The organism is Aeromonas enteropelogenes (genome assembly GCF_000819845.1).
Classification (GTDB): Bacteria; Pseudomonadota; Gammaproteobacteria; order Enterobacterales; family Aeromonadaceae; genus Aeromonas; species Aeromonas enteropelogenes.
In genome coordinates this window covers 28130-84425 of record NZ_CDCG01000026.1, presented here as the reverse complement: position 1 = coordinate 84425, position 56296 = coordinate 28130, and the positions used below count along the sequence as shown (strand labels likewise).

Genomic DNA, 56296 nt, shown 5'->3' with positions numbered 1-56296 from the left:
GCTAAGTAAAAATTATCATTAAATCATCATATTACCCGCTTGCTTCTAGTGCTGAGCGTATTCGCTTGACTTCCTCTTTCTGCGCCACCATTGCGACTGTGTAAAAAAACAGTACGTGGGTTGCTTATGGACGGCGCGGCCAAGCCACGGCGGCGTGAGCCGCTCAGAAATCCACATAAGGCCGTCACCATGTTCAGTGATCGCGCCACTCGTGCTACTTGCTTATCCATTCCATCCGGCAAAGCTACCGCCCCTGAATTACAGCCTTCAGTCTGCTGCTGTTTACCTGCGTGGTTTCGCTGGCCTGGCTCATGGGTAACTCCGACGAGACGGTTGCCAAACGGCTATGGTAGCGAGCGCCGCCGTGGAAAAAAGAGGGAGATGATGGTTTCCTGAGCAGGATCAACAAATTAATTGGCATGGGGGAGCTTTGTGCGTAGTGCGCCAATACGGCGAGTTTCAGGTATAGCAAGTGCATCAGAGGGGCAGGGTATTGGCTCCCCCTGTAATCCGCCGAGAGGAGGGCACAAGGTCAGGAGCGCCATCAGGGATGATGGCGCAGCCGCAGCGAGGCATGGATGCCCCATCTTCGGCGGTCCGTCTTACCTTGTGCTTGACCCGAGGGAAGCCGCGCAGCGGTCGGGTTGGCGGGGGAAGGCCTTCTTGGTGACTTCTTGGGCCAGCAAGAAGTCACTCGCCGAAGCCCGCAGGGCGGGCTAAACCCCGCATAGCGGCAATCCCGCAGGAATTGGGATGCTTGGCACAGGCGAAGGAGTTTGGCTGAACTCCCTAGGGACCGGAGTCTCTGGTATGATGCGCCATCATTTAGCGACCGGTGACGACGCCAGCATCATGGTGGTCAGGCTGCCGGTAGGGCCATTTTTCTCCGGGGCGCACTGGGTGCGACCCGACACCACGGATCTTGAACATGAGCAGTGAACTGATTTACGGCATCCACGCCGTGACCGCCCTTCTTGAGCGCGAGCCGGAGCGTTTCATCGAAGTGTGGGCCCTCAAGGGCCGCGACGATGAGCGGCTGCAGCCCCTGCTGGCGGAGCTGGATGCGCTCGGCCTCAAGGTGCAGAGCGTGAACCGCAAGACGCTCGACGACAAGGCTGAGGGCAACAATCACCAGGGCATCATGGCCCGGCTGAAGGAGGCGCCCAAGCTGGCCGAGCACGATCTGGCCAGCCTGCTGGACAAGCTGGCCGAGCAAGAAATCGCCCCCTTCCTGCTGGTGCTGGACGGGGTGACCGATCCGCACAACCTGGGTGCCTGCCTGCGCAGCGCCGATGCGGCCGGCGTCCATGCGGTGATCGTGCCGCGCGACAAGGCCACCGGCCTGACCCCGATCGTGCGCAAGGTCGCCTGTGGCGCCGCCGAAGTGGTGCCGCTCATTCAGGTCACCAACCTGGCCCGCAGCCTGCGCGAGCTGCAGGAGCGTGGCGTCTGGCTGGTCGGCACCGCCGGTGAGGCGGATCACGACCTCTATCAGGCCAAGCTGACCGGCCCGATGGCGCTGGTGATGGGGGCTGAGGGCAAGGGTATGCGTCGCCTCACCCGCGAGCACTGCGACGAGCTGGTGAGCATCCCGATGGCGGGGGCGGTATCCAGCCTCAACGTCTCGGTGGCGACTGGCGTCTGCCTGTTTGAAGCCGTGCGCCAGCGCCGCGGTTAATCATGCTGACTGACAGACCCCCCTTCGATTGGGCGCAGGTCGCAGATAAAGAGGAGGCCGCGCGCCTCCTCTCTTTTGCCCGGCCGCTGGCCCTGAGCCCCCGTGCCTGCCTCTGGCATGCCGGCGATCGACCCGATCTGCTGGTGATGGTGGAGCAAGGGCTGCTGCGGGCCCGAGTGGTGCTGGCGGATGGCCGCGAGTACATCAAGGAGTTCTACTGGGAGGGGGACGAGTTTCTCGACTTTCACCGCCTGCTCAGTGGTGAGCCGGCCCGCTACAGCGTGGAGGCGCTGGAGCCCTGTCGGTTGCAGCTGTTTCAGCTGGCCGATCTGCGCCAGCTCTCCTGTTGGCCTTCCTGGTACCGACATCTGCTGGAGGTGCAATTGCGCATCAAGGAGGAGAAAGAGCTGCTGCTCCTGACCGAGGGTCCCCAGGCCCGCTACCAGCATTTCCTCGCAAGCTTCCCCGGATTGGATGCCAGGGTGCCGGATCACCTGATTGCCGCCTACCTCGGCATCACCCCCATCAGCCTGAGCCGCATTCGCAAACGGCTGAAAGCAATTAACAAAGGTTAATGCCGGCTAACCGTGCCCGGATTATGCTGGCCGTTCGAATCGAGATGGAGTTGCCGATGAACTGGATCCTGAAGCCCTGGTCTGAACTGACCACTGATGAGTTGTACGAGTTGCTGGCCCTGCGCGCCGAGGTGTTCGTGGTGGAGCAGACCTGCCCCTTCCAGGATCTGGATGGACTGGATCGCCGCGAGGGCGTGTGGCACCTGCTCGGTTATCGCGGGGATCTGCTGGCCGCCTATGCCCGGATCATGGCTCCCGGGATCGGGGATGGCAGCGGCGCCGCCATCGGCCGGGTCGTTACGTCGCCGGAGGCAAGGGGCGATGGCCTTGGCCATCAGCTGATCGGCGAGGCGGTGAAGGCGTGCGAGGTGCGCTGGCCAGCCCACAGCATCTGGCTAGGGGCACAGGCCCATCTGCAGGGCTTCTATGGCCAACATGGTTTCGTGGCCGAGGGAGAAGGGTATCTGGAGGACGATATTCCCCATATGGGGATGCGCAAGTCAGTCGCGTAACAGCGCCCTTGTCAGAGAACACAAAATGCAGAAGGGCCATCCCGCGGGATGGCCCTTCTCTTTTATCTGGCAGCGATCACTTCTTCTTTTTCTTCTTGGCGGCTTTTTTCTTGGCATCGGCCGGCTTTTTCTTCTTCACCGGCACTCGCGCCTCTTTGTGTTTGGGGCGCAGCTCATCGATCACCCGGCGCTTGAGGCGCTCCTCGGTGTAGCGCTCGATCTTGGCGACCATGGCCATGTCGTGGGCTTCCACCAGGCTGATGGCGCAGCCACGGTTGCCGGCGCGGCCGGTACGACCGATGCGGTGAATATAGACATCGGCGCCGTAAGGCATGTCGTAGTTGATGACATGGCTGACGTTTGGCAGGTCGATGCCGCGGGCGGCCACGTCGGTGGCGATGAGGAAGGGCACTTCCCCTTCATGGAACTTGCGGATCGACTCGATACGCTTGCTCTGCTCCATCTCGCCGCGGATCCAGGCGCAGGAGACGCCCGCCGCCTGCAGCTGGCCGGAGAGCTCCGCCAGCCGCTCGCGGGTCTTGACGAAGATGATGGCCTTCTGGGTTTCCGGGTTTTTCAGGATATGCACCAGCAGGGCCAGCTTGTGGGCGGCGTCGTCGGCCAGATGGATCCACTGGGTGATGGGGCGACGTTCGCTTCGCGGCGGTTCGGCATGCAGCTCTACCGGATCCTTGAGGATCTCGTTGGCGAACTTCTCGAGGCCGGCCCCTTCCAGGGTGGCGGAGAAGAGCATGGTGTGCTTGCGATAGCGCGCCTCTTCCACGATGCGGTTCACATCCTTGATGAAACCCATGTCCAGCATGCGATCCGCTTCGTCCAGCACCAGCACCTCGATGTCGTGGCTCTCGAACTCCTCTTTCTCGATGTACTCGAGCAGGCGGCCCGGGGTGGCCACGACGATGTCGGTGGTCTTGGTCAGGGCCGGCAGCTGCTCTTCATGGCTGACGCCGCCGATGATGGTTTCAATGCTTAGGCTGGTGTGGGCCGCCAGCGCCTTGGCGTGGGCGGTCACCTGCAGGGCAAGTTCGCGGGTCGGGGTCAGCACCAGCATGCGGCAGGGGCCCGGCTTGCGGCGCGGGAAGTCCAGCAGGTGCTGGAGCGCCGGCAGCAGGAAGGAGGCCGTCTTGCCGGTACCGGTTGGTGCGGATGCCAGAATATCGCGGCCGTCCAGGGCTGGCTCCAGCACCATCTGCTGGATGGTGGTGGGGCGGGTGAATCCCATCTCGGCCAAAGCCCGGTTGAGGGCGGGATGCAGGTCGAAATCATCAAAGGACTGGCTCATGGCAATACTCGGTCATTTAAGGAAACGGCAGATTATAGGCGATTATCTCGTCGGCTCCTATGGCGAGAGTGGGTTAGCCGCTATAATCCCCCACCATTTTTTCGGATGACGGGGGCCAGATGGGGCGTAGCCGCGGATTTACCTTCAAGCAGTTCCATGTCGATCATGACCGCTGTGCCATGAAAGTCGGCACGGACGGTATCTTGCTGGGAGCCTGGGCCCCGGTCGTCAACGCCCGCCGGGTGCTGGATATCGGGACCGGCAGCGCCCTGATCGCACTGATGCTGGCCCAGCGCAGCAGATCTGACTGCGTCATCGATGCGGTCGAGCTGGATAATAATGCGGTGAACCAGGCCAGGGACAATGTGGCAGCCTCCCCCTGGGCGGCGCGCATCAAGGTCATTGAGAGCGCCATTCAGGAGTATCAGGCAGCGCCTTATGATCTCATCGTCTCGAACCCCCCCTACTTCGTGGCAGGCCAGGCATTCAGCGATCCTGCGCGGGCGCTGGCCCGTCATACCGGCGCCCTCGACAGCCATGGATTGCTGGCAGCAAGCGACCGTCTGCTGGCGCCGTCCGGTGAATTGGCGCTGATTGTGCCGACCGCCATGGCGGATGAAATTTTATGCATTTCGGCAGATTATGATCTGCATGCCGTTTGTTATACAGCTGTTATCACCAGGGCTGGAAAAGAGGCAAATCGTGTTTTATTGCGGCTTGGTAGAGGATTAAACAGGTGTGATAGGGGGGAAATTGTGATCCATTCTGCTGATGGAACCTATTCCGACAGATACATCCAACTGACCAGCCCCTTCTATTTGAAGATGTAAATTTCGTCTTGAACTATTTTTTCACGCCATTATGCTGGTTGCAGATCGAGCGCCCGCTCCAGACCAGCGAAAATCACTGGTTGTGATGAAAAAACACGCGGCGCTCTTTTTTTTACCCACCTGAACACACCCGGTCAGCGACCGATAAAAACTATAACAAGCAATAAGTTACAAGACAGACGAGGTTGAACTTGACGAAATCACTCACATTGTCCGATGTACTCGGATTGGGGTTTATGACCTTCGCCTTCTATCTGGGCGCCGGTAATATCATCTTCCCGCCGTTGGCCGGTTACATGGCCGGTGAGCATCTCTCTCTGGCGATGCTGGGCTTCCTGGTGACCGCGGTCGGTCTGCCACTCATCACCATTATTGCCGTGGCAAAGGCCGGCAACGGCTGGGCCGGCATGACCAAGCTGCTGCCTGCCGGCGTGGCGACCGCGCTGGCCGTCGCCATCTACATCATCATTGGTCCGGCCTTTGCCGCACCCCGTACTGGCCTGGTAGCCTACGAGATGGGTCTCAAGCCCTTCATCGGTGACATGGGTCAGGCCGGTCTTGCCACTTATACCGTGATCTTCTTCGGGCTGGCCATCGTGGTTTCCCTGAACCAGGGCAAGCTGATGGATGCCATCGGCAAGTTCCTGACTCCGGTGCTGATGGTGCTGCTGCTGGCGCTGGCCATCGGTGTCTTTGCCGCCCCGCAAGGCGCCATGCCTGATGCAACCGGTGACTACCAGAACAGCCCCTTCGTGAAGGGGATCCTGGAAGGCTACAACACCATGGATACCCTGGCTTCCCTGATGTTCGGTGCGCTGATCGTGGATCTGCTGCGCCAGAAGGGCATCAATGACTATCAGGGTCAGTTCAAGTATCTGGCGATCGCCGGCCTGATCTCGGCCGTGGGTCTGTCCGTGGTGTATGTCTCCCTGTTCCAGCTGGGTAATACCGCTGCGGGCGTGGCGACTGACGTCAGCAACGGCGGCGCCATCGTCAACGCCTACGTGCTGAGCCTGTTCGGCCAGCCGGGTCAGTTCATTCTGGCAGCCATCATCACTCTGGCGTGTTTCACCACTGCGGTCGGCCTCATCTCCGCCTGCTCCGATTTCTTCCATAACCTGACCGGTATGGCTTACAAGAAACTGGTGGTGTTGCTGGGAGCCATCTGCGCTGTGGTGGCCAACGTGGGTCTGAGCCAGCTCATCAGCCTCTCCATCCCGGTACTGGTTGCCATCTATCCGGTGGCCGTGGCCCTGGTGCTGGTCACTTTCCTGAAAGGTTACTTCGGTCGTCCCCGCCTGGTGTTCCGCGGTGTGCTGATCGTCGCCTTCCTGTTCGGCTGCCTGGATGGTCTGGGTGCTGCCGGCATGAAGATGGATGCCTTCGCCTTCCTGCCGCTGTTCGACAAGGGCCTGGCCTGGTTGATGCCGACCCTGCTGGCCTGTGTGGTAGGCATAGTGGTGCGCCCGAGCGAGAAGCTGGCTGCCGAAGCTGCCTGAATCTCGCCACTGAAATAAACAAAAAGGCCAGCATCAGCTGGCCTTTTTGTTGTCTGGTTTTTGAACCTGACCGGTTGGGAGGATCAGATCCTTGGGCCCGTTTCGGGCTTGCCATCCATGCCATACCAGTGGGCCGCCACCCGTCCGGCGTGCCACTCGAAAGTGCCCCAGGGTTTTTGGGCCTGCCAGCGGGGGAAGTTGATCACCACCCGGTTATCCTCGTACTTGTAGAGCGAGGTGCTGATCTGGATATCGGAGAGGATCAGCAGCAGGGCCCAGCAGATGAAAATCCATTTCAGTGCTTTCCACATAGAGGTTACTCGAAGCAGATTTCGATGGTGGCACGGCCATATTCGGATTCGAATGGCATCATAATCTTGGTGCCGTCGGCGCGGTGGGAGATGGTGTGGTTGGGACCCGAGACGATGATGGGGGTGGCCATGTCGAACTCGTAACCCTTCTCACCCAGCATGCGCTTGGCGCCACCGGTGACCATGTTGGTGATCTCGCCCACCATGTCGGTCACTTCCTCGTTGATGTTGGCAGGGGCTTCACCCAGCATGCGGCGCATGATCTCCAGCGCCAGCCCCTTCTCGAAGCTGATGGAGAGGGAACCGCGGGTCTGCGGACCCACCATGCCGATGAGGCCGGAAACATCGCCACGGGCCAGTTCATCCATCTTGCGTTTCGGTTTGCCCGGTTTGAGTTCCAGCTGTGCCATGGTCGAGAGCACATTGAGCAGAGAGAGCAGGAACGGGTTTACAAAATCAGCCTTCATGATGACTTCCTACAGTGGGCGTACAGCGGGCACATTGGCCATGTGCCTCAATTGTCTTATTGGTAATAGTAAAGCCATGCTGGTGGGCCTGCTCTGAAAACGCGCTGTCGATGGCCGCATCATGCAGCTCCACCACATCCCCGCACTGGTCGCAGATGAGCAACTGCATCGGATGGGCGTGATCGAAGTGACAGCAGAAGATAAAGGCGTTGAGCGACTCCACCTTGTGGGCAAACCCCTGTTCGAGCAGAAAATCGAGTGCCCGGTAGACGGTGGGGGGCTTGGCATTGACTTCCGTCTGTTGCAGCTGGGCCAGCAGGTCGTAGGCGCTGATGGCATTGCCGTGGGCCGCCAGCAGGCGAAACACCTGGCGACGGGTCGGGGTGAAGCGGATCCCTCTTTGTATACAGAGTCGTTCGGCCCGTTGTAAAAGTTGGTCTTGATTCATGATCGCGCAAATACCCTTTCTATTAGGCGGATACTATCACAGGGCCCCGCATGGCGCGGCGACAAAATTCATTTTCTGGGGCTGCTTCACGTTGTGATAATATCCGCCCCTTTGTTAAGCCAACCCGGATAATTCTTATGCAGGCGCAGCGTTTTTCCATCGCCCCGATGCTGGACTGGACCGATCGGCATTGCCGTTATTTTCATCGACTGATGAGCCGTCAGACCTTGCTCTATACCGAAATGGTGACCACGGGCGCCATCATCCACGGCAAGGGAGATTATCTGGGCTACAGCGAGCAGGAGCACCCCATCTCCCTGCAACTGGGAGGCAGCAATCCGGCCGATCTCGCCCACTGTGCCAAGCTGGCCCAAGAGCGCGGCTATGACGAGGTGAACATCAACGTCGGCTGTCCGTCCGATCGGGTGCAAAATGGCCGTTTCGGTGCCTGCCTGATGGGGGAACCCGCCCTGGTGGCCGACTGCGTCAAGGCGATGCGTGACGTGGTGGATATTCCGGTGACGGTGAAGACCCGCATCGGCATCGATGATCAGGACTCCTACGAATTTTTGCAGGCCTTCATCGAGCAGGTGCGCGACGCCGGCTGTGACACCTTCATCGTGCACGCCCGCAAGGCATGGCTGAGTGGCCTGAGTCCGCGGGAGAACCGCGAGATCCCGCCCCTCGACTACCCCCGTGTCTATCGACTCAAGCAGGAGTATCCCGAGTTGACCATTGCCATCAACGGTGGCGTGACATCCATGGAGCAGACCCTTGAGCATCTGCAGCATGTGGATGGTGTCATGATGGGACGCGAGGCTTACCAGAACCCTTATATTCTGGCGCAGGTGGACAACCGGGTGTTTGGCCTGGCGGGCGAGGTGCCAAGCCGCCACGAGGTGGTGCGCATGATGCTGCCCTACATGGAGCAGGAGCTGGCCAAGGGTAACTACCTCTCCCATATGACCCGTCACATGCTGGGTCTGTTCCAGAACATGCCGGGGGCTCGCGCCTGGCGTCGCCATCTCAGCGAGAATGCCTGCCGGCCGGGAGCCGATACCCAGGTGGTGCTGGATGCCATGGCCAAGGTGCCGGAGTTTGCCGGCGCAGATGCCGCCGAGTAAGCCTCGGCCTGCGAGTGGCTCAAAGAGAAAGCGCGTCCATGGACGCGCTTTTTTTATGTCTGACGAATAGTCTCAATGCCTGAACTGGTTGATCAGACGGGAAAGATCCTGCAACCGCTCCACCAGCAGGGTGATGCCGTCGAGGGCCTGTTTGCTGTTGTCGGCGGTATGGCTGGCCAGCTGGTGGATCTGGTGCACCCCCTGATCCAGGGTCGATGTCACATCCGCCTGCTGGCTCACAGCCTGGGCTATTTCGTCGCTGGTGCGCGTCACCTGACCCAGCATACGGTTGATCCGATCCAGTACATCGGCCGTAGTGCCGGCATGCTGCTGGCAGCGCTCCGAGGTTTGTGCCCCCTGAGTCATGCCGTCCGAGAGCTGGCTGGTGGTCTGTTGCAGCGCCTGGATCATCTCGTGGATCTCGCCGGTGGAGGCGCGGGTTTTCTGGGCCAGGGCCCGTACCTCGTCGGCCACCACGGCAAAGCCGCGCCCCTGTTCCCCGGCGCGGGCCGCCTCGATGGCTGCGTTGAGGGCGAGCAGGTTGGTCTGATCGGCGATCTGGCCTATCACCTCCAGGATGCCGCTGATCTTCTGGCTGTCATGGGTCAGTTGCGCCAGCACGGCGTGGTTGGCGTCCAGCTCCCGATGCAACTGATTGACGGCATCCCGGGTGGTGGCCAGCGCCTGCCGCCCTTCGGTGGAGACTTGCTGCACCTCGGCTACCAGCTCGCTTGCCTCCTGGGCACTGTGGGCGACGTCCCGGATCGAGTGGCTCAGCTCCGTGATGGCGCTGGCCATCTGTTCACTCTGGGCACGCTGTTGCTGCAGGTGGGTGTCAATGGTCTGGATATTGCCCCTGTCATCCTCCGCCGCCTGCAGGATCTGCTGGTTGGTATCGGCAGAGCGCCCGACCACGGCTTTCAGCTCCGCCTGTTTCATCTTAAGGGCCAGCTCTATGATGGCCAGAGAGTCCCGACGCCGGGTGTAAAGTACCTGGCAGAGCCGGGTGCCCTGGGCATCACCGGCCAGTGTTTGCAGATGGCCGAGGCGGCGCTGCAGATGCCAGCCATAGCCGGCCAGCGCCAGTAACGACGCCAAAAGCGGGCATAGCCAGAACGGATTGCCTGTGACGGCGGTAGCCAGGGTGGCGAGCAGGGCAGTGGTGGTGAGACCGAGCATGATCTGGCCGGGTTCGATCTGTATCCGGCTCAGCCAGGGAAGCGTCTTGCCGGTGCGCAGCTGGCGATACAGCCGCTCTGCCCAGGCAACCTCGGCCTGCGCCGGTTTGGTGCGGACCGACTGGTACTCAATGGTCTCCCCACTGGCGTTGAGGATCGGGGTGACATAGGCATTCACCCAGTAAAACCGGCCCTGCTTGGTGCGGTTTTTGACCAGCCCCATCCAGCTTTTGCCCTGGCGCAACCGTTGCCACATGTCGGCAAAGGCAGCCTTGGGCATGTCGGGGTGGCGCACCAGGTTGTGGGGGACTCCCTCCATCTCCTCCACCGTGTACCCGGCCACGTCACAAAAGTGCTGGTTGGCGTAGGTGATATAGCTGGCGGGATCCGTGGTCGAGATCAGCGCAATGTTGTCGGGGAAGTGGATCTCCCCTTCCTGAACGGGTTGGCTCATGGGTCGCTCCGAGTGTAGTTAACTTATTGATAAAATAGTGTTTTATCTGCGCTGTTTAGCTAACTATTCTAGGGGCATCATAGGGGCCAACTTTGGCCTGGGTCAATGAACAGACCCGCTTGCAGGCAAAAGAAACGGGTATTAGCTGGCGGGGGTGAAATCGTGGACCTCTCCGGCTCTCGGTTTGAGGCGAGGGTCTTCATCCTGATAACCGCGGACGAGTTGCATGGTTTTGCAGAAGCTGGCCAGTTTCTCGTAATCCTGGCGGGCGAGATCGATGGCGCGCTCGGCCCGGCGCCGCTCTATCTTGTCTGACTTGCGATTGCTGAACAGCTGCTGCTGGTGCAGCATCCACTCGACAAACTCCTGCTGGCATTGGGATTCGGTATCGCTCTGGGCCTGGGCTGACAGGGTCCACAGCAGGAGCAGCAGTAACAGATAACGCATGGCAAACCGGAGTGACAGGAAGGGGATTAACAGGAAAGGCGGCATTCTATGCCTAAAAATCGGGAGTGAACAGTATCAATAAGCGAGGGCCGCCCGGTGCGGCCCTCGCTGTGCATGGCTGGATCAGTGCTTGATCAGATAGAGCTGGCGGCTGTAGGCCACATCTTCCGGGTTGTTGATGGGATACCCCTTGAGCCAGGGCTTGATCAGCCTGGCGTTGGTGTACTGGTAGATGGGGGCGATGGGGGCCTGCTCCTGCAAGATAGCCTCCGCTTTGTCGAACAGCTGGCTGCGCGCCGCCGTGACCCGGGTCTTGGCCGCCTTGGCCAGCAGTCCGTCATAGTCCGCATTGGCGAACCCGGCCATGTTGCCGCTGTGGCCTGAACCCCACAGGCCGAGAAAGGCGGAAGGGTCGTTGTAGTCGGCGACCCAGGAGGAGCGGATCACCTCGAACTGGCCGCTCTGGCGACTGTCGAGATAGGTCTTCCACTCCTGGTTGGTGAGTTCGACCTGTACCCCCAGCTTCTGCTTCCACATGCTGGCGATGGCCAGCGCCATCTTCTTGTGGATCTCCGCCGTGTTGTAGAGCAGGGTCAGCTTGAGCGGCTTGTCCGGGCCGTAACCGGCCTCCTTGATCAGGGCCTTTGCCTTGTCATCCAGCACTTGCTGGCTGCTTTGCGAGAGCAGATTGTCCTTGGGAGTGAAGCCCGCTGTCACGTCCGGGGTGAAGTGGTAGGCCGGTTTCTCGCCGGTGCCGAGGACCTTGTCGGCAATCAGGCCGCGATCGATGGCGTAGGAGAGCGCCTTGCGCACTCGCACATCGTCGAGGGGGGGCTTGCGGGTGTTAAAGGCGTAGTAGTAGGTCCCCAGCTGCTCCGGGGTGTAGACCTCACCCGGGATCTGCGCCATCAGCCTGGCGTACTGCTCCTTGGGGAAGGATTCGGTGATGTGCAGATCGCCGGCCAGATAACGGTTGGTTGCCGTGCTCTCCTGATTGATGGGCATGAAGATGACCCTGGTCAGCACCGTATGGGCTCGGTCCCAGTAATAGGGGTTGGGGGTCAGTTCCAGCTTCTCGTTGACCACCCGCTTGCCGAGTACGAAGGCGCCGTTACCCACCAGCTTGCCGGGCTGGGTCCACTGCTCGCCATATTGCGCCATGCTGGCCTGGTGGAGCGGTGACAGGCTGGGATGGGTCAGCAGGCTCAGGAAATAGGGTACGGGCTGGGAGAGGGTTACCTGCAGAGTGCGGTCATCGAGGGCTTTCACCCCCAGCTCGTCTGGGGGCAGCGTGCCGGCCAGGATCTCGTCCACCTTGTCAAAGCGGGCCAGCTGGGCGAACCAGGCGAAGGTGGCCGCCTCTTTCGGGTCGACCAGCTTGCGCCAGCCGTAGACGAAGTCACCGGCCTTGACCGGATCGCCGTTGGACCAGCGGGCATCGGGCCGCAGGTGGAAGGTAAAGGTCTGGTTGTCCCGGTTCTCCCAGCGTGCGGCGACGCCCGGTACCGGCTTCCCGTCCGGCCCCTGGGTCAAGAGCCCCTCGAACAGATCCCGCAAAACCTGCAGCTCGGGCAGGCCGACCAGTTTGAGCGGGCTCAGGCTGGCAGGTTCATCTTTCAGGTGACGAACCACCACCTGTTCGGTCGCAAGTTCGGTGCCGGCGGGAATGTCGGCCGCCTGGACAGCGGCGCAGCCCAGCAGGGCCAGCAGTGGGCTCCATCCTTTCATGGGTCGGATCCTTCAAATAGTGTGAAGCGGGGAGAAAACTCGACGAGAAACTATCGCCGGCAGATGGGAAGTCATGATATCTCGTTTGCAGCTCTGACCGCCAGCGTGTGACTCTCATGCTCGGGGTTGCATCCCTCCTTCATCTGGTGGCCGGCATGAGCGCGTGATTGAGGAGTGTGGGACGATGAAATCATGGTTATTGCTGGTCTGCGCCCTGAGTTCGAGCGCCTGGGCGCTGGCGCCGTGCCAGGGTGGCACCGCCGTAGGATCCTGGTGCGAGGCGGGGATAGCCGCGCTGCACCCGACCCAGGGCGGTGTGGGCCAGCTCCAGGTCGACGCAATCCAGCGCAAGCTGGCGGGCAAGAGTGCAAAGCAGCTCGACAACTTGATGAAAAAGAAAGAGATCCCCGTGGTGATCGCCCCGGATGGCGGTTACTGGCTGGTGGACAGGCATCACCTGACCAAGGCGCTGTGGCAGCAGGGGGTGAAGCAGGTCCGGGTCAAGGTGATCGCCCGCCTGCAGGATCGGGCCAACTTCTGGAGCCAGATGCAGAACAACCACTGGGCCTGGCTCAAGGATGAAAAAGGGCAGCCACTGACCCCGGAACAGCTGCCGCCCCGTATCGATCAGCTGCCTGACTACCCGTACCGCACCCTGGCGGGTCTGCTGCAGGATGCCGGCTATTTCAGCAAGGATGGGCAGGTCTATTTCGTCGAATTTGCCTGGGCCAGCTGGCTTGGCCAGCAGATGGAGTGGCGGCCAATCGATAGCGCCAACCTGAGGGTAAGGTTGCAGCAGGCCAAGCGGCTGGCCTGTCGCCAGGAGGCCAGCGCTCTGCCCGGCTACCCGGGCCGGCAATGCAGCCTGAACCGGACAAAGTAAGGTCTGAGTGACGCCCTGACAACAGGGAAAGGAAGCAAAGAAGGCGACCCTTGGGTCGCCTTCTTCGTATGCACATCTTTTGCCTCACCCGTCTCAGGGGCTGGTGGGCAGGCTCTTGCCGTCGAGGTATTCGGGCAGGAACATCGACACCTGCGGCACATAGGTGATCAGCATCAGGAACAGCAGCAGGAAGCCGACCCAGGGCAGGCAGGCCCGGATCACCCAACCCATGCTCTGGCCGGTGATCCCGGCGGTCACGAACAGATTGAGACCGACCGGCGGGGTCAGCATGCCTATCTCCATGTTGACCACCATGATGATCCCCAGGTGGATCGGGTCTATGCCCAGCTGCATGGCGATGGGGAACAGGATGGGTGCCATGATCAGCACGATGGCGGAGGGCTCCATGAAGTTGCCCGCAAGCAGCAGCAGTATGTTGACCACGATCAGGAAGCCCCAGGCCGGCAGGCCCCAGGTCACGATTGTCTCGGCGATGGCGTGGGGGATACGCTCAGAAGTGAGTACGTGGGCGAACAGCATGGCGTTGCTGATGATGAACAGCAGCATGATGCTCACCTTGGCGGCATCCCGTACCACATGACCCACCTCGCCGTTGAAGGGGGATTTGATCATGGAGAGGGGCAGCAGCCAGAGGTTGCGCAGCGCTGCGGCGGGGATGGACTCCCCCTCGTGGCGCCAGGGGATCCCCTTGAGGGGCCCGATGTCGCGATAGCCATACACGGCGATGAAGAAGGCGTAGACGGCGGCGACGGCGGCCGCCTCGGTCGGGCTGGCGATGCCGCCATAGATGGAGCCCAGCACCAGGATGATCAGGAACAGGCCGCCGAGCGCCTTGCCACCGCTGGCCAGCAGGGTCAGCACACCGGGGAAGGGCTGGCTCGGCAGTCCCTTGATGCGGGCCACCACATAGATGACCACCATGATGCAGACCCCCATCAGCAGTCCCGGCAGGAAACCGGCCATGAACATGCGCGAGGCGGAGACCTCGGTGGCGGCAGCGTAGACCAGCATGACGATGGAGGGGGGGATCAGGATCCCCAAGGTGCCCGCGTTGGCGATAACGCCGGCGGCAAAGGCACGGGGATAGCCGGAACGCACCATGCCGGCGATGACGATGCTGCCGATGGCCGCCACCGTGGCCGGGCTGGAGCCGCACACGGCGGCAAACAGCATGCACGCCATGACCGAGGCCATGGCGAGACCGCCGCGAATATGGCCGACCGAATCCATGGCGAAGTGGATGATCCGCTTCGCCACCCCTCCGGTCGACAGGAAGGCCGACGACAGCACGAAGAAGGGGATGGCAAGCAGGGTGTAGTGCTCCGAGGTGGCCTCGAACAGCTTGAGCGCCAGGGAGGCCAGGGAGTCGTTGGAAAAGAGCAGTATGGTGGTGACGCTGGAGAGGCCGAGCGCCACCGCAATGGGCATGCCGAGCAGCATGGCGCCGATCAGCAGGGTAAACAGGGTCAGGGTCGCCATGATGGTTATGCCTTCTGATTCGGGTCGTTGTCGATAAGGTGCATGCTCTCTTTGGCCTCATCGGCCAGGGCAAAGCCGCTCATCTGGCCACGCCACACCATGATGCCCACGTTGAGGAAGCGCAGGAACAGCAGGGCCAGCCCGATCGGCAGTATGCTCATGGCCTGCCAGCGGGGGATGGGCAGATCCTCCATCTCGATGCCGATCATCTTGAGCTTGCTCAGATAGATCCAGGCGCCATAGAAGTAGAGGGCGCAGTAGATAAGGCAGAGCGCCACCGCCAGCAGGGTGAGGCGTTGCTGCCAGACCCCCGGCAGGATCTTGATGAAGGCGTCCACGCCGATGTGGGCCCCGACTCGCACCCCCCATGAGGCGCCGAACAGCACCATCCAGGCGCAGAGGTTCAGGGTCAGCTCCTGGGCCCAGAGCAGACCGGTATCGAAGAAGAAGCGCATCACCACTTCGAGGAAGACCAGCAGGGCCGTGCTGACCAGGAGCAGGCCTATGATGGCCTCTTCCAGCTGATGCATGAGTTTTTTCATTGGACTATCCCTGTGAGTAGGCCCGCCTCGCGGCGGGCTCATCCTGACGGCTTAGGGTTGATTGGCGGCGACGGCTGCGTCGATCAGCTCCTTGCCTATGGTGCCTTCGAACTGCTTCCAGACCGGCTTCATCGACTCGACCCACTGGTTGCGCTCGGCGTCGGTCAGGGTCACCAGCTGGCTCTTGCCGGAGGCAAAGATGGCGGCCTTGTCTTCGCTGTCCTTGGCGGCCGCGATCTCGTTGCCGAAGGCGACCGACTCATCCAGCGCGCGCTTGAGCTCGTTGCGAACCTGCTCCGGCAGGCCGTTCCAGAAATCCGCATTGGTGACGATGAGGTAATCCAGCACCCCGTGGTTGGTCTCCGTGATGTAGGGCTGCACTTCGAAGAACTTCTGGGAGTAGATGTTGGACCAGGTGTTCTCCTGCCCGTCGATGGCCTTGGTTTGCAGCAGGGTGAATACCTCGGCGAAGGGCTTCTTCACCGGCACGGCATTGATCGCTTCGAACTGGGCGGCCAGCACATCCGAGGTCTGGATGCGGAATTTCTTGCCCTTGGCATCGGCCGGGGTCTTGAGGGGCTGGCTGGCGGAGAGCTGTTTCATGCCGTTGTGCAGGTAGCCGAGGCCAATCAGGCCGTATTTCTCGAGGGAGCCCAGCATGGCCTGCCCCTCCTTGCCCTGCTGGAAGCGATCCACCGCCGCCATGTCATCGAACAGGAAGGGGAGATCGAAGATCTGCAGCTGATCGGTGAACTTCTGGAACTTGGAGAGAGAGGGGGCGATCATCTGCACATCCCCGAGCATCATGGCCTCCAGCTCCTTGCCGTCACCAAACAGCTGGGAGTTGGGGTAGACCTTGACCTCGACCTGGCCTTTCAGGCGCTCATCCACCAGCTGCTTGAAGTGGATGGCCATCTGCCCCTTGGGGGTGTTCTCTGCCACCACGTGGGAGAACTTGAGTTCGACGGGGGCAGCAAAGGCGGAGGAGAGGCCGAGGGCCAGGGTAAAGGCGGCGGTCAGGGCGCGGAGCTTGAGTGTCATTGTTGTCATCCTTGAGTGGGTTCAGGTAAATCACCCATAGCAAGGCAACTTGTGTGCCATCTTCCTTATTTTTGAAACAAGCCATTAACAATGGGCGCTGGCGCCAGGCAGGGGAAGACGGTGCGGGTCAAAAATGGGTGGAAATCCCCCCATGTAGTCGGACAGGCGGGGGGAATGCCGCCCATGACGGCAAGGTTAACCGGAGTAGCCGGGGGAGGAGGAGCCGAGCCTGCCCCGGCTCACTCGCCCCCGTCGTCGAGCTTGTAGTCCTGCTTGTCGAGGCCGTACTTGCGCATCTTGTCGTAGAGGGTCTTGCGCGGCAGGCCGAGGGCCTCCTGCACCTCTTTCAGTCGCCCCCTGTGCTGGCTCAGGGTGTCGGTCAGCAGGATGCGCTCGAACCGATCGACCTGCTCGGCCAAGGTCAGTGCCTCCCGCCCCAGGGTGAGATCGGCAAAGGCGCCCTCTTCGCCCATCAGCACGCAGCGCTCCGCCAGGTTGCGCAGCTCGCGTACATTGCCGGGCCAGTCGTGGGCCAGCAGCCAGGCGCGCTGCTCGGCACCGAGCCGCGGCGGCGCCAGCTGGTAGCGGGTGGCGGCCACCCGCAGGAAATTCTCGAACAGCAGGGGCACATCCTCCTTGCGATCCCGCAATGGGGGGATATCCACCCGCACCACGTTGAGCCGGTAGTAGAGGTCGGCGCGAAAGCTGCCCTGCTCGACCAGGGTCTTGAGCTCGACCTTGCTGGCGGTCAACACCCGGATATCGAGCGCTATCTTCTGGTTGGTGCCGAGCGGCTCGACCTCCCTGTCCTCCAGCACCCGCAGCAGCTTGATCTGCAGCGCCATCGGCATGCTCTCTATCTCGTCAAGGAAGAGGGTGCCTTTGTTGGCCCAGGCTATCTTGCCCACCCGGCGTTTCTGGGCGCCGGTAAAGGCTCCCGCCTCGTGGCCGAACAGCTCGCTCTCCATCATGGTTTCCGGCACGGCCCCGCAGTTGATGGCGACGAAGGGTTCGGCCGCCCGCACCGAGTGATCGTGCAGGAAGCGGGCGACCAGCTCCTTGCCACTGCCGGTCTCGCCCATGATCAGCACATCGGCGGGGGCATCCTTGATATGGGTGAGGATCTGGCGCAGCCGCTTGATGGCCGGATGGGTGCCGAGCAGTCTGGGGCCGGGGCCGCTCTGGGCCTCCAGCTCGCTGCGCAGCTCCCGGTTCTCCAGCACCAGGCGCCGCTTGTCGCAGGCCCGGCGCACCACCTCCAGCAATTGCTCGGTACCGAACGGCTTCTCGATAAAGTCGTAGGCTCCCAGGCGCATGGCCTGTACCGCGGTAGAGATGTCGCCGTGGCCGGTGAGCAGGATCACCGGCAGCTCGGGATCGCGCCCCATGATCTCCCGCAGCAGGTCGATGCCGTTCATGCCGGGCATGTTGATGTCGCTGATGATGATACCGGGCCACTGGGCGCCGATATGGGGCAGGGCCTGCTCGGCGCTGGCGAAGGTGGTGACCTGCCAGTCGGCCAGCTCCAGGGTCTGGCCGAGAGAGAGGCGCAGGTGATGTTCATCATCGATCAGCATTATCTGGGTCATGGCTCTCTCCTGAAGGGGTAAAGGCTGGGGATCCTGGCTCGCTGCGCAGGCTGGGGTCGACGGCGGGCAGGGTGATGGTAAAGCAGGCGCCGCCGTGGGCCGGGCAGTTGGTCGCCTCCAGCTGGCCGCCAAAGGCGGTGACGATGCGCAGCGAAATGGTGAGCCCAAGCCCGAGCCCCTGGGATTTGGTGGTGTAGAAGGGGGCGAACAGCCGGCTCGCCTCGACCGGGAGGCCCGGGCCGTTGTCACTGACTTCGATCACCACCCGATCATCGACTCGTTCGAGGGTGAGCCAGACCCGGGGAGGGGAGCTGGTGGCGCAGGCCTGCAGCGCGTTGTGCAGCAGGTTGACCAACACCTGCTCGAGCTGCACCGCATCGGCCTGCACATAGAGGGGCTCTGCCGGCAACCGGGTTTCGATCAGCAGGCCCTGCTTGATCATCTGGCTGTGCAGTAGCGCCAGGCTGGCGTGGATCACCGGTTGCAGCGTCACCGCCTGCAGGGTCTGCTCCCCCTTGCGGGCGAACACCTTGAAGCGGGCGACCAGCTCGCTCATGTGATGATTGAGGCTGTTGATCTGCAGCAGGTTGTCGCGGCAGCTGTCGAGGCGTCCCTTGTCGAGCAGCTGCAGCGCATTCTCGCCATAGGCGCGCATGGCAGCCAGCGGCTGGTTGAGCTCGTGGTTGATGCCGGCCGACATCTCCCCCAGCAGGGCCAGCTTGGCGGCCTGTACCAGCTGCTCCTGGGTATCCACCAGTTCGCGCTGGGTCTGGCGGTACTTGTCGATGGTGGCCACCAGCTCCTGGTTGCTGGTGGAGAGGGCCAAAGTCCGCTCGCTGACCTTGTGCTCCAGCTGGTTGTTGAGGCGGGCGAGACGGGCCCGGCCGAGCAGCTCCTGGCGCCAGTAGAGCCAGATCATCAGCACCAGCAGAGAGACGAGGGTGAAGCTGGCCAGTGCCTTGGCCATGATGGGCAGCAGGCCGTGCAGGGGCTTGAGGGTATAGAGATGCCAGCCGGCGCTGGGCATGGCGGTGCCGGTGAAGAGATAACCCTGCCCCCAACGCCACTCATCCTGGCTGCGCAGCAGCCCCAGGGTGGGCTGATCGCTCAGGGGATCCCCCAGCTTGTCGCCATACTTGCGCTCATCGCTCAGGGTGGCGCGGGTCGTGTCGTTCAATCTGACCAGGGGACGGTAGAGCCACTCTGCCCTGGAGGAGAAAAAGACCACCCCGTACTCGTCGGTCAGCAGGTAGTCGAAGTCATCGCGGCTGTCCCAGCGCTCCTCGATGAGGGAGAGGGCCACCTTGACCACGACCACACCGAGGCGGTGATCCCCCTCCTGCACCGGATAGGAGAAGTAGTAGCCCCGCCGCCCGGAACGCTGACCGAGGGCGAAATAGCTGCCGGCCCGCCCCTGCATCGCCTGCTGGAAATAGGGGCGAAAGCGGTAGTTGTCACCGACGAAGCTGTCCTGCTGGCGCCAGTTGCTGGCGGCGATGACGTCCCCTTGAGCGGTCATGAGGTAGATGGCGTCCGTGCCCAGGATCTCGTTTTGCTGCTCCAGCAGGGGGTTGAGCCTGGCGGGGGAGATCGTTCGCGAGAGCGCCTGCTGCAGCTCGCTGCGAGTGGCGATGAGGGCGGGCAGGCGGCGATACTTGTCGAGCTCCACCAACAGCTGGCCCGCCAGCCGCTCATTGTCGAGCTGGGCCTGCTGGCGCAGGCTCTCCAGTCCCCATTGGCGGGCCATGAAGGCGAGCCCCACCATCAGCGTGATCCACAGGCCAATCAGCAGGCCCCGACTTCCATTGTTCATCATTCCCTTCCTTGGTTGGCCACATCTTAACCTGCGTCCGGAGGAGAGAGGATGGCGCCGGTGAAAGAGTGTGACCGGCGCAACAGGCGCCGAGATCCTGCACAGTCTGTCGGCTTGATATTCATTCTCAATTAGGCATCATGAAGGACTCCACCCAGAGGAAGGAGCCCTCCCATGACACAGGCACAAGACGGGCCGGATCAGGCCCAGACACACTGGCAGCGCTACATGATGGAAGCTGAGCACTCCCTGAGCCAAGGGGCGCTGGGCTCCGCGGTCTGCCTCTATCAACAGGCCCTTGGCACCATCTCGGCGCCGATAGAGATGACCCAGGAAGAGCCGGATCTCGAGATGCTGGCCTCCATGCGGGTGGCGACCTGCCATCGTCTGGCGGATTTCTGGCGCGCCATGGATGAACCCGCCTACGAGCTGCGTTACCTCAAGCTCGCCTCCGAGCTGGTGACGGCGCTGGTGCCGCAATGTCCTAACCGGGAGTGCGAGTCGCTGATAAGCGAACTGGGTTGCTGCCGCGCGGCCCTGCTCGGGTTTCTCAAGCGCCACCCCAACCCCGAGATTGCCAAGCTTATCCAGTTGCAGGACAAGGTACAGGGCTGCGAGTTGATCGGGCGCTTTCGCCTCAACTGACCGGCGCGCTATGGTGGCAACGGGCTAGCCCTTGCGACCGAGCCTGGCGGCGATGCGTTGCTGCGCCTCTTCCCCCAGCAGGGCCTGGGCGAAGGCGCGCGCCTCCAGATCGATGACGAAGTGGACCGCCTGCTTGAGCTCCTGCTTGAGCAGCGCCTTGCTCTTTTGCACTGCCCTGGGCGGTTTGGCGGCCAGCTTCAGCCCCTGTTCGCGGGCAAATGCCAGCAGATCCGCGCTGGCCACCACCCGGTTGGCGAGGCCGAGGCGCAGTGCTTCATGAGCATCCATGGATTCGGCCAGCAGCAACAGCTCGGTGGCCTTCAGCTGGCCGACGGCGCGGGGCAGCAGCAGGCTGGAGGCAAACTCCGGCACCAGCCCCAGCTCGACAAAAGGCAGCTGCAGGCGGGCATTCTCCCCCAGATAGACCAGATCGCAGTGCAGCAGTATGGTGGTGCCGATGCCGACGGCCGGGCCCCCCACGGCGGCGATCACCGGTTTGGGGAAATCGGCCAGGGTGTGGAGAAACTGCAAGATGGGATCGTCCTGCTCCAGACTGCTCTTGCCGACAAAATCGGCCAGATCGTTGCCGGCAGTGAAGCACTCCGCCTGACCCTGCAACAGCAACACATGTACACCTTCATCGGCCGCGGCCTGTTGCAACTCGCTCACCAGTTGGCGGTAAAGTTCTGTGTTGAGGGCATTGCGCTTGTCAGGGCGGTTGAGGGTCAGAGTGAGCAAGCCGTCCTGCCGCTCGGCAATGAGAATGGGCGCCATGTCTAAATCCTTGTTATTGAAGGGTGCATAAAAGGTTTCTGTTGGGGTAACCTTTGCCTCGTTTAACAACATCATAAAAGGATTTCAACCATGTTTAAACGTGCGTTTTATTCTCTGCTGCTGCTCGGGATGACGGCTCCCGCCCTGGCCAAGGTGGAGGCGGTCGACGGTTATGTGCGCCTGTTGCCCCCCGGTACGCCGAATACGGCGGCCTTCATGGTACTCAAGAACGATGCCGATCAGGCGGTCAAGCTGGTGGCAGCGTCCTCTCCAGCCGCGGGCCGCGCCGAGCTGCATACCCATCTGCACGAGAACGGGGTCATGAAGATGCGCCAGGTCGAGAGCATCGAGATCCCGGCCAAGGGGGAAGTGGTACTGAAGCCGGGCAGCCTGCACATCATGCTGTTCGAGATCGGCACCCTCTCCGAGCAGACCCCCATGCCGCTCACCCTCACCCTGGATGATGGCCAGCAGCTGGCGTTGTCGCTGCCGGTGAAGCCGATCGAGCCGATGGGCGAGATGCAGCACATGAAGCACTGACATTTGTCGTCGTTTGTTCAGGATTCTCGCTGGGTATTTTGGCTGCGCGGAGTAAAATAGTGCCCTTTCCATCCATGCAAGAGGAAGTGACGTGATGAAAAAGACACTGATTGCCGGTGCTGTTCTGGCGCTGTGCAGCCAGGCTGCCATGGCTGCCGATGACTGGCGTTTTGCCGCCGGTACCGACGTATGGTCTGCTCAGGGCAGCGGCCAGGCATACGGCAGAAGTGCCGATGGCGGTTATGACGACAACTACAACTGGAGCGGCTACCTGCAACTGGAGCACGGCATCATCCTGCTGCCGAACGCCAAGTTCGAGATCTCTGATTTGAGCAGCTCGGGCGGCAACTTCAAGAACGATCTGACCGCTTACGATCTCAGCCTCTACTACCGTCTGTTCAACAACGATCTGTTCCAGATCGATCTGGGCCTGACCGGTCGTCACTACGACGGCGAGCAGATGTACTTCAGCCGCAAAGGCTATGACGAAGACATGCTGATGGCCTATGCCGGCAGCGAAGTACGGATCCCGGGTACCGGTGTCTCCTTCTTCGGCGACGTGCGTTCCAAGGATGCGGACAACCTGGACTACCGTCTGGGCGGTGCCTACAAGTTCTCCTCCGTACCGGTCAAGCTGCGTGCCGGTTGGCGCGAGGCCAAGGTTGACTTCGACGGCGTCGATCAGCGCATCGATGGCTGGTTCATGGGCGGCGAATTCACTTTCTAATCTGACGGAAGTCGGCATGATGATGTCTCACGTCATGGTGCTGGCAGGTATCTAGCAAGGCAGGGAGAGGAGAGATAATGGGGCACATCATAGTGACAGGGGCGGGCTCCGGGCTCGGCCGGGCATTGACCATCGGGCTGGTTGGCCGGGGCCATCAGGTCGCCATGATGGGGCGCCGTTATCAGAAACTGCAGGAGCAGGAACAGCTGCTCGGCAAGGCGGTGATCGGCATCGCCGCCGATCTCTCTCACCACGAAGAGGTGGAAATGGCCTTTACCGCCGCGGTGGAATGGGGAGGTCTGCCCGACCTGGTGATCCACTGCGCCGGGGTGGGTGAGTTCGGTCCGGTCGGCGTCTACACCGCCGAGCAGGTACGCAGGGTGGTGGAGAGCAACCTGGTCTCCACCATACTGGTGGCCCAGCAGACGGTGCGGCTCATCGGCGAGAAAGGCGGGGTGCTGGCCAATGTGCTCTCCTCCGCCGCCCAGGTGGGCAAGGCCAACGAGAGCCTCTATTGTGCCTCCAAATGGGGCATGCGGGGCTTTCTGGAGTCTCTGCGGGCCGAGCTCAAGGGCTCGCCCCTGAGGTTGGTAAACCTCTATCCGAGCGGGATCCGCAGCGAATTCTGGGACAACTCGGATCACGTGGATCCGAGCCGTTTCATGACCCCGGAAGACGCGGCGGCCTACATGCTGGATGCGCTGGAGGCCAGAAGTAGTTGCCACGTGACCGATCTCTTTATCGGGCGCAACGAGTAGGGCCGGCTTTTCCTGCTGTTTTGCCAACAGATAGTCAGACAAACAAAAAGCGCGCCATCTGGCGCGCTTTTTTTATCTCGGGCTGCGGGACGATTAACGGCCCAGCTTGGCCTTGATCATGGCGACGATGTCGCTGATGGCCACTTCCTGCTTCTCGCCGGTGCGGCGGCACTTGTACTCCACCACGCCGCTGTCCATGCCGCGCTCACCAATGACGATGGCGTGGGGCACGCCCAGCAGCTCCATGTCGGCGAACATCACGCCCGGGCGCTCTTTACGGTCGTCAAACAGCACGTCCACACCGGCGGCTTTCAGTTCGGCGTAGAACTGCTCGGCCAGCTCGGCCACGCGCACTGACTTGTGCATGTTCATCGGCACGATGGCCACTTCGAACGGGGCGATGGCGTCCGGCCAGATGATGCCGTACTGGTCGTTGTTCTGCTCGATGGCAGCAGCCACCAGACGGGAGACACCGATGCCGTAGCAACCCATCTCCATGGTGACGGACTTGCCGCCCTCGTTCAGCACGCTCGCCTTCATGGCTTCGGAGTACTTGGTGCCGAGCTGGAAGATGTGGCCCACTTCGATGCCGCGCTTGAGCAGCAGCTTGCCCTGGCCGCACGGGCTCGGGTCGCCTTCCACCACGTTGCGCAGGTCGGCAACTTCGTAAGAGGCGATGTCGCGATCCCAGTTGGCACCGGTCAGGTGGAAGCCGGTCTCGTTGGCGCCACAGACGAAGTCCGCCAGGTGGGCGGCGCTGCGATCGACGATGATGCGACCGGCAAAGCTAACCGGGCCGATGGAGCCCGCGTCGCAACCGGCGGCGGCCTTGATCTGCTCGTCATTGGCGAAGGCCAGCGGATTGGCGACACCCGGCAGCTTCTCGGCTTTGATTTCGTTCAGTTCGTGGTCGCCACGCAGCACCAGGGCGATGACCGCCTGGTTGCCGTGCTCGTCCGCCTCGCCCAGCACCAGCAGGGTTTTGGCGACGGCGCTCGGGGCCACGCTCAGGAAGGCGGCGACTTCGTCGATGGTGTGAACGTTCGGGGTGGCGACCTTGGTCAGCTCTTTGGTCGCAGCCGGGCGCTCGCCCGCCGGGGCCAGCGCCTCGGCCATCTCGATATTGGCGGCGTAATCGGAGCTGTCGGAGAAGGCGATCAGATCTTCACCGCTCTCGGCCAGCACCTGAAATTCGTGAGAACCGGTACCACCGATGGAGCCGGTATCGGCCTGCACCGGACGGAAGTTCAGACCCATGCGGGTGAAGGCCTTGCAGTAGGCGGCGTGCATCTTCTCGTAGGTCTCGACCAGGGAGGCCTTGTCGATGTGGAAGGAGTAGGCGTCCTTCATCAGGAACTCGCGGCCGCGCATCACGCCGAAACGGGGGCGTACTTCGTCACGGAACTTGGTCTGGATCTGGTAGAGGTTCAGCGGCAGCTGCTTGTAGCTGTTTACTTCATAACGGACCAGGGCGGTGATCACCTCTTCGTGGGTCGGGCCCAACACGAAGGGGCGATTGTGGCGGTCGGTCAGACGGCACAGCTCGGGGCCATAGTCGTCCCAGCGGCCGGATTCCTGCCACAGCTCCGCCGGTTGCACCACCGGCATGGAGACCTCGACGGCACCCGCATTGTTCATCTCTTCGCGGACAATGTTCTCGATCTTCTTCAGGACCCGCAGACCGGTCGGCAGCCAAGCGTACATGCCGGAGGCGAGTTTACGGATCATGCCGGCGCGCAGCATCAGCTGGTGGCTGACGATTTCCGCATCGGACGGGGTTTCCTTGAGAGTGGAAAGCAGATATTGGCTGGTACGCATCGCGGTAGACCTTAGCTAAACGGGCGCGGGGCCCTGGATAAATTCAAGGGCGGAATTTTAACAGGCGCAGCGTTGCGGCCCAAGGGCTAAATTTGCCGCAATGGCCAAAGGGACGGCGAGCCAGCGCGGACTCAGGGGGGATAACATCACGACAAGCAGGTTTTTTATGCCTGCAATTTGGCCGGATCTTCGCTAAACTCTGCCACCTTTTCTCGACGGGCAGGGCTATGCCACTCCCGTCCCCCCTTATTTTTTGTACTTTTGGAGCCGCTCATGCCGCTAGTGGGACATCAACACCAGATCGAGATCCTGGAACTGACCGACAAAGGAGACGGCAAGGGACGCCTGTTCGACCGCCCCCTGTTCGTCGAGGGTCTGCTGCCAGGTGAGCAGGCGTTGGTCGAACTGACCGAGGTCAAGCCCAACTACCTGCATGGCAAGGTGGCCGAGTTGCTCCAGCCCTCCGCCGACCGGGTCGCCGATTTTTGCCCCAACACAGAATGCGGTGGCTGCCAGGTACGCCCGCTGGCCTATCCGGCCCAGCTCAAGCTCAAGCAGAGTCTGGTGCAGAGTGCACTGGAGCAGGTCGGGCTGGGTGAGACCAAAGTCAATCCCATCCTCGGCATGGAGACGCCGTTCGCCTATCGCAACAAGGCGCAGTACGCGGTGCGTGGCTGTGAGGCTGGCGCCGAGATCGGTTTTTATCGCAAGCACTCCCACGATCTCATCACCGCCGATGACTGCGCGGTGCAGGACTCGCTCCACGTCGAGCTCAACGCCCGGGTGCGCAGCTGGATGCGCGAGCACGACATCGCGGCCTATGACGAAGTTAACCACACCGGCTGTGTGCGCAACCTGATGACCCGCAAGGGCTTCAAGAGTGGCGAGCTGATGGTAGTGCTGGTGACGCTGGGTGAGGAGCTGCCGTTCGAAGCCGAGCTGTTGGCCGCCCTGCAGGATCTGCCGATCACCACCCTGGTGCAGAACATCAACGAAGCGCGCACCAACCGCATCCTGGGTGACAAGAACCGGGTGCTGCTGGGCAGCGGGGTGATCCGCGACAAGATCCACGAGCTCGACTTCGAGATCTCGCCGCTCTCCTTCTTCCAGAACAACCCGAGCCAGACCGATGTGCTCTACTCCAAGGCGCTGGAGTATTGCGAGCTGACCGGCAACGAGACGGTGTTCGACATCTATTGCGGTATCGGCACCATTTCCCTGTTCCTGGCGGGCAAGGCCGCCAAGGTGGTGGGGATCGAGTCGGTGGAGAGCGCCATCGAGGATGCCCGCCGCAATGCGGCCCTCAACGGCATCGCTCACACCGAGTTCCATGTCGGCAAGGCCGAGCAGCTGATGCCCGAACTGCACGCCCAGGGGGTGAGCGCCGATGTGGTGGTGATGGATCCGCCGCGCAAGGGCTGTGACAAGGCGGTATTGCAGACCCTGGTGGCCATGGCGCCGCGCCGGCTGGTCTATGTCTCCTGCAACCCCCAGACCCTGGCTCGCGATCTCGCCTGGCTGGTCAAGCAGGGCTTCGTGCTGGACGAGGTGCAGCCGGTGGACATGTTCCCTCACTCCATGCACGTCGAAGCCGTTGCTCGCCTGAGCCTGCCCGCCAAGGGCTGATCAGGGTCACACAGAAGCCGGTGGTGAGGTTTCCCGACCCGCCGGCCATAAAAAAACGACTTCATTTGGAGTCGTTTTTTTATATCTGCCGCACAGCGTGAGGGGACTAACCCGCGCTCAGGCGTACCTCGGTGGCGATCTGGTCGAGCAACTGCTGCCAGCCCTGGCCCAGTTCGCCGACCAGCGTATTGTAGCCGTCGGCGGGGAGTACCCGTTCCTGGCGGAAGGGAGCGTCGCGCAGCACAGTGCCGTCTTCCGCCAGCAGACGCCAGCGGCCGCTCAACACGGCGCGCCCGTCGTAGCGCCCCTGAAAGCGCTCCACCACTATGCTCAGCACGGGCCCCTTGCGGGCGCCATCCTGCCGTATCACCCAACCGGGCAACCGGGCCGAGAGGCCATTCATGGTCACCTGATTGAGCTGATCATCCAGCGAGCCCGCCCAGCGGTGGTACTCGGTGAAGTGCAACTCCTGCCCCTCCAGCTGATAGACCATGCTGATCCGGTCGAGCTGGCTGGCCAGGGTGATGGGTCGCAGCACCAGCTGGTGCTGCGGAGTGGCCGGGGCCGCGCCGGATGACGGCTGGCTGGCGTCAAGCGAGTAGTAATGCAGGCTGGGCTGGCTGGCGCTGCAACCGGCCAGCAGGCCGAGCAGGGCCAGCGTCAGGATCTGTTTTTTCATTGTGTTCCTCGCTTGGGCTCAGGGTCCGATGGTTGGGCGCGATCGAAGATCAGCGAGCTGGGTTGCTCGTTCAGGGAGTGCACCAGCGGCTGCAGCTCACGCATCAACTGATTGAGGGCCTGTACCGACTGGCGCAGATCCTGGTTGGTCTGTGAATGGCCGTCATAGGCCTGCAGCGTCTCCTGCAACTGTTTCAGGCTCTGGTTCAGGGATGCCGGCAGTTGCTGGGTCGCCTCCTTGCTGGTCAGCTTGTCCAGGTTGGCACTGACCGCACTGATGTTCTTCAGGGTCCCATCCAGGGTGGAGAGGGAGTTGTTGACCTTGCTGAGGGTGGTCGCCATGTCCATGTCGACAAACTTGTCGAGGATCAGATTCACCTTGCGCTCGATCTGATCCAGCCCCGCCTGCACGGTCGGGAAGACCTGATAGCCGGAGATCTTGGCCTGCTCGAAGCGGGGCGCATCCGGGTAGAAGTTGAGATCGATGAGCTTGCCGCCGGTCAGCAGGCTGGAGGTCTTGAGGCTGGCCCTGAGACCTTCCTTGAACTGCTTGCCGAACAGGGCGCGCCACTGCTCTTTTTCCGCCTTGGCGTAGCGGTGGGAGAGGCGCTGCACCTCGATGCGAGCCAGTACCGGGATCTGGCGATCCTGGAACAGGCGTATGCCCTTCTCTTCGATGAGGTAGGGGGCAGAGATAACGGTACCGACCCGGATGCCGCGATACTGCACGGCCGCGCCCGGGTGCAGGCCGGCCACGTTGTCGTCGAACAGGAAGACGTAGTCGATGAACTGATCCAGGCTACCGGCCAGCACGCTCGCCTCATCCTGGAACAGGGTGAACTCGTCGCGCTGCTTGGCCGGCTCGCCAGGAGACCAGCCGGGCGGCAGGCCCATGGTGATGCCGCCGTCGATCAGGCTCTCCAGCGAGTCCATCTTCACCTTCATCCCTTCGCTGTTGACGGACAGCTCGAACCCCGGGGTCAGCCAGAAGCGGGAGTTGCTGCTGACCAGGATGTCATAGGGAGCGTTGATGAAGATCTGGTACTGCATCTCGCTCTTTTCGGGCAGGAAGGTGGCTTCTTCCACCTGGCCTATGGTGAACCCCTGGTAGTTGATGGGGGAGCCTTCCCCCAGTGCGCGGGCATCACGGCTGGAGAGGATCAGGCGCAGCCCCTTGGCACTTTGCGAAGCGAGCGGCGGCTTGTCGAGCATGGCGTACTCGTCCCGCGCCTTGCCTTTCTTGCCCGGCAGGAGTTCGATATAGGCACCGGAGAGCAGGGTCCCCAGACCCGATACCCCTTCCCGGCCGACCCTGGGCTTGACCACCCAGAACTGGCTGTCGCCCTTGAGCATGCCGGAGGCGGCGTTGGTGAGGCGGCCGCGCAGCACGGCATGGCTGTAGTCATCGCTCAGCTCGACCGTCTCGATGCGGCCGACGTCGACCTCCCGGGAGCGGATCACCGTCTTGCCCGCCACTATGCCTTCGGCAGTGGCGACCGTCAGGGTGAAGCTGGGGCCCTGGGAGTACCAGTGCTGGAACAGCATCCAGAGACCGATGAACAGCGCCAGCAGCGGCACCATCCAGATTGCGGCGGCAGAGCTCAGAAAGTCAGAGCCCGGTTTCCACCTTGTTTTACGCTCACTCACGTTCGCGTTCTCCTTGTTGTAAATCCCAGATCAGGCGGGAGTCGAAGCTCATGGCCGCGACCATGGTGATCAGCACCACCCCTGCAAAGGCGACGGCCGCGGGGCCGGGGTAGATGGTCATCAGATTGTCGAGGCGGATCAGACCCGCCAGGATGGCCACCACGAAGACGTCGATCATCGACCAGCGTCCGACAAATTCCGTCATGCGATAGAGCTTGAGCTTGCGTAGCGGCGAGGCCGCGTGGCCGTTTTGCACTGCGTAGCAGAGCCAGAACAGCGCCAGTATCTTAACCAGCGGTACCACCACGCTGGCAAAGAAGATGACGGCGGCAATGGGGTAGGAGCCCATTGCCCACAGCAGCACCACGCCCCCGAGAATGGTGGAAGGGGTGTCATCCCCGAGAAACACAGTATCCATGATGGGATAGAGGTTGGCGGGGATGTAGAGAATGCTGGAGGTGATGAGCAGTGCCCAGGTGCGGTTCAACCCGCCCGGTTTGCGATCGTGCAGGTGCCCGCCGCAGCGGCCGCAGCGATGGCTGCCCGCCTTGCTCAGGGCGCCGCAGATATGGCACCCCGTCAGGCCGCTTTCCATGGCGCTGGCATCGGTTGTCCCATCGACGCCGCAGGCATCGGTCGGGCCGAGTAGCCGCTGCCATAGCCACATGGTGTCCAGCGACGAGATCATCTTGACGAGCAGCACCGTGTAGCCGACGAAGGCCCAGAAGGAGAGCCCCATCTTGATGTCGGCCATCCCCATCAGCTTGACCAGGGAGATGAGCACCCCTACCAGAAACACATCCACCATCAGCCAGGGCTTTATCTGGCAGAGCAGGCGGCCGAGGGAGCGCAGAGCCTTGCTGTGGAGATCCTTGTCGACACGCCACAGCACCAGCATGATGGAACCGATGTAGATGAGCGGCAGTCCGATCAGGGTCAGGCTCAGCACGGCGCCGAGGAACAGGTAACCCTCGTCCACCAGGGTGGAGATGCACTGGATGAATGTCATCTCCTGTCCAATTCCCTTGCTGGAGAAGGACATGAAGGTGAAAGCATTGGCGAGCACGAACATGATGAGCGCCGCAAACCCGTAGGCGATGGGGCGCAGCTCCTGATCCGGCAAGTAGCGGCTCAGGGTGTGGCCGCAACGTGGGCAGCAACTGGCCTGGCCCACGGCGAGCGGGGTGGCCGGGATCAGCAGGTCACACTCTTCGCAGGCGGTGGCATCGTGGACATAGGTCCGAGGTGGGTGTGAAGCCGGATGCAAAATAAAACCTCGAATAAGGCTCGTCAGGAAGCCAGAACCGCCGATTATCGCAGTTGTGCCGGCCAGCGGCCAGTCCCCGTGTAGCACGATTGTTGATGAGCATGCGAATGACTTTGACAAGCCACTGGCCATTTAGCACAATCAAACGCCACTTTTTTCCGCGGGACAATAATTTATGACAACCGAATCCCCAAGTTACTCCACGATTGAGCAAGCCTTCTCCCTTGGGAACGGGCAAGATTCCGCCCTTAACTGGTTGCGCAAGAACCGCAGCCAGGTCGCGATTTTTCTGGTGAGTGGCATCAAGCTGGAAGGAACCATCAGCGGTTTCGATCAATACAGCGTGCTGCTGACCGATGCCCATGGCAACCAGCAGCTGGTCTACAAGGCCAAGATCTCCACCATCGCCATGCACACCGGTCGTCCACAGGTGAATATCCAGCGTGCACGCAAGCCGCGGGTCTCCATGGCGCCGCGTCCGCACGGTGCTCCGGGTCGTTATGACGACAACCAGGGCGGCGGCAACCACGAATAATCCCTTGCCCCGCCTCTGCCGCCATCCCTCCCGGGTCTGACGGCAGCGGTCGTTCGCTCTCATTTACATTCATGTCCCGTATGAGAGCGAACCTTGTCTTTTTGCCGTCGGGCGAGATGTTTGCCCGATTACGCCTCCATCTCGACCGGTTTTCCTTCCCTGACCAGACAGGTCTGCATGCCTGCGGCCTGACCCGCCTGCACGCCGATGCCGGTATCTTCAAACACCAGACAGCCTGACGGCTCGACCCCCAGCTTGTTGGCCACCAGCAGGAAGGTATCCGGATTAGGTTTGTGCAGCTCCACGTCGTCGGCGGTCACCACCACCTCAAAATAGCGATCCAGACCGGTATTGCGCAGCACCGCCTGGGCGTTGACGCGGGGGGAGCCCGTGCCTATCCCCATCGGGATGAGGCCGTGGTGGCGCTCGATCAGGGCCTGCATGGCCGGGAAGACGGTCGCCTTGTGCAGATTAGCCACATAGTGGTCTGTCTTGCAGCGAGTAACCTGAACGGGATCGAGTGGGATCTGCTGCTCTTCGGCCACCAGCAGGGCGATCTTGCGGCTCGGCATGCCCCCCAGTTCATAGAACCAGTCGGCATCGAAATGGAAACCAAATTCACGGGCAGTGTGTTCCCAGGCGGCCAGGTGGAGCGGCATGGAGTCGACCAGGGTGCCATCGAGGTCGAAGACCAGGCCTTGGAATCCGGAAAGGGTCATGGTGCTGAGTCTGTCTCTGGAAAAAGGGAGCCCATTCTAGCCAGAGCAGCCCCTCCTCGCCATTGGCTAGCTGGTGAGAAACGCTTGCCCCCACATTTGCGCCTGAAAATAGATGGGTGTCAGCCTGGTCGGGTCCAGCTGATAACGAGGCGCCAGCTGAGCCAGCAGCGGCCAGTTGCCTTGTTCATAGGTGGTGACCAGCTGGAACAGGTGAAACAGCGGTCCCTCCCGCTGCTCAATGGCGCGCTTCACGTTTTTGGGCAGATGAGCCTTGAGGGCATCCGACAGCAGGGAACCATCCAGCACCAGCCCCACCAGAAAGGCCCAGCTGGCCTCCGATTTGCCAAGGGCGGTCAGGGCGATCAGCTCGCAGAAGCGGCCACGAGCGATGGCCATACGGGTGCAGGCCTCCGGCATGTGCGGACTGATCCGGGCCAGGCCGTTGATCAGCACGAATTTGCGGATCTCCTGCTCCCCCAGATAGGAGAGGGCGCGGGAGACGGAGGTGATGGGGCTGGCGTGATCAAAGCCAGGCGCATTGACATAGGTGAGCAGCTGACCGGGCAGGTAGGCATCCTGCTCCAGCAGTTTGGCGACCTGATTGAAGGAGAACTCCTCGTGGCAGATGAGCTGGAGAATTTGCTGCACCAGCGCCATATCCGGCTGGGTGGCCCGCTGGTTCACCAGCTCGGGGCGGGCGAGGAAACCGCCGGCGAAGAAATCCACTCCAGCCTCCCTGAGGGGAAGGAAATCCTGCCAGGTATCGATATTGAGGGCCATCCGCTTGTGTTCAGTGGGCTGGCAAATGCCCTCTTCTCCCATCCAGAACACCAGCAACCGGCTGGCACCGAGCCAGCGCGGATCCCGGTGGGCACCGTGGACGGCGAGCCTGCGACGACTGTCACGCCACTGTTCCAGCACCGGAAAGGAGGTTGGGAGGCGCTCGCTGGAGGCCTCCACCAGGGGAATGGTGTCCTGATCGAACAGCAGGGGACGTTGATCATCCAATTGTTCGTGGCTGAAAGGCACCAGGTATTGGCGCCCCTGGGCCAGCATGCGGCAATGCTGGGCCAATGCAGGCCACTGGGCCGGGTCGACAAGCTGATAATCGATACCGTAGGCCACCAGGGCCAGGCGGCGATTGAAGATGGGATAGCGGCGCAGCAGCATGGGATCACCGATAGGTCAGAGTGCGAGCCCTCCCTTGCGACTTGGCGTGGTAAAGCGCCTGGTCTGCCTGTTCGGTCAGGGTTTGCCATGCCCCGTCCTGGGAGGGAACCAGATAGCTAAAGCCTATGCTAACTGTAATGAAATCAGCAACTCGGGAACCTGGATGGGGCACTTTTAGCTGGGCCAGTCCATCATGGATTCGTTCGGCCAGCTGCTCCGCTTCTCCCGGTTGGGGGGCGCACAGCAGGATCACGAACTCCTCGCCACCATAACGGGCCACCAGGTTGGTACGCCGTCGTTCCGCGTCCCTGAGCACGCTGGCGATCAGGCGCAGGCACTCATCCCCCTTGGCATGGCCGAAGTGGTCGTTGTAGGCCTTGAAGTCATCCACGTCGATCATCAGCACCGCCAGCAGACTCTGGGTACGGCGGGCCCACTCCCATTCCCGTTGCATGGTGAGGTCCCACTGGCGGCGGTTGGCGATGCCGGTGAGCGGATCTTCGAGGGAAAGCAGGGAGAGGCGCTGGTTGGCCTCCTCCAGCGCCCGGTTGGTCTCGGCAAGCTGCATGGTGCGCTCGGCCACCCGAGCCTCCAGCTGGCGGTTGAGTTTCTCCAGCTCCTCCTGGGTGCGCTGGCGGATCAACAACTGCGACAGCATGGCGGCGTATTGCTTGAAGATCTCGCTCTGGTAGGCCTTGAGTGGCCGTTGCCACAGCAGGTTGTCGGCGGCAATCCAGCCGATGGGAGTGGCGCCGTCCCACAGCGAGACCATGGCGTTCCAGCCGCGGCCCACCTGCTGGCGTTCATAGTAGAGGGGGGTATCCTCCAGCACCAGTACATAGTCCTTGCTGCGCAGCGCCTGCTGTACCGTGGGGTGATCAGGGATGGGGCTGATGAAGCCGCTCTCGTCCACCAGTTTGCCCTCTTCATCTGTGCCCCAGGTGCCGCGCATGGTCTTGCCATCGGGCTCGATGAGGAAGATGGCGACCCGATCGAATTGCAGCTCCTCGCGGGCCAGCACCACGGCTTCACGCAGCAGCTGGTGTTCGCTCTGGCTGCGAGAGAGGGTGACGCTGACCGTGTGCAGGGCCTGCAACATCTGGAGGAAGGAGCGCTGCATCGCCTGGCTCTGCACCAGGTCGGTCTGGGTGTGACGGCGCTGATCCCGTTCATGATCAATCTGCCAGGCCAGCAGATGGTTGCTCAACTCGGCAGTCAGGTAGTGGGTCAGCAGCTGGATCCCCTGGCGCTGATGACGGGAGAGGCGATCGAGCCGGCGCCGGGTTTCCAGATAGATGACGCCATCGAGCTCCTGATGACGCTTGAGGGGGAAGCAGACGCGCAGCTTGGGTTGTACGGTTTCCACATATTCCCAGATATCGCTCTGCGGCTGGATCTGCTCCACCACCATCTGCCCGTGTTCGACGGCCCGGGAGATCAATTCATCCGGCAACTGCAACGTCACCAGATGGGCCGGATCCAGGGTTAGCAACCCCTGATCCGGATGAAAGCTGTAAAGCAGGGGCTCCGGCGCCTGCAACCAGAGATAGAGGCGTTCCGCCTCGGTTTTCTCCCTGATGGTCGCGAGACTCGCCTCGCAGAGCTGCGCGAAGCTGGTGAACTGCTCAGGTGCCCATTCTTGCATGCCAATGTCCCTTTGGGTGTACCCAAGCGAGTATATATACACTCCCTCTAATATATTGATTGAAATATTAAAAAAGAGAGCCAGTGCGCATAAATTCTGCTGCTTTAAGGTTGGGAGGCGGTCGCAATTTGCCTGAAGGGGGCGACTGGGTCGTTAGCAGGTGAGAAAAGCATGATCTGAACGAGGAGAACAGGTATCAGGGACATAAAAAAGCCCGCACAATGGCGGGCTTTTTCTATAAGTTGACAGGTGTTTACTCTGCCTTGGGCGTTTCTTCGGCCGGGGTTGCATCGGCTTCGGCTGCCGGTACGACCGGCGCCGGACCCGGCACCAGCTCCACCGCCGGCTTGGCGATGAGGGAGCGGGTCTCTTCCACCGCCTCGGTCAGCTTCACCTCGATGATCTGGCCGAGCTCGTAGACCACCTCGGTCTTGTCCAGATAGACGCGGCCGTTGTCCCAGTTGCACTCCAGACGCTCCTTGTTGTCCAGGATGTGGCGGGCGGGCATGAAGACCACGGCACCGTTCTCCTGCAGGCGCAGCTTGAGGCCGGCACGCATCACGTCGATGATCTCGGCGTTGAATACTTGATCGGTACCGGCGGCTGCCTTCAGGTAGCGCACATAGAGCCAGTCGCCGATGTCACGCTCCACCATGCGGTGCAGGCGGCGGCAGGCGGTCAGGTGCTCGGTGAGCTCCTGGCTCGGGCGCTCGCCCGGGGTCTTGCCGGCGATGACGGCTTTGAGCAGGCGATGGTTGACCATGTCGCCGTATTTGCGAATAGGTGACGTCCAGGTGGCGTAGGCATCCAGACCCAGACCGTAGTGGGCTCCCGGCTCGGAGGACATCAGGGCATAGCTCTGGAAACGGCGGATCTTGCCGTCCAGCCAGCGGGTATCCAGGCTGTCGATCCAGCGGCGCAGGGCGCAGAAGCCGGACAGGCTGGCGATATCGATCTTCTCGAACGGAGCCTCGGCGCTTTTCAGCAGGTCGATGGCGCCGTCGAGGGACTCCTCGTCAAAGCCGGTGTGGACGTTGAAGATGCCGTAGCCGACGGTCTTGCCCAGCACGCGGCCGGCGCAAATGTTGGCGGCGATCATCGACTCTTCCACCATGCGGTTGGCGATGCGGCGCGGCTCGACGTGAATGGCCAGCACTTCGCCATCTTCGCCCAGTTCGAAGTCGTAGTCGGGACGATCCGGGAATACCAGTGCATGCTCGGTGCGCCAGGCGATGCGCGCCTCCGTCATCGCCTTCATCAGCGGCAGCTGGGCCAGGACGCCTGCGTCGATATCCAGCGCTTTGCCGTGTTCGGCCCAGTCGGAGACGTCGTCATAGTTGAGGCGGGCGTGGGAGCAGATGCGGGCGGCGAAGAACTCGGTCTCCTCCTGCAGCAGGCCATCCTCGGTGATGAGCAAGCGGGCGCACAGGGTGTTGCGCTCCTCGCCCTCTTTCAGGGAGCAGAGCTCGTCGGAGAGGGTGCGCGGGATCATCGGTACGTTGCGGCCCGGCATGTAGACGGTGAAGGCGCGCTGGGCGGCCTCCTTGTCCAGCTCGCTCCCTTCGGCCACGTAGGCGGTCGGGTCGGCGATGGCGACCAGCAGCTCCCAGCCGTCGTCCAGCTTGGTGATGGCCAGGGCGTCGTCCATGTCCTTGGTCTTGGCGCCATCGATGGTAAAGAAGGGCACCTGGGTCAGATCGCGGCGGGGCAGCTCTTCCTCTTCGATCACCTTCCACTCCGGCAGATCCGCCGGCTCGACCTGGGCCAGGTTGTGGCGCGCCAGCACCACCCACCAGGGCACGTTGTGATCTTCCTGGGAGGCGATCTTTTGGGTGATCTCGGCGGAGAAGTTGCCGTCAACCAGAGCGTGGCGCTTAAGGGTCGCGACTACCCAGTCCCCTTCCTTGAATTCTTTCTCGTCCAGCCCCTTCTTGACGCGGGCCTTGATGGCATCCTTGATGAGCGGATGGTCGGCTACCACGTTGAGGCGGTCGCGGAACATCTTGACCCGGGCCACGAAGCGGGTGATGGATTGCTCCAGCAGCTCGTCCGGCTCGGCCACTTCTTTCTCTTTTTCGGTACGGATCAGGGCGGTCACCCGGTCGCCGTGCATCACCTTCTTCATGTAGGGCGGCGGCACGAAATAGCTGGTCTTCTCATCGACCTCCAGAAAGCCGAAGCCCCTATCGGAGGCGCGGATAACACCCTCTTTCTTGGGGATGTTTTCGCGGATTTGTTGCTTGAGCTGGGCCAGCAGCGGATTGTCTTGGAACATAAGTGAGGAACCTGAGTGGAGACCTGATGAAGAAACGCCCAGCACTATACGTTTTTAGCCCTCCAAAGCCAAGGTGAATGGCCTTTTCAGCTTGGTTGCAGCTGGCAACGGGCGTAGTCAATCAGCCTCAGGGAGAGCTGCTTGTGGATGCCTTTTTCCAGTACCCAGCGGTGCCAGTAGAGTCGCTCTGTCAGGCGCTGGTCCGGGCTGAGATTGACCAGGCTGCCCGTGGCCAGATGCTGGCGGATCTGCAATTCAGGGATGAGGCAACAGGCCAGCCCCTGCTCGGCCATGGTAACGAAGGCCTCCGACGAGTGCACCGTATGGCAGGGATAGCCGCCGGGCTCCAGCCCGAAGTGGCGGCGCATGAAGCTGACGTGCATGTCGTCGCGCTGATCGAACGCCACCGCAGGGGCCTTGGCCAGCGCTTCCCGGGTCAGGCCATTGGGGAAGTGGCGCGCGACGAAGGCGGGGCTGGCGGTGAGCAGGTAGTGCATCTCGCCCAGCTCGTCGATGCAGCAGCCCGCCAGCGGCTGGGATTGCAGGCTGATGGCGCCAAACGCCTGGCCCTCGCGTACCTTGTCGAGGGTGCGGCTCTCGTCATCCACCAGCAGATTGAGTTCGATTGGGTGTTGCTCCAGCAAAGGGGCGATGGCGGGCAGGAACCAGGTAGCCAGGCTGTCGGCGTTGACGGCAATGCTGATGCGGATGGGGCCTTGCGGCGTAGCCGGGGTCAACTCGCCCGCCAGTTCAATCTCGAGCTGGTGCACCTGGCGATAGTGAGCCAGCAGTTTCTGGCCGAGGGGGGTGGCCTGCAGCGGCTGGCTACGGATGAGCAGGGGTTCGGCAAATTGCTGTTCAAGCTGCTTGATCCGCTGCGAGATGGCGGACTGGGTGAGGTGCAGCGATCTGGCTGCCCGTTCGAAATTCTGCTCCTGCAGTACCGCATCCAGTGCCCGCAGCAATTTGTAGTCCAGCTCTTTCATGCCATCTCCCTGTTTTTATCCCGTGGCAGACTCTACGCGAGCCGGATCCGGACAACAATGACCGGTTGCGATGAGAGTGGGACAAGGCCGCTAGTGTGATTTTTTACAGTAGTGGTTAACCGGTTCAGAGAGGATACTGCACATCGCCGCACGGGCAGTGGCTGCCGGATGTGGCTCATAGCGATGCGTTTATCCCGGGTATGTTTCCCGGGATTTTTTATGATGATGCGGCCAGCGGATGTCGTTGGGATTGAGCAGGACGACTATGGGGCTGGTAATGACCGAGCAGGGGTTGGGAAACGGCACGGGCAAAGCGTTCATCCAGATGGAAGCGGATACCGACGCCACGAACCGCCCCCAGATCGACGGCCTGGCGATGGCCGAGGCGTTCGATGGGCAGGCCGAGACGGCGGAAGATGCGCTCCACTGGCAGACTGACCACGGCAACCAGCTCGCGGATCCCGTGCGCCAGGGCGAAGGCGTAGACCTCGCGGAAGATGATGCAGGTCAGTTCGCTGACGCCGTTGCTCATGCGCGGGGCGCGGGAGGCGTCGATGGCCAGCCGGGTCAGTTCCCAGATCTGCGGGCTGCATGGCGGGCGTTCGCCGGCCAGGGCGGCGGGAAAAATGGTCGGGAGCATGTAGGCATCGGCGCAGTTGAGCAGGCGGATGCAGCCACACACCCCCTGTTCATCCTCAATCAGCACCCAGTGAGTATCGGGAGTGTCGAAGCTGTCTCGCTCAAGTCCTTGACGGGACTCCACATCCCAGCCAAGTCGGTCGGAAAAAACGTCGTTTCGAAAGCGATAAAGTTCACTTTCGACCTCTTTTCGCGGGTGTTCTCTCAATTTCCCTTTGAAAACCAACATTATGGACTCTCTCTCTTGTTATTCGCGGTTATAATCACATGTCTGGCCAAGGGGGCTTTTATATGACAAGAGACCAACTGCTTGAGTACCTGGAACATTTCAGTACGGTGACGGATGGCAACCGGTTGTCCGAACTGATCGGCAGCTTCTCGCTCGGGATGGGGTACGACTATTTCCGCTTTGCGTTGATCATGCCGATGTCGATGCAAAGGCCCAAGGTGGTGCTGTTCAACCAGTGCCCGGATTCCTGGGTTCAGGCCTATACCGAACACAACATGTTGGCCAGCGATCCCGTGATCCAGCTGGCACGCAAACAGACCCTGCCCATCTACTGGAACCGGCTGGATGAGCGCGCCCGTTTCCTGCAGGAAGGGAGCATGGACGTGATGGGGCTGGCCGCCGAGTTCGGATTGCGCAACGGCATCTCCTTCCCGCTGCACGGGGCCGCCGGTGAAAACGGTATCCTCTCCTTCATCACCTCCGAGCGAGCCTCGAGCGATCTGCTGCTGGAGTCCTCGCCGATCCTCTCCTGGATGTCCAATTACATCTTCGAGGCGGCTATTCGCATCGTGCGCCTCAGCATGGTGGAGAGCCTGGACAAGGAGCCTCTGACCGATCGGGAGACCGAGTGCCTGTTCTGGGCCAGCGAAGGGAAAACCTCGAACGAGATCGCCTGCATCCTGGGGATTACCGAGCGCACAGTGAATTACCATCTCAATCAGGTCACTCGCAAAACCGGTTCCATGAACCGTTATCAGGCCGTGGCCAAGGGGGTCAGCAGTGGTCTGCTGTTGCCGAACCTGGAGCAGGTGGTGGTGACCAATCTTCCCCATGGTGTTGCAATAGTGCGTATCCTGACCAGTTTGCTGGATTCTCCTGCCGTCATTGGGGAGGCCACAATTGTCAGATCCGGTAATTGACAAGCGGTTGCAAAAGGGTGTGATGGGTTATTAGCAAAATGAATCAACCAGTAAATCAATGAATTTCTCTGGATGATTTGCCCCCGCTATAGTGCCACTCACTCATCACTACCCTCGGTACTCTTATGCTCGCGACCACCCTGCAAGGCTTTACCCTCGGCCTTGCCATGATCATTCCCATCGGTGCCCAGAATGCGTTTGTCCTGAGTCGGGGCATTCATCGCAATCACCATCTGCTGACGGCAACGCTCTGCAGTTTTTGTGATCTGGTTCTGATTGCCATCGGGGTCTTTGGCGGCGCCAATCTGATCGCCGCCAACCCGGTCGGCCTGACGGTGCTGACCTGGGGAGGCGTGCTGTTTCTTGGCTGGTTCGGCGTACGCTCCCTGCGCAGTGCCTGGCGCGGCCAGGGAGAGGGACTGGCGGATTCGCCGCAGCTGATGGGCGCCAGAAGCGTGCTCGCCATGACCCTGGGCGTTACTCTGCTCAATCCTCATGTCTATCTGGATACCCTGATGCTGCTCGGCTCCCTCGGCAGCCAGGTGATTGAACCGCTGCGTCCGGCCTTTGCCGCCGGTGCCATGCTGGCTTCTCTGGTGTGGTTCTACTCCCTGGCGCTGGGAGCGGCGGCGTTGGCACCCTGGCTGGCCAGGGGAAGGGTGCAGCAAGGGATCGATCTGCTGGTGGGCCTCATCATGCTGGCCCTGGCGCTGCAACTGGCTATGGGACGCTAGGCTGGCGGCTGTTTTTATGGTCCGGAGTCATAAAAATGGGCCTCGATACCTGTCTGAGTCACTTTCTTCTGATAAATTTCAGTACTCCATTATGAGATCTGGTTCAATCAGGAGTACCCAGTGAATAAAACCATGAGATTCGGGGTTATCGCCTCCGTCGTGCTGCTATCAGCCTGCGGAGCAGAACAACAGGAGAAGGCGCAGCCTGGCGTGGTCTCGCTGCGGCTGATCCAGACCTCCGACATTCACTCCAATGTGCTGGGGTATGACTACTACCAGAACAAGGAAGATCGCAAATTCGGCCTCTCCCGCACCGCAGTGCTGATCCGGGAGGCCCGCGCCGAAAACCCCAACAACCTGCTGCTCGACAACGGCGATCTGATCCAGGGCTCGCCGCTGGCCGACTACATCTTTGAGCAGGCGGGCGAGGGCTACCTCGACAAGCAGGCGCATCCCGTATTCAAGGCGATGAACGAACTGGGTTATGACGCCGGCAACCTGGGCAACCACGAGTTCAACTACGGGCTGGATTACCTCGGCAAGGTGCTGCAAGGGGCCAAATTTCCCTACGTGAATGCCAACGTGTTCGCGGCCGATGCCTTCAAGCGCGATGGTGAGGGCAAGATCGACTGGAGTGGCAACAAGTTCACCCCCTACCTGCTGCTGGAGCGCCAGGTGACAGATGACAAGGGGCAGCCGCAGACCGTCAAGGTCGGCATTCTGGGGCTGACCCCGCCGCAGGTACTGCAGTGGGACAAGCGTCACCTGCAGGGCAAGGTGGTGGTGGCCGACATGGTCGAGACCGCGAACCACTACATTCCCGAGCTACGCGCCAAGGGGGCCGATCTGGTGGTCGTGGTGGCGCACACCGGCATCAATGCCGGCAGTTACGAGGCCATGATGGAGAATGCCGCCTGGCACCTGGCCAAGGTGGAAGGTATAGATGCCCTGATGCTGGGTCATGCCCACAAGAACTTCCCGGGGGATTTCCCCAATCTGCCGGAGGTGGACAACCAGGCCGGCACCTTGAGTGGTGTGCCAACCGTGATGCCGGGCTTTTGGGGCAATCACCTCGGCATCATCGATCTCAAGCTGGAACAAGTGGATGGCAAGTGGCAGGTGAAGCAGAGCCAGGCCAGCCTGCGCCAGATCGATGCCAGCGAAGGGAGCAAGGTGGATGCGCGAGTCACCGAGCTGGTCAAGGCAGACCATGAGGGCACCAACCAGTGGCTGGATCGCCCTCTTGGCAAGATCACCAACCCCATCCACAGTTTCTTCGCCCTGGTGCAGGACGATCCCTCGGTGCAGCTGGTGAGCGATGCCCAGCGCCGGTATGCCGAACAGTTGCAAAAGGATGGCCTGCTCAAGGAGCCTTATCCAATCCTCTCGGCGGCGGCGCCGTTTCGTGGCGGGCGCAATGGCATCACGGACTTCACCTATGTGCCGGCGGGGGATATCTCCCTGCGCAACGTCTCCGATCTCTACATCTACCCGAACACCTTGCAGGTGGTCGAGGTGAACGGGGTCACCGTCAAGGAGTGGCTGGAGATGAGCGTCGGCCAGTTCAACCGGGTTGAGCCCGCCAGCCGCGAGGTGCAGTGGCTGGTGAACGAGAGTTTCCCCACCTACAACTTCGACGTGATCGACGGGGTCAGCTACGAGGTGGATATCACCCAGCCTGCCCGTTACAACAAGGAGGGGGTCAAGGTGAGCGAGGGCGAGCGGATAGGCAAGCTGACCTTCAACGGCAAACCCGTCGATCCGGCCCAGAAATTCTACGTGGTGACCAACAACTACCGCGCCAGCGGTGGCGGCCACTTCCCGGGTGTAGATGGTGGCAATATCGTCCACGAAGATCCCTTCGAGACACGTGAAATTGTGGCCCAGTACCTGAAGTCACGTTCGGCCAGCCAGCCCCAGGGCTTCAGTCCGTTGGCCGACAACAACTGGCACATGAAGGCATTGCCTGCTGGCGTTGATGTACGCCTCTACTCCTCTCCCCGCGAGGAGGCCAAGGCGGTGGCTGGGGCGGATCTGGCCTATCAGTCCACCTTGCCGATGGATGATGAGAAGCATCCCGGTTACGCCATCTACCGTCTGGTTCGCCAGTAACAGGGCATGGCCGGAGACAGACTTCGGCCAGTAGAAAACAACATGCCAGCCCGTTTGTCCGGGCTGGCATGTTTCGTTTCCGTGGCCGGGTCAGACCCGGAACTGGGAGAGCAGGCTCTGTTGCTGCAAGCTGACCTGATGGAGGGAGGAGGCGATATGCAGGCACTCCTGGGCCTCCTGCTCGCCGGTTCTGGCTTGTTGGCTGATCCCTGATACCTTGTCGGAAGATCTGCTCAGGGTGAGCGAGAGCTGGCCGGTGGCATCGGCTACCTGCTGCACCATGGTGGCCAGCCGGTCGATGGCCTCTTCCACCCGAAACAGGATCTGCCTGGTATTCTCGGAATCCTGCATCCCTGACTCCACCGTCTTCATGTTGCGCTGCATCATCAGGTAGGCCGTCTCCGTCTGCTGCTGGATGCTGCTGATCACCTGGCTGATTTCGGCGCTGGAGGCGGCGGTGCGGCTGGCCAGGGTACGTACTTCGTCGGCCACCACCGCAAAACCGCGACCCATTTCTCCGGCCCTGGCGGCCTCGATGGCTGCGTTGAGGGCCAGCAAGTTGGTCTGCTCGGAAATACCGCTGATGGTGGAGATGATCTGGCCTATCTGGCCCGCTTGCTCCTTGAGGGAGTTGATGGCGATGGCGCACTCGCCCACCTCCGTCACCATGCGTTGCATGCCCGTGGTGGCGGACGCCATATACTGGCTGCTCTCGACGGTCAGCTGGCGCACGTCGTTGGCATTCTGGGCGGCCATGCTGCAGTTGTCCGAGATGTGAGTGGCCACTTGCACCATCTGTTCGCTGTCCTGATGCAGCGCCTGGGCGTGTTCCGCCGTCTGGCGGCTGCTCTGGCTGATGGCTTCGACCCGGTTGACCGAGGTGTGCACGTGCTCGCTGATGTGCTGGTTGTTGTCCATGGTCGAACTTATCATCTGCTGCAGCTTCTCGATGAAGCGATCCACGCTGTTGGCCAGCGAGCCAATCTCGTCATCCCGCTGCAGGTTGATGCGCACGTTGAGGTCTCCGTCCCCTGCCGCTATGTCCTGCATCCGCCTGTCGACCTGCAGCAGCGGGGCCACCAGTGTACGGGTCAGCCAGAACCCGCAGAGGATGACCGCAATCAGGCTCAGAATCAGACCGGTCAGCAACAGGCCGTGGGTATGGCCGATGATGTCGTGCAGCCGGGCGACCTGATCTTCCACGGTGGCGTCCCCCTGGGCTTCGATATCAACCAGCTGTTTTTGCAGCTCATCGGCACTGGCTTCGTAGCTGGCCCGCTGGATTTGATAGGCGCTCAGGGCCGAAGTCCAGGTCTCCAGCAGCTGATGGTGCCGTGACATCAGGGTGCGGTACTGGCTGGCCAGCGACTGGCCGGCAAATTCGCCGCTCCCTTCGCTGTCGAACAGACCGGTGGCCAGCATGCGGTCAACGGCGCTCTGATAGAAATCGGTCGCCTCCTTGAGCTCTTCCCTGATGGTGGGGGTGACGCCCTGGCTGCGCATCTTCTCCAGTGCATAAAGTTGGCGCAAGAAACCGATGTTGGCCTCCATGCCGCCATCGGCTGCTTCCCAGCGGGTGGCAAGGCCGCCATTCCAGCTGATGAGCTGGTCGGGAGACTGGGTGAGCGCCTCGACGGCGCCATCGCCGATCACTTCCAGCTGGCTCGAAATACGCTCCATGCGCTCGGCGTTATCCCGCAGCGCCTTATCCACCTCGATATAGCTGTCATGGAGGCCCAGCAGTTTTTCCTGTTGCTGCTGATACTCCTGCTTGCGCTGCGTCATGGCGGCGATGGCGGCAGTGTCGATCAGCTTGCCCTGGGCGACCCGGGACAGGGCATCGTCGGCGGTGGCTCTGGCGGCATCGAGCGCCGGACGATCAAGGGGTGTGCCGTTTTGCATCTTCTGGATATGGAGTTGCTGGTTGCCCAGTTCGATGGAGCCCTCCATGGCGCCGTCCGCGGTTTGCCAGGCTGCGCCCAGCACGTAGGAGAGCAATGCCTCCAGCCGCTGACTGCCATACCAGCCCGCAGCGCCCATACCCAGGGTGCAAGCGAGCAGTATGGTGAGCGCCAGGGTGAATGTGGTGACAATTTTCATCTGATGCCTTCCTTGGTATCGACACTGGATCGAACAGAGTTCCGAACGGATTCAGTGTAGTCGTTTATGTTCCGGCACAACGCCTGCGGCGTGGCAGGGATCGCCCGTGCCTTGTAACCAATAAGGAAAGCATGGTGGTGAAAGGCATAAAAAGCCGCTCTGACCACCCGACGGTGTACGGCCTATGCTGGATACTTATCCAGTTATTCTTTATGCTATGAACCAATTTTCGAATCGTCGTATTGGTAAGGAGAGAGCCGTGATCGGTCGCTTGAGAGGCATTGTCATTGAAAAGCAGCCCCCCGAGGTTTTGCTGGAGGTTGGCGGGGTCGGCTACGAGGTGCAGATGCCCATGAGCTGCTTCTACGACCTGCCGGATATCGGCCAGGAGGTGACCATCCAGACTCACTTCGTCGTGCGTGAAGATGCCCAGCTGCTCTATGGCTTCAACCACAAGCAGGAGCGAGCGCTGTTTCGCGAGCTGATCAAGACCAACGGCGTGGGCCCCAAATTGGCGCTGGCCATTCTCTCCGGCATGACTGCCAGCCAGTTTGTCCTGTGTGTCGAGCGCGAGGAGATAAGCTCTCTGGTCAAATTACCCGGGGTGGGCAAGAAGACGGCGGAGCGGCTGGTGGTCGAGATGAAGGACAGGCTCAAGGGCTGGGTCAGCCACGATCTCTTCTCGCCGGCGGCCGTGCCCCTGCCTGCCAGCGAACCGGCCCTGCGGGCGCCGGATGCGGCAGAAGAGGCGGCCAGCGCGCTGGTGGCCCTTGGTTACAAGCCACAGCAGGCCAGCCAGATCGTCAGCAAGATCGCCGCCGATGGCATGTCGGTGGAAGAGATCATCCGTGAATCCCTGCGTAGTCTGGTGTGAGGTAGTCGATGATTGAAGCGGATCGTCTCATCTCGGCAAGTGCCGCCCGTGAGGATGACATTATCGATCGGGCCATTCGTCCCAAGAAACTGGCCGACTACACAGGCCAGGATACCGTTTGCGAACAGATGGAGATCTTCATCGAGGCGGCGCGGCAACGGGGAGAGGCTCTCGATCACCTGCTGATCTTCGGCCCGCCGGGTCTGGGCAAGACGACGCTGGCCAACATTGTCGCCAACGAGATGGGGGTGAACATCAAGACCACCTCGGGTCCGGTGCTGGAAAAGGCCGGCGATCTGGCGGCGCTGCTCACCAACCTCGAGCCCAACGATGTGCTGTTCATCGACGAGATCCATCGCCTGAGCCCTGTGGTGGAGGAGGTGCTTTATCCGGCGATGGAGGATTACCAGCTCGACATCATGATAGGGGAGGGGCCGGCGGCCCGTTCCATCAAGCTCGATCTGCCCCCCTTTACCCTGATCGGGGCCACCACCCGGGCCGGCTCTCTCACCAGCCCGCTGCGGGATCGCTTCGGCATCGTTCAGCGGCTGGAGTTCTACAACGTCAAGGATCTGACGGACATCGTCTCCCGCAGCGCCCGCTGCCTGGGGCTCGACATGTCGGAGGATGGCGCCATCGAGGTGGCCCGTCGTTCTCGCGGCACCCCGCGAATTGCTAACCGTTTGTTAAGGCGGGTGCGGGATTTTGCCCAGGTCAAGTCTGACGGCAAGATTGACGGCCCCATTGCAGCCCGTGCCATGGACATGCTGGACGTGGACAACGAGGGGTTCGACTTCATGGACCGCAAGCTATTGTTGGCTGTGATCGACAAGTTTATGGGAGGCCCTGTGGGGCTCGATAATCTGGCGGCAGCCATCGGGGAAGAGAAAGATACCATCGAGGATGTGCTGGAGCCTTACCTGATCCAGCAGGGATATCTGCAACGCACACCCAGAGGACGGATAGCGACCACGCGAGCCTATGCCCATTTCGGCCTTCAGCGGCCAGATGAGAAGTGAAAACAGAGATTTGAATAGAAAACCGCCGCCAACGGCGGTTTTTTTATTGGCGGGATAAAAAAAAGCCCACGGCGGATGCGGTGGGCAAAGACAATTCAGGATGGATGTTCACAACCAGTGAGTACGTCCGGATACAGACCGGAAAAAAACGAGTGAGCCGTCGCGAGCTCTCAGAGTCGGTTCAATTGATAGAGTTGAACAAAAGAAAGCTTGTAGTAGCTGATGGTTTTAGCAACAAACTTTTTCATCTTCGATTCCAATAAACAGGTTCAAACGGATGGTCGGATACGTACCGTGAACCCTGATTAACCGGCCTGTATCCAAGGGGATGCCCTCACTGCGAGGCGCATTGTAGGAGTTCGAATCAGCTCGGGCAAACAAGAAAAATTGCACCATTCAAATTAGTTTAACTAATGATGAATTTGGCCTGATTGATTCGCATGAGTATGCATTGTTTGCAGTTTTAAATTGCTTTTTCGAAGCGGCCAGAACAATCCGGATAACATGATAAACATGACCTTGGCTGTTATTTTTAAATTAAACTACAGAGCGAGATGTTAAAAATTTAAATTGATTTAAATCAATGTTTTACATCAAATCTAATTTTGTGATCCAGCTCTCTTCATCGCTTTGTAAATAGTTTAAAGATGCCTTTTGAAACCATGTATTGGGGTCGCTTTTACATTGATTTCAATCAAATAAAGGTGATATAAAACCACGGTCATCATGGGCGAGAATAAATTCCAGCTGGTTGTTTTAGAATTGTTAAACATTAGCTTTCTTTGTTCTCAGATATTGCCTTGTTGTTAATATTGGTCGTTGGTGAAGGGGTTTTGTTGTGAGGATTTACAGCGAGCTCCATTTGCTAACCCCCAACGGAAGCTTTGTCCCTAAATCTTAAAATAGCCGTGCCAATAATCGGTGAGGAAACATCATGATTGCTGAGCATGTGGTCGACCTATCGCGGTTCCAGTTCGCTGCGACGGCCCTTTATCACTTCTTGTTTGTCCCCCTGACGCTGGGAATGACCTTCATTCTCGCGATCATGGAATCTGTCTATGTTATGACCAACAACCCCATCTACAAGGACATGACCAAGTTCTGGGGCAAGTTGTTCGCCATTAACTTCGCCCTCGGGGTGACCACGGGTTTGACCATGGAGTTCCAGTTCGGGACCAACTGGGCTTACTACTCCCACTATGTCGGCGACATCTTCGGGGCCCCGCTGGCCATCGAAGGGCTGATGGCCTTCTTCCTGGAGTCCACCTTCGTCGGTATGTTCTTCTTCGGTTGGGATCGTCTCTCCAAGCATCAACACCTGGCTGCGACCTGGTTGATGGCGCTGGGGACCAACCTCTCCGCCCTCTGGATCCTGGTTGCCAACGGCTGGATGCAGAACCCGGTCGGTGCCGAGTTCAACTTTGAATCCATGCGCATGGAAATGGTGAGCTTCGCCGATCTGGTGTTCAACCCGGTAGCTCAGGTCAAGTTCGTGCACACTGTTGCAGCGGGCTACACCTGCGGCGCCATGTTTGTACTGGGCATCTCCTCCTACTACCTGCTGAAGAATCGTGATGTGGCCTTCGCCCGTCGCTCCTTCGCCATTGCTGCCGCGTTTGGTATGGCCTCCATCCTCTCCGTGCTGGTGCTGGGTGACGAGTCCGGTTACGAGACAGGTGAAGTGCAGAAGGTGAAACTGGCTGCCATCGAAGCCGAGTGGGAGACTGAACCCGCGCCGGCCGCCTTTACCCTGTTCGGTATTCCGAATCAGGAAGAGATGCGCACCGACTACGCCATCAAGATCCCTTATGCCCTTGGCATCATCGCGACCCGTTCCCTCGACGGTCAGGTGACCGGTCTCAAGGATCTGAAGAGCGAGCACGAGCTGCGCGTGCGCAACGGCATGACCGCCTACGACCTGCTGACCAAGCTGCAATCCGGCGACAAGTCTGACGAGACCCGCGCTCGCTTCGACGAAGTGAAGCAGGATCTGGGTTACGGTCTGCTGCTCAAGCGTTACACCAACAATGTGACCGATGCGACCGAGGAGCAGATCATGGCTGCGGTGGATGACTCCATCCCGCACGTACTGCCGCTGTTCTTCGCCTTCCGCATCATGGTAGCGACCGGCATGGTGATGCTGGTGCTGATCGGCCTGGCCTTCTATGACAGTGCCCGTCACCGCATCGGCGAGCGCAAGTGGCTGCTCAAGGCCCTGCTGTGGGGTATCCCGCTGCCGTGGATCGCCATCGAAGCCGGTTGGTTTGTAGCCGAGTACGGCCGTCAGCCCTGGACCATTGCGGAAGTGCTGCCGACCTTCGTCTCCGCTTCCAACGTGCCTGCGTCCGAGATTTGGTTCTCTCTGATCGGTATCTGCCTGTTCTACACCGTGCTGCTGATTATCGAGATGTACCTGATGTTCAAGTTTGCCCGCCTCGGCCCTAGCAGCCTGAAGACCGGCAAGTATCACTTCGAACAGCTCAAGGCATAAGGAGAGTAACCATGTTTGATTACGAAACTCTGCGTGTCATCTGGTGGGTGCTGGTCGGTGTGCTGCTGATCGGTTTCGCCATCACTGACGGCTTCGACATGGGGGTGGGCGCACTGCTCCCCTTCGTCGGCAAGAAAGACATTGAACGTCGTGTCATGATCAACTCCATTGCCCCCCACTGGGATGGCAACCAGGTGTGGTTGATCACCGCAGGTGGCGCCCTGTTCGCCGCCTGGCCGCTGGTTTATGCCACCGCATTCTCCGGCTTCTATGTGGCGATGATCCTGACCCTGATGGCGCTGTTCTTCCGTCCGGTCGGTTTTGACTACCGCTCCAAGCTGGAAAGCCCGAGATGGCGCAACAACTGGGACTGGTGCCTGTTCATCGGTGGTGCCGTACCGCCCATCGTGTTTGGCGTGGCGTTTGGCAACCTGCTGCAGGGCGTGCCGTTCGAGTTCAACCAGTTCTTGATGTCCACCTATCACGGCAACTTCTTCGGCCTGCTCAATCCGTTCGGCCTGCTGGCCGGCGTGGTGAGCCTGTGCATGTTCCTGGCGCAGGGCGCAACCTGGCTGATGATGAAGACCGAAGGTGAAGTGCTGGCCCGCTCCCGCACCGCCGCCATCGGCAGCTCCCTGCTGACCATGGTGCTGTTTGCCCTGGCCGGTTGGTGGGTCAGTGGCATGGATGGCTATGTCATCGTCAAGGCCGCCGCGACCGATGCCGTCTCCAACCCGCTCGGCAAGGAAGTGGTGCAACAGGCCGGCGCCTGGATGAACAACTACAGCCTTTACCCGTGGATGGTGGCAGCCCCTCTGCTGGGCCTCTCCATGAGCCTGCTGGTTGCCGTGTTTGCCAAGCTGAACAAGGGCTGGCTGGCGTTTACCTGCTCCTCCCTGGCGATGGCGGGCATCATCCTGACCGCCGGTTTCTCCATGTTCCCGTTCGTGATGCCCTCAAGCCTTGAGCCGTCACAGAGCCTGACCATGTGGGATACCACTGCCTCCTTCAACACTCTGCAGGTGATGACGGTGGCCGCTGCTATCTTCGTGCCGATTGTGCTGGGTTACACCCTCTGGACCTACATCAAGATGTATGGCCGGGTGACCAACAAGCACATCGAAGATAACCAACATTCGGCCTACTAAGAAGGAGCCCTGACAATGTGGTATTTCACCTGGATCCTGGGTCTGCTGCTGGCCTGCGCATTTGGCATCATCAATGCGCTGTGGTTGGAACACACCGAGAACATGGATCGCCAGATCGATGAAGACAAGTGATCGACTCGCCAGGCTGGCCGCTCCCCTGGAGCGCCAGCCATGGCAGGGGTTGATGTTGCTGGCGGCGGCCCTGTTGGCCGTCGCCATCTTGCAGGCCCCGAACCTGATCGCGGCCAATACCAGTGAACACGGTCACTGGCTGGCGCCCTGGCTGATGTGGGCAGTCTGCTGCGGTGTGCTGCACGGGCTGGGATTCCACCCCCGCAGCCTGCTCGGACGCCTGTTCTTCAACCCCTGGCTCGCCTTGCCCAGTTTGTTGTACGGGCTCTGGTTGATGCAGTCATATTTCCTTTCATAAAAAACGGGGGGAGGCAGGATTTCCCTGTCTCCCCCTGCTTCTTTCCTATTCAGCCCTGCGCTATGATAGCCCCCCATCTGACTGTCGAATGGATCACAGATTGCTATGGGGGAAGTCTTTGAGTTTCCGGTGCGTGTCTACTACGAAGATACCGACGCCGGGGGCATCGTCTACAACGCCAATTATCTCAAGTTTATGGAACGTGCTCGCACCGAGTTTCTTCGTGCCATGGGCGTCGAACAGGACGTCCTGCTGCAGGAGGGATTCGCCTTCGTTGTGACTCGCACGGAGATCGATTTCCGCTCGGCGGCCCGTTTTAATGAATTACTGAATGTGTTAACGCAAGTGACTGAAATGAAACGCGCATCCCTGCGTTTTTCCCAGCAGATCCTGGCGGCCGACGGACGACTTGTCGCCCGGGCCATGGTACAGATAGCCTGTGTCAGTCATCCGCAAATGAAACCTGTCGCAATACCTGAAAATATCAAGGGAGTGCTGTTAAGTGCACGCTGAAATTTCGTTTATTGGCCTGTTTTGGCAAGCCAGCCTGTTGGTCAAACTGGTCATGATCACCCTGATGGGGATGTCCGTGGTCTCCTGGGCGCTGATTATCCAGCGCTCCAAGGTGATCAAGGCGGCCAATCTTGCCTCCGAGCAGTTTGAAGACAGATTCTGGTCCGGGGTCGATCTCAACCGTCTCTATCAGGAGTCCTCCTCCCGCCGTGACGACATCGAAGGCATGGAAGACATCTTCTACTCCGGCTTCAAGGAGTACGCCCGTCTGCTCAAGGCCGGCGCCCGTGGCCAGGATGCGGTGATGGACGGTACCTACCGTGCCATGCGTGTCTCCCTTTCCCGCGCGGTGGACGATCTGGAATCGAACCTGCCGGTGCTGGCGACTATCGGCTCCATCAGCCCCTATATCGGTCTGTTCGGTACCGTATGGGGGATCATGAACGCCTTTATCGCCCTGGGTCAGGTGCAGCAGGCGACCCTGCAGATGGTGGCTCCGGGTATCGCGGAGGCGTTGATCGCCACCGCCATGGGTCTGTTTGCGGCGATCCCGGCGGTTATCTTCTACAACCGCTTCTCCAACAAGGTCGAGCGGCTGGAGAACGCCTATGCCAACTTTATGGACGAGTTCTCCACCATTCTGAACCGTCAAATTGCTCAGCAGCAGGGTGATCAGTAATGCAAACCTATCAGCGGATCCGGCGCAAGAAGGTGGCCGAGATCAACGTGGTTCCCTATATCGACGTCATGCTGGTGCTGCTCATCATCTTCATGGCGGTGACGCCCGTGATCACGCAAGGGGTCAAGGTCGATCTGCCGCAGGCTGAATCCGAGCAGCTGCCGGAAGATGCCAAGCCGCCCTTCATCGTCAGCGTCAACACAGACGGTGAATACGTGATCAAGGCGGGCGAGGCGGATGACGAGCCGGTCCCCAGTGGCACGCCCGAGGCGATGCAGCAATACATCACCGAGAAGGCCATGGGCTATCTGGCCATCAACCAGAACGCCCCCGTGGTGGTCGCCGGTGACAAGGCTGTGCGCTACGAGGAGGTGATCCTGTTGATGGTGGCCCTCAAGAATGCCGGTGTGCCTCAGGTTGGTCTGATGACGGATCCGGTGAACTGACGGAGATGGATGTGAAGCGTGGTATTTCCGGTTATCTCGTTGCATCGTTCCTGCTGCATCTGATCATCGGCATCATCCTGTTTGTCGGTCTCGACTTCAGCAAGCCCAAGCGACCCGAGTCAACTGGGCAGATCGTCAATGCGGTGATGCTGGACAGCGAATTCCTGGATCAGCAGGCGAAGCAGATCCAGCAGCAGAAGGCCCAGCCCAAGGTGGCCGAGCAGAAGAAAAAGGAAGAGGCGGAGCAGGCCAAGCGTGAGCTGGCCCAGGAGCAGGAGCGTTTGCGCATCGCCGAGACCAAGCGCAAGGAAGCTGAAGAGGCGACCCGCAAGGCCGAGGCCGAAAAACAGAAAAAAGTAGCCGAGCAGAAGCTGGCGGAAGAGAAGGCCCAGAAAGCCGAGGAAGCCCGCAAGCTGGAAGAGCAGAAGGCCAAGAAGGCGGAAGCCGAGCGCAAGGTCGCGGAAGATGCCAAGGCGCTGGCGCTGAAAAAGAAAAAGGAACAAGAGAAGAAAGAAGCTGAGGAGAAGGCCAAGGCAGAAGAGGCCAAGGCCAAGAAAGCGGAAGCGGAGAAAAAAGCCAAAGCTGAAGCCGAGAAGAAAGCCAAGGCGGAAGCAGAGAAAAAAGCCAAAGCCGAGGCCGAGAAGAAGGCCAAGGAAGAGGCGGCCAAGAAGGCAAAAGCTGACGCAGAGAAGAAAGCCAAGGAGGAGGCCGAGAAGAAGGCCAAGGCCGAGGCTGAACGCAAGCGCAAGGCGGCGGAAGAGGCCAGATTGCAAAAAGAGATGGAAGCCATGATGCAACAGCAGCTGGCGGCCGAGGCCAATGCCCGCAGTCAGGCTGCATCGGCGGCGGCGCAGGGGGAGGTCGACAAATACGCGGCCCTCATCAAGGCCACTGTTGAGCGGTATATGATTTTGGATCCCACAATGCGGGGCAAAACCTGTACTATCGGTGTACGTCTTGCGAGCTCCGGTTTTGTCATCTCGGTGGATAATGGCCAGGGTGATCCGGCTGTTTGTCGCTCCGGCAAGGCGGCGGTCCTGAAGGCTGGCTCCTTGCCGGTACCCAAGGATCCTGCGGCATTCGAGATGTTGAAGGAGTTCAACCTCAAGTTGGAACCGAACATCTAAACACGGGATAACGGGGTCATTGACTGTGGTGGGCAGCATCTTGCTGACAAAGGAATTGAACCTCTCATTTTTATTGGAACCGAGTATTTAAGCCATGATCAGAAAAGTGTTTTTTGCTTTGGTTGGCTGTTTGTTGCTGGGCCAGAGTGCCCAGGCGGCCCTGGACATCGTCATCACAGGCGGTATCGATAGCGCACGTCCCATCGCCATCGCTCCCTTCAAGTGGGAAGGCAATGGCCAGCTGCCGCAGGACATCGCCGAAGTGGTTTCCAACGACCTGATGCGCAGCGGCAAGTTCAAGCCGCTGGCCCGCAGCCAGATGCCGCAGACCCCGAGCACCAGCGGTGAGATCAACTTCGCGCCCTGGGCTGCCCAGGGGGTAGAAGCGGTCGTGGTCGGTACCATTGCGCCGGTCGGGGATGGCACCTACAAGGTCAACTTCGAGCTGGTCGATGTGCTCAAGGGCCAGTTGGCCAAGGCACAGGGCGGTGAAAGCAGCGGCTACATCCTGGACAGCCGGATGGCGACCATCCCGGGTGCCCAGATGCGCCAGTTTGCCCACCGTATCTCCGACATCGTCTATGAGCGTCTGACTGGCGAGCGTGGCGCCTTCCTGACCCGTCTGGCCTATGTGGCGGTCCAGCAGGGTACCCAGTTCCCGTATCAGCTGCGTATCTCCGATTACGACGGTTACAACGAGAAGACTCTGCTGCGCTCCCGCGAGCCGCTGATGTCTCCCTCCTGGTCGCCGGATGGCAGCAAGCTGGCCTATGTGAGCTTCGAGAACCAGAAGTCCGAGATCTACGTGCAGGATATCTACACCCAGCAGCGCAGCCTGATCACCAGTTTCCGTGGCATCAACGGGGCGCCGGAATGGTCTCCGGATGGTCGTCGTCTGGCTATCGTTTTGTCCAAAGATGGTCAGCCTGATCTCTATGTCGTTGATGTGGCTAGCAAGCAACTCACTCGAGTCACCAATAACCGCACCATCGACACCGAACCGTCCTGGATGCCGGATGGGCAAACTTTGCTGTTCACCTCCGAACGTGGTGGCAAACCCCAGATTTATAGCGTAAATTTGTCGACTGGCGTGACTCGCCGGATGACCTGGGAAGGTGAATCCAACCAGGGGGCATCCATTACTCCGGACGGCAAGACCATGGTGATGGTGACCCGGGTTCAGGGACAATATCGCATCGCACGTCAGGACATGGAAACCGGTGCTCTGTTGGTGTTGACCCAAAGTGCTCTGGACGAGTCGCCCAGTGTGGCTCCCAATGGCAGCATGATCATTTATGCCACCATCTATCAGGGTCGTAAGAGTCTGGCATTGGTGTCGACTGATGGTCGCTTCAAGGCTGTGCTTCCGACCAGTAGCGGTGAAATACGTGCACCAGCTTGGTCGCCCTTCTTGAATTGATAAAAATCCGATTGTTTTTTGTTTTGTTATAAAGGTTTAAGGAAATAGCATGCAACTCAATAAACTGCTCAAGGGTTTGGCCATCGCACTGCCACTGTTCACCCTGGCCGCTTGTAGCTCTTCTTCTGATTCCGACGCCGCTGGTGCCGAATCAGGCATGACCGACGGCATGGGCGGTGTACAAACCGGCGGCGCCAACGGTATGTTGTCCCCAGAAGAGCAGATGCGTCAGAAGTTCGAAGCACTGCAGCGTGACAACGTCATCTACTTCCCGTTCGACGGTTATGACATCCAGGGTCAGTACGCTGATCTGCTGGATGCCCACGCCAGCTACCTGCGTGAGCGCCCGTCCGTCAAAGTGCTGATCGAAGGTCACGCCGACGAACGTGGTACTCCGGAGTACAACATCGCGCTGGGCGAGCGTCGTGCCAAGGCTGTTGCCAAGTATCTGCAAACCCTGGGTGTGCAGGCTGAGCAGCTCTCCATCGTCAGCTATGGCGAAGAGAAGCCGCTGGATCTGTCTCACACCGAGGATGCCTTTGCCAAGAACCGTCGTGCGGTCCTGGTTTACTAAGGTTTGATTCGGATGAATTTTGTGTATAAGCAAGCGGCCATTTCGATGGCCGTTTTATTTGCTGTCACTGCTCATGCCGCGGCTCCGGTCAGCGATCTGGGCGGTGATTCGAGCGGTGGCGTTATCCTTAGCGGCAATAACGGTGCCATAGTCCCGTCTGGCAGCCTGGAAGACAGGGTTGCCCTGCTGGAGCGCACCCTCAACGCCCGTCTGCGGATGCAGGCCGAGCTGCAACAGCAGGTTGACTCCCTGCAAGGTGAAGTCTCCGAGCTGCGTGGTCAGCTGGAGCAACAGACCTACCAGATGGAACAGTCGCAGGAGCGTCAGCGTCAGCTCTATCAGGAGCTGGACAAGGTCGCCAGCAGCCAACAGGCCGCTCCGGCAGCTCCTGCCGCGCCCGCCACCACTCCCGCAGCGGCGGCCAACTACTCGACCAACCAGGACGAGAATCAGGCCTATGACGCCGCGGTGAACATGGTGCTCAAGGAGAAGAACTACGACAAGGCGATTCCTGCCTTCGAAGGGTTCATCAAGCAGTTCCCGAACTCCAGCTATGTCCCCAATGCCCACTACTGGCTGGGTCAGCTGCTGTTCAACAAGGGGGACAGAGCCGGAGCCACTACCCAGTTTGCCACCCTGGCCAACAAATACAGCAAGTCGCCCAAGCGCGCCGATGCCCTGCTGAAGCTGGGGATGCTGGCACAGCTGGATGGCAAGAAGGCGGAAGCCAAGAGCTTCTATGAGCAGGTGATCAAGGGATATCCCAACACCTCGCCGGCCCAGTTGGCCAAGCAGAGCCTGAGCAAGCTGTAACATTGCCGTATGTTACTGTTTTCGTAACGGTACTGTAAAAACGGCGCGCATTTGTATGCGCAGTGAGCAAACGGATTTAAATTACGAATTTTAGGTTGCACCGGAAATTTAAATCCGTAATATAGGCCGCCGTCAGAGCCGAAGCGGTAACGCGGTCGGAGCTGGTCGTGGTGAGGGTCGTTAGCTCAGTCGGTAGAGCAGTTGACTTTTAATCAATTGGTCGCTGGTTCGAATCCAGCACGACCCACCATTTTCTCCACCAGGTGGAGACAGAATTCCCAGGTCGTTTAGCTCAG

The 56296-nt window shown here is 60.6% G+C and carries 53 protein-coding genes, 1 tRNA gene and 1 pseudogene; 31 read left to right on the top strand and 24 right to left on the bottom strand.

Features of this window, described 5'->3' with window-relative positions; all coding sequences use genetic code 11:
• The first annotated feature begins 810 nt into the window (after positions 1-810).
• From BN1123_RS21900 to BN1123_RS09315, 4 genes are read left to right on the top strand one after another with little or no spacing between them, the layout of a single operon-like run.
• Positions 811-939: a hypothetical protein gene (locus BN1123_RS21900; protein WP_260752753.1), complete on the top strand. Its 129-nt coding sequence runs from the start codon at positions 811-813 to the stop codon at positions 937-939.
• Positions 929-1678: a 23S rRNA (guanosine(2251)-2'-O)-methyltransferase RlmB gene (gene rlmB / locus BN1123_RS09325; protein WP_042026633.1), complete on the top strand. Its 750-nt coding sequence runs from the start codon at positions 929-931 to the stop codon at positions 1676-1678. The genes BN1123_RS21900 and rlmB overlap by 11 nt, the downstream gene beginning before the upstream one ends.
• Before the next feature lie 2 nt (positions 1679-1680).
• A complete protein-coding gene (locus BN1123_RS09320; RefSeq protein WP_042026632.1) occupies positions 1681-2253 on the top strand; it encodes a Crp/Fnr family transcriptional regulator in 573 nt (190 codons plus the stop codon).
• 56 nt (positions 2254-2309) lie between these two features.
• Positions 2310-2765, top strand: a complete 456-nt coding sequence (locus BN1123_RS09315; RefSeq protein ID WP_042026631.1) for a GNAT family N-acetyltransferase — start codon at positions 2310-2312, stop codon at positions 2763-2765.
• A gap of 76 nt (positions 2766-2841) precedes the next feature.
• Here BN1123_RS09315 and srmB read toward each other — a convergent pair whose 3' ends face one another.
• A complete protein-coding gene (srmB, locus tag BN1123_RS09310) occupies positions 2842-4068 on the bottom strand; it encodes an ATP-dependent RNA helicase SrmB (RefSeq protein WP_042026630.1) in 1227 nt (408 codons plus the stop codon).
• A 119-nt stretch (positions 4069-4187) separates the two neighbouring features.
• Here srmB and BN1123_RS09305 point away from each other — a divergent pair, with 119 nt between their 5' ends.
• Both BN1123_RS09305 and brnQ read left to right on the top strand, forming a co-directional pair.
• Positions 4188-4898, top strand: coding sequence for a tRNA1(Val) (adenine(37)-N6)-methyltransferase (locus tag BN1123_RS09305; protein ID WP_042026629.1), 711 nt, complete (start codon positions 4188-4190; stop codon positions 4896-4898).
• A gap of 191 nt (positions 4899-5089) precedes the next feature.
• On the top strand, positions 5090-6397 hold the full coding sequence (gene brnQ, locus BN1123_RS09300; RefSeq protein ID WP_082037522.1) for a branched-chain amino acid transport system II carrier protein: 1308 nt from the start codon (positions 5090-5092) through the stop codon (positions 6395-6397).
• An 83-nt stretch (positions 6398-6480) separates the two neighbouring features.
• On the opposite strand, the gene BN1123_RS09295 is transcribed toward brnQ, so the two are convergent.
• The 3 genes from BN1123_RS09295 to zur are packed head-to-tail and all read right to left on the bottom strand — an operon-like array spanning position 6481 to position 7623.
• Positions 6481-6708: a hypothetical protein gene (locus tag BN1123_RS09295; protein WP_042026626.1), complete on the bottom strand. Its 228-nt coding sequence runs from the start codon at positions 6706-6708 to the stop codon at positions 6481-6483.
• A 5-nt stretch (positions 6709-6713) separates the two neighbouring features.
• Entirely contained in the window at positions 6714-7175 is a 462-nt protein-coding gene (locus BN1123_RS09290) for a chemotaxis protein CheX (RefSeq protein ID WP_026457367.1), read from the bottom strand.
• A complete protein-coding gene (gene zur / locus BN1123_RS09285) occupies positions 7165-7623 on the bottom strand; it encodes a zinc uptake transcriptional repressor Zur (protein WP_042026625.1) in 459 nt (152 codons plus the stop codon). The genes BN1123_RS09290 and zur overlap by 11 nt, the downstream gene beginning before the upstream one ends.
• A gap of 137 nt (positions 7624-7760) precedes the next feature.
• Here zur and dusA point away from each other — a divergent pair, with 137 nt between their 5' ends.
• Positions 7761-8747 (top strand): tRNA dihydrouridine(20/20a) synthase DusA, encoded by a 987-nt coding sequence (gene dusA, locus BN1123_RS09280; protein WP_042026624.1) that lies wholly within the window; start codon positions 7761-7763, stop codon positions 8745-8747.
• Between the two features lie 72 nt (positions 8748-8819).
• On the opposite strand, the gene BN1123_RS09275 is transcribed toward dusA, so the two are convergent.
• From BN1123_RS09275 to BN1123_RS09265, 3 genes are all read right to left on the bottom strand, one after another.
• Positions 8820-10379 carry a methyl-accepting chemotaxis protein gene (locus BN1123_RS09275; RefSeq protein ID WP_042026623.1) on the bottom strand — a complete coding sequence of 520 codons (1560 nt, stop codon included), beginning with the start codon at positions 10377-10379 and terminating at the stop codon, positions 8820-8822.
• 141 nt (positions 10380-10520) lie between these two features.
• Positions 10521-10826, bottom strand: coding sequence for a hypothetical protein (locus tag BN1123_RS09270; RefSeq protein ID WP_042026622.1), 306 nt, complete (start codon positions 10824-10826; stop codon positions 10521-10523).
• A 123-nt stretch (positions 10827-10949) separates the two neighbouring features.
• Positions 10950-12554 (bottom strand): peptide ABC transporter substrate-binding protein, encoded by a 1605-nt coding sequence (locus BN1123_RS09265; RefSeq protein ID WP_042026621.1) that lies wholly within the window; start codon positions 12552-12554, stop codon positions 10950-10952.
• 184 nt (positions 12555-12738) lie between these two features.
• Here BN1123_RS09265 and BN1123_RS09260 point away from each other — a divergent pair, with 184 nt between their 5' ends.
• Positions 12739-13437, top strand: coding sequence for a ParB-like protein (locus BN1123_RS09260; RefSeq protein ID WP_042026620.1), 699 nt, complete (start codon positions 12739-12741; stop codon positions 13435-13437).
• 93 nt (positions 13438-13530) lie between these two features.
• On the opposite strand, the gene BN1123_RS09255 is transcribed toward BN1123_RS09260, so the two are convergent.
• From BN1123_RS09255 to BN1123_RS09235, 5 genes are all read right to left on the bottom strand, one after another.
• Complete coding sequence (locus BN1123_RS09255) at positions 13531-14937, bottom strand: TRAP transporter large permease (protein WP_042026619.1); 1407 nt, start codon at positions 14935-14937, stop codon at positions 13531-13533.
• Positions 14938-14942: 5 nt separating this feature from the next.
• Positions 14943-15479, bottom strand: a complete 537-nt coding sequence (locus BN1123_RS09250) for a TRAP transporter small permease (RefSeq protein WP_026457283.1) — start codon at positions 15477-15479, stop codon at positions 14943-14945.
• A 51-nt stretch (positions 15480-15530) separates the two neighbouring features.
• Positions 15531-16520, bottom strand: a complete 990-nt coding sequence (locus BN1123_RS09245) for a TRAP transporter substrate-binding protein (protein ID WP_156130480.1) — start codon at positions 16518-16520, stop codon at positions 15531-15533.
• Between the two features lie 239 nt (positions 16521-16759).
• A complete protein-coding gene (locus BN1123_RS09240; protein ID WP_042026617.1) occupies positions 16760-18109 on the bottom strand; it encodes a sigma-54-dependent transcriptional regulator in 1350 nt (449 codons plus the stop codon).
• Positions 18084-19922 carry a sensor histidine kinase gene (locus BN1123_RS09235; RefSeq protein ID WP_052449253.1) on the bottom strand — a complete coding sequence of 613 codons (1839 nt, stop codon included), beginning with the start codon at positions 19920-19922 and terminating at the stop codon, positions 18084-18086. The genes BN1123_RS09240 and BN1123_RS09235 overlap by 26 nt, the downstream gene beginning before the upstream one ends.
• A 174-nt stretch (positions 19923-20096) precedes the next feature.
• Between BN1123_RS09235 and BN1123_RS09230 the strand changes: the two genes are divergently transcribed.
• A complete protein-coding gene (locus BN1123_RS09230; protein WP_042026616.1) occupies positions 20097-20567 on the top strand; it encodes a DUF2753 family protein in 471 nt (156 codons plus the stop codon).
• A gap of 24 nt (positions 20568-20591) precedes the next feature.
• On the opposite strand, the gene BN1123_RS09225 is transcribed toward BN1123_RS09230, so the two are convergent.
• A complete protein-coding gene (locus tag BN1123_RS09225) occupies positions 20592-21341 on the bottom strand; it encodes an enoyl-CoA hydratase-related protein (RefSeq protein ID WP_042026615.1) in 750 nt (249 codons plus the stop codon).
• A gap of 90 nt (positions 21342-21431) precedes the next feature.
• On the opposite strand from BN1123_RS09225, the gene BN1123_RS09220 reads away from it, so the two are divergent.
• From BN1123_RS09220 to BN1123_RS09210, 3 genes are all read left to right on the top strand, one after another.
• The gene (locus BN1123_RS09220; protein WP_026456391.1) at positions 21432-21881 is read left to right on the top strand and encodes a copper chaperone PCu(A)C; all 450 of its coding nucleotides are present in this window, start codon (positions 21432-21434) and stop codon (positions 21879-21881) included.
• Between the two features lie 94 nt (positions 21882-21975).
• Positions 21976-22608 (top strand): TIGR04219 family outer membrane beta-barrel protein, encoded by a 633-nt coding sequence (locus BN1123_RS09215; RefSeq protein ID WP_042026614.1) that lies wholly within the window; start codon positions 21976-21978, stop codon positions 22606-22608.
• Between the two features lie 77 nt (positions 22609-22685).
• Positions 22686-23366 (top strand): SDR family oxidoreductase, encoded by a 681-nt coding sequence (locus tag BN1123_RS09210; RefSeq protein ID WP_042026613.1) that lies wholly within the window; start codon positions 22686-22688, stop codon positions 23364-23366.
• Between the two features lie 93 nt (positions 23367-23459).
• On the opposite strand, the gene BN1123_RS09205 is transcribed toward BN1123_RS09210, so the two are convergent.
• Positions 23460-25184, bottom strand: coding sequence for a proline--tRNA ligase (locus tag BN1123_RS09205; RefSeq protein ID WP_042026612.1), 1725 nt, complete (start codon positions 25182-25184; stop codon positions 23460-23462).
• 273 nt (positions 25185-25457) lie between these two features.
• Here BN1123_RS09205 and rlmD point away from each other — a divergent pair, with 273 nt between their 5' ends.
• A complete protein-coding gene (gene rlmD, locus BN1123_RS09200; RefSeq protein ID WP_042026611.1) occupies positions 25458-26810 on the top strand; it encodes a 23S rRNA (uracil(1939)-C(5))-methyltransferase RlmD in 1353 nt (450 codons plus the stop codon).
• Positions 26811-26916: 106 nt separating this feature from the next.
• Here rlmD and BN1123_RS09195 read toward each other — a convergent pair whose 3' ends face one another.
• From BN1123_RS09195 to BN1123_RS09185, 3 genes are read right to left on the bottom strand one after another with little or no spacing between them, the layout of a single operon-like run.
• A complete protein-coding gene (locus BN1123_RS09195; RefSeq protein ID WP_026458594.1) occupies positions 26917-27489 on the bottom strand; it encodes a PqiC family protein in 573 nt (190 codons plus the stop codon).
• Positions 27486-29135: an intermembrane transport protein PqiB gene (gene pqiB / locus BN1123_RS09190; protein ID WP_042026610.1), complete on the bottom strand. Its 1650-nt coding sequence runs from the start codon at positions 29133-29135 to the stop codon at positions 27486-27488. The genes BN1123_RS09195 and pqiB overlap by 4 nt, the downstream gene beginning before the upstream one ends.
• On the bottom strand, positions 29128-30402 hold the full coding sequence (locus BN1123_RS09185) for a PqiA/YebS family transporter subunit (protein WP_042026609.1): 1275 nt from the start codon (positions 30400-30402) through the stop codon (positions 29128-29130). Before BN1123_RS09185 ends, pqiB begins: the two co-directional genes overlap by 8 nt.
• Before the next feature lie 175 nt (positions 30403-30577).
• Between BN1123_RS09185 and hfq the strand changes: the two genes are divergently transcribed.
• A complete protein-coding gene (hfq, locus tag BN1123_RS09180) occupies positions 30578-30937 on the top strand; it encodes an RNA chaperone Hfq (protein ID WP_026457968.1) in 360 nt (119 codons plus the stop codon).
• A gap of 128 nt (positions 30938-31065) precedes the next feature.
• Here the strand turns inward: hfq and BN1123_RS09175 are convergent, their stop codons facing one another.
• From BN1123_RS09175 to BN1123_RS09150, 6 genes are all read right to left on the bottom strand, one after another.
• Complete coding sequence (locus BN1123_RS09175; RefSeq protein WP_042026608.1) at positions 31066-31656, bottom strand: HAD family hydrolase; 591 nt, start codon at positions 31654-31656, stop codon at positions 31066-31068.
• Positions 31657-31722: 66 nt separating this feature from the next.
• A complete protein-coding gene (locus tag BN1123_RS09170; RefSeq protein WP_042026607.1) occupies positions 31723-32826 on the bottom strand; it encodes an EAL and HDOD domain-containing protein in 1104 nt (367 codons plus the stop codon).
• A gap of 4 nt (positions 32827-32830) precedes the next feature.
• The gene (locus tag BN1123_RS09165; protein WP_042026606.1) at positions 32831-34471 is read right to left on the bottom strand and encodes a sensor domain-containing diguanylate cyclase; all 1641 of its coding nucleotides are present in this window, start codon (positions 34469-34471) and stop codon (positions 32831-32833) included.
• A 253-nt stretch (positions 34472-34724) separates the two neighbouring features.
• Entirely contained in the window at positions 34725-36746 is a 2022-nt protein-coding gene (locus tag BN1123_RS09160) for an exoribonuclease II (protein ID WP_042026605.1), read from the bottom strand.
• Positions 36747-36832: 86 nt separating this feature from the next.
• A complete protein-coding gene (locus tag BN1123_RS09155) occupies positions 36833-37732 on the bottom strand; it encodes a LysR family transcriptional regulator ArgP (RefSeq protein ID WP_042026604.1) in 900 nt (299 codons plus the stop codon).
• Between the two features lie 217 nt (positions 37733-37949).
• Complete coding sequence (locus BN1123_RS09150) at positions 37950-38600, bottom strand: acyl-homoserine-lactone synthase (RefSeq protein ID WP_042026603.1); 651 nt, start codon at positions 38598-38600, stop codon at positions 37950-37952.
• A gap of 62 nt (positions 38601-38662) precedes the next feature.
• Between BN1123_RS09150 and BN1123_RS09145 the strand changes: the two are divergent.
• The 3 genes and pseudogenes from BN1123_RS09145 to BN1123_RS09135 all read left to right on the top strand — a co-directional run.
• Positions 38663-39430, top strand: a pseudogene (locus BN1123_RS09145) (LuxR family transcriptional regulator); the annotation flags it as partial.
• A gap of 215 nt (positions 39431-39645) precedes the next feature.
• Positions 39646-40254, top strand: coding sequence for an L-lysine exporter (lysE, locus tag BN1123_RS09140; RefSeq protein ID WP_042026602.1), 609 nt, complete (start codon positions 39646-39648; stop codon positions 40252-40254).
• Positions 40255-40386: 132 nt separating this feature from the next.
• Positions 40387-42366 carry a bifunctional 2',3'-cyclic-nucleotide 2'-phosphodiesterase/3'-nucleotidase gene (locus BN1123_RS09135; protein WP_042026601.1) on the top strand — a complete coding sequence of 660 codons (1980 nt, stop codon included), beginning with the start codon at positions 40387-40389 and terminating at the stop codon, positions 42364-42366.
• 90 nt (positions 42367-42456) lie between these two features.
• Here the strand turns inward: BN1123_RS09135 and BN1123_RS09130 are convergent, their stop codons facing one another.
• Complete coding sequence (locus BN1123_RS09130) at positions 42457-44466, bottom strand: methyl-accepting chemotaxis protein (protein ID WP_042026600.1); 2010 nt, start codon at positions 44464-44466, stop codon at positions 42457-42459.
• 259 nt (positions 44467-44725) lie between these two features.
• Here BN1123_RS09130 and ruvA point away from each other — a divergent pair, with 259 nt between their 5' ends.
• The 14 genes from ruvA (at position 44726) to BN1123_RS09060 (ending at position 56250) form a co-directional block, all read left to right on the top strand.
• Positions 44726-45340, top strand: coding sequence for a Holliday junction branch migration protein RuvA (ruvA, locus tag BN1123_RS09125; protein ID WP_042026599.1), 615 nt, complete (start codon positions 44726-44728; stop codon positions 45338-45340).
• Positions 45341-45348: 8 nt separating this feature from the next.
• The gene (gene ruvB, locus BN1123_RS09120) at positions 45349-46359 is read left to right on the top strand and encodes a Holliday junction branch migration DNA helicase RuvB (protein WP_042026598.1); all 1011 of its coding nucleotides are present in this window, start codon (positions 45349-45351) and stop codon (positions 46357-46359) included.
• Between the two features lie 934 nt (positions 46360-47293).
• Positions 47294-48850 (top strand): cytochrome ubiquinol oxidase subunit I, encoded by a 1557-nt coding sequence (locus BN1123_RS09115; RefSeq protein ID WP_026456929.1) that lies wholly within the window; start codon positions 47294-47296, stop codon positions 48848-48850.
• 11 nt (positions 48851-48861) lie between these two features.
• Complete coding sequence (gene cydB / locus BN1123_RS09110) at positions 48862-49998, top strand: cytochrome d ubiquinol oxidase subunit II (RefSeq protein ID WP_042026597.1); 1137 nt, start codon at positions 48862-48864, stop codon at positions 49996-49998.
• A gap of 15 nt (positions 49999-50013) precedes the next feature.
• Positions 50014-50130 carry a cytochrome bd-I oxidase subunit CydX gene (cydX, locus tag BN1123_RS20880; protein ID WP_026456928.1) on the top strand — a complete coding sequence of 39 codons (117 nt, stop codon included), beginning with the start codon at positions 50014-50016 and terminating at the stop codon, positions 50128-50130.
• Entirely contained in the window at positions 50117-50428 is a 312-nt protein-coding gene (locus BN1123_RS09100) for a cyd operon YbgE family protein (RefSeq protein ID WP_042026596.1), read from the top strand. Before cydX ends, BN1123_RS09100 begins: the two co-directional genes overlap by 14 nt.
• A 105-nt stretch (positions 50429-50533) precedes the next feature.
• A complete protein-coding gene (gene ybgC / locus BN1123_RS09095; RefSeq protein ID WP_026456926.1) occupies positions 50534-50941 on the top strand; it encodes a tol-pal system-associated acyl-CoA thioesterase in 408 nt (135 codons plus the stop codon).
• A complete protein-coding gene (tolQ, locus tag BN1123_RS09090) occupies positions 50931-51620 on the top strand; it encodes a protein TolQ (protein WP_026456925.1) in 690 nt (229 codons plus the stop codon). The genes ybgC and tolQ overlap by 11 nt, the downstream gene beginning before the upstream one ends.
• Positions 51620-52066: a protein TolR gene (gene tolR / locus BN1123_RS09085; protein WP_026456924.1), complete on the top strand. Its 447-nt coding sequence runs from the start codon at positions 51620-51622 to the stop codon at positions 52064-52066. Before tolQ ends, tolR begins: the two co-directional genes overlap by 1 nt.
• Before the next feature lie 5 nt (positions 52067-52071).
• Entirely contained in the window at positions 52072-53193 is a 1122-nt protein-coding gene (tolA, locus tag BN1123_RS09080) for a cell envelope integrity protein TolA (protein ID WP_042026595.1), read from the top strand.
• A gap of 94 nt (positions 53194-53287) precedes the next feature.
• A complete protein-coding gene (gene tolB, locus BN1123_RS09075) occupies positions 53288-54613 on the top strand; it encodes a Tol-Pal system beta propeller repeat protein TolB (protein ID WP_042026594.1) in 1326 nt (441 codons plus the stop codon).
• Between the two features lie 49 nt (positions 54614-54662).
• The gene (gene pal / locus BN1123_RS09070; RefSeq protein WP_005313284.1) at positions 54663-55187 is read left to right on the top strand and encodes a peptidoglycan-associated lipoprotein Pal; all 525 of its coding nucleotides are present in this window, start codon (positions 54663-54665) and stop codon (positions 55185-55187) included.
• A gap of 12 nt (positions 55188-55199) precedes the next feature.
• Positions 55200-56000, top strand: a complete 801-nt coding sequence (ybgF, locus tag BN1123_RS09065) for a tol-pal system protein YbgF (protein ID WP_042026593.1) — start codon at positions 55200-55202, stop codon at positions 55998-56000.
• Positions 56001-56174: 174 nt separating this feature from the next.
• Positions 56175-56250 (top strand) — tRNA-Lys (locus BN1123_RS09060).
• The last annotated feature ends 46 nt before the right edge of the window (positions 56251-56296 follow it).

Bases quoted from the DNA above. Each gene is read 5' to 3' on its own strand.
- BN1123_RS21900 (WP_260752753.1), top strand. From the start codon at position 811: ATGATGCGCCATCATTTAGCGACCGGTGACGACGCCAGCATCATGGTG.
- rlmB (WP_042026633.1), top strand. From the start codon at position 929: ATGAGCAGTGAACTGATTTACGGCATCCACGCCGTGACCGCCCTTCTT.
- BN1123_RS09320 (WP_042026632.1), top strand. From the start codon at position 1,681: ATGCTGACTGACAGACCCCCCTTCGATTGGGCGCAGGTCGCAGATAAA.
- BN1123_RS09315 (WP_042026631.1), top strand. From the start codon at position 2,310: ATGAACTGGATCCTGAAGCCCTGGTCTGAACTGACCACTGATGAGTTG.
- srmB (WP_042026630.1), bottom strand. From the start codon at position 4,068: ATGAGCCAGTCCTTTGATGATTTCGACCTGCATCCCGCCCTCAACCGG.
- BN1123_RS09305 (WP_042026629.1), top strand. From the start codon at position 4,188: ATGGGGCGTAGCCGCGGATTTACCTTCAAGCAGTTCCATGTCGATCAT.
- BN1123_RS09295 (WP_042026626.1), bottom strand. From the start codon at position 6,708: ATGTGGAAAGCACTGAAATGGATTTTCATCTGCTGGGCCCTGCTGCTG.
- BN1123_RS09290 (WP_026457367.1), bottom strand. From the start codon at position 7,175: ATGAAGGCTGATTTTGTAAACCCGTTCCTGCTCTCTCTGCTCAATGTG.
- zur (WP_042026625.1), bottom strand. From the start codon at position 7,623: ATGAATCAAGACCAACTTTTACAACGGGCCGAACGACTCTGTATACAA.
- dusA (WP_042026624.1), top strand. From the start codon at position 7,761: ATGCAGGCGCAGCGTTTTTCCATCGCCCCGATGCTGGACTGGACCGAT.
- BN1123_RS09275 (WP_042026623.1), bottom strand. From the start codon at position 10,379: ATGAGCCAACCCGTTCAGGAAGGGGAGATCCACTTCCCCGACAACATT.
- BN1123_RS09270 (WP_042026622.1), bottom strand. From the start codon at position 10,826: ATGCGTTATCTGTTACTGCTGCTCCTGCTGTGGACCCTGTCAGCCCAG.
- BN1123_RS09265 (WP_042026621.1), bottom strand. From the start codon at position 12,554: ATGAAAGGATGGAGCCCACTGCTGGCCCTGCTGGGCTGCGCCGCTGTC.
- BN1123_RS09260 (WP_042026620.1), top strand. From the start codon at position 12,739: ATGAAATCATGGTTATTGCTGGTCTGCGCCCTGAGTTCGAGCGCCTGG.
- BN1123_RS09255 (WP_042026619.1), bottom strand. From the start codon at position 14,937: ATGGCGACCCTGACCCTGTTTACCCTGCTGATCGGCGCCATGCTGCTC.
- BN1123_RS09250 (WP_026457283.1), bottom strand. From the start codon at position 15,479: ATGAAAAAACTCATGCATCAGCTGGAAGAGGCCATCATAGGCCTGCTC.
- BN1123_RS09245 (WP_156130480.1), bottom strand. From the start codon at position 16,520: ATGACACTCAAGCTCCGCGCCCTGACCGCCGCCTTTACCCTGGCCCTC.
- BN1123_RS09240 (WP_042026617.1), bottom strand. From the start codon at position 18,109: ATGACCCAGATAATGCTGATCGATGATGAACATCACCTGCGCCTCTCT.
- BN1123_RS09235 (WP_052449253.1), bottom strand. From the start codon at position 19,922: ATGAACAATGGAAGTCGGGGCCTGCTGATTGGCCTGTGGATCACGCTG.
- BN1123_RS09230 (WP_042026616.1), top strand. From the start codon at position 20,097: ATGACACAGGCACAAGACGGGCCGGATCAGGCCCAGACACACTGGCAG.
- BN1123_RS09225 (WP_042026615.1), bottom strand. From the start codon at position 21,341: ATGGCGCCCATTCTCATTGCCGAGCGGCAGGACGGCTTGCTCACTCTG.
- BN1123_RS09220 (WP_026456391.1), top strand. From the start codon at position 21,432: ATGTTTAAACGTGCGTTTTATTCTCTGCTGCTGCTCGGGATGACGGCT.
- BN1123_RS09215 (WP_042026614.1), top strand. From the start codon at position 21,976: ATGAAAAAGACACTGATTGCCGGTGCTGTTCTGGCGCTGTGCAGCCAG.
- BN1123_RS09210 (WP_042026613.1), top strand. From the start codon at position 22,686: ATGGGGCACATCATAGTGACAGGGGCGGGCTCCGGGCTCGGCCGGGCA.
- BN1123_RS09205 (WP_042026612.1), bottom strand. From the start codon at position 25,184: ATGCGTACCAGCCAATATCTGCTTTCCACTCTCAAGGAAACCCCGTCC.
- rlmD (WP_042026611.1), top strand. From the start codon at position 25,458: ATGCCGCTAGTGGGACATCAACACCAGATCGAGATCCTGGAACTGACC.
- BN1123_RS09195 (WP_026458594.1), bottom strand. From the start codon at position 27,489: ATGAAAAAACAGATCCTGACGCTGGCCCTGCTCGGCCTGCTGGCCGGT.
- hfq (WP_026457968.1), top strand. From the start codon at position 30,578: ATGACAACCGAATCCCCAAGTTACTCCACGATTGAGCAAGCCTTCTCC.
- BN1123_RS09175 (WP_042026608.1), bottom strand. From the start codon at position 31,656: ATGACCCTTTCCGGATTCCAAGGCCTGGTCTTCGACCTCGATGGCACC.
- BN1123_RS09170 (WP_042026607.1), bottom strand. From the start codon at position 32,826: ATGCTGCTGCGCCGCTATCCCATCTTCAATCGCCGCCTGGCCCTGGTG.
- BN1123_RS09165 (WP_042026606.1), bottom strand. From the start codon at position 34,471: ATGCAAGAATGGGCACCTGAGCAGTTCACCAGCTTCGCGCAGCTCTGC.
- BN1123_RS09160 (WP_042026605.1), bottom strand. From the start codon at position 36,746: ATGTTCCAAGACAATCCGCTGCTGGCCCAGCTCAAGCAACAAATCCGC.
- BN1123_RS09155 (WP_042026604.1), bottom strand. From the start codon at position 37,732: ATGAAAGAGCTGGACTACAAATTGCTGCGGGCACTGGATGCGGTACTG.
- BN1123_RS09150 (WP_042026603.1), bottom strand. From the start codon at position 38,600: ATGTTGGTTTTCAAAGGGAAATTGAGAGAACACCCGCGAAAAGAGGTC.
- lysE (WP_042026602.1), top strand. From the start codon at position 39,646: ATGCTCGCGACCACCCTGCAAGGCTTTACCCTCGGCCTTGCCATGATC.
- BN1123_RS09135 (WP_042026601.1), top strand. From the start codon at position 40,387: ATGAGATTCGGGGTTATCGCCTCCGTCGTGCTGCTATCAGCCTGCGGA.
- BN1123_RS09130 (WP_042026600.1), bottom strand. From the start codon at position 44,466: ATGAAAATTGTCACCACATTCACCCTGGCGCTCACCATACTGCTCGCT.
- ruvB (WP_042026598.1), top strand. From the start codon at position 45,349: ATGATTGAAGCGGATCGTCTCATCTCGGCAAGTGCCGCCCGTGAGGAT.
- BN1123_RS09115 (WP_026456929.1), top strand. From the start codon at position 47,294: ATGATTGCTGAGCATGTGGTCGACCTATCGCGGTTCCAGTTCGCTGCG.
- cydB (WP_042026597.1), top strand. From the start codon at position 48,862: ATGTTTGATTACGAAACTCTGCGTGTCATCTGGTGGGTGCTGGTCGGT.
- cydX (WP_026456928.1), top strand. From the start codon at position 50,014: ATGTGGTATTTCACCTGGATCCTGGGTCTGCTGCTGGCCTGCGCATTT.
- BN1123_RS09100 (WP_042026596.1), top strand. From the start codon at position 50,117: ATGAAGACAAGTGATCGACTCGCCAGGCTGGCCGCTCCCCTGGAGCGC.
- ybgC (WP_026456926.1), top strand. From the start codon at position 50,534: ATGGGGGAAGTCTTTGAGTTTCCGGTGCGTGTCTACTACGAAGATACC.
- tolR (WP_026456924.1), top strand. From the start codon at position 51,620: ATGCAAACCTATCAGCGGATCCGGCGCAAGAAGGTGGCCGAGATCAAC.
- tolA (WP_042026595.1), top strand. From the start codon at position 52,072: ATGGATGTGAAGCGTGGTATTTCCGGTTATCTCGTTGCATCGTTCCTG.
- tolB (WP_042026594.1), top strand. From the start codon at position 53,288: ATGATCAGAAAAGTGTTTTTTGCTTTGGTTGGCTGTTTGTTGCTGGGC.
- pal (WP_005313284.1), top strand. From the start codon at position 54,663: ATGCAACTCAATAAACTGCTCAAGGGTTTGGCCATCGCACTGCCACTG.
- ybgF (WP_042026593.1), top strand. From the start codon at position 55,200: ATGAATTTTGTGTATAAGCAAGCGGCCATTTCGATGGCCGTTTTATTT.